The 57,671-nt window shown below is 67.4% G+C and carries 36 protein-coding genes, 1 pseudogene and 1 riboswitch; of the genes and pseudogenes, 16 read left to right on the top strand and 21 right to left on the bottom strand.

Features of this window, described 5'->3' with window-relative positions; genetic code table 11:
- Positions 1-256: 256 nt before the first annotated feature.
- Positions 257-1,909, bottom strand: coding sequence for a Na+/H+ antiporter (locus AB4Z00_RS23500; protein WP_132269391.1), 1,653 nt, complete (start codon positions 1,907-1,909; stop codon positions 257-259).
- A 250-nt stretch (positions 1,910-2,159) separates the two neighbouring features.
- Here AB4Z00_RS23500 and AB4Z00_RS23505 point away from each other — a divergent pair, with 250 nt between their 5' ends.
- Positions 2,160-2,861, top strand: a complete 702-nt coding sequence (locus AB4Z00_RS23505) for a glutamine amidotransferase (protein WP_442047445.1) — start codon at positions 2,160-2,162, stop codon at positions 2,859-2,861.
- Between the two features lie 16 nt (positions 2,862-2,877).
- Here the strand turns inward: AB4Z00_RS23505 and AB4Z00_RS23510 are convergent, their stop codons facing one another.
- From AB4Z00_RS23510 to cls, 4 genes are all read right to left on the bottom strand, one after another.
- Positions 2,878-3,912: a nucleotidyltransferase family protein gene (locus tag AB4Z00_RS23510; protein WP_442047446.1), complete on the bottom strand. Its 1,035-nt coding sequence runs from the start codon at positions 3,910-3,912 to the stop codon at positions 2,878-2,880.
- 127 nt (positions 3,913-4,039) lie between these two features.
- Positions 4,040-5,254 carry a hypothetical protein gene (locus AB4Z00_RS23515; RefSeq protein ID WP_442047447.1) on the bottom strand — a complete coding sequence of 405 codons (1,215 nt, stop codon included), beginning with the start codon at positions 5,252-5,254 and terminating at the stop codon, positions 4,040-4,042.
- A gap of 92 nt (positions 5,255-5,346) precedes the next feature.
- Positions 5,347-5,766 carry a hypothetical protein gene (locus tag AB4Z00_RS23520; RefSeq protein ID WP_314468451.1) on the bottom strand — a complete coding sequence of 140 codons (420 nt, stop codon included), beginning with the start codon at positions 5,764-5,766 and terminating at the stop codon, positions 5,347-5,349.
- A 259-nt stretch (positions 5,767-6,025) separates the two neighbouring features.
- Positions 6,026-7,435, bottom strand: a complete 1,410-nt coding sequence (cls, locus tag AB4Z00_RS23525; protein WP_442047448.1) for a cardiolipin synthase — start codon at positions 7,433-7,435, stop codon at positions 6,026-6,028.
- A gap of 188 nt (positions 7,436-7,623) precedes the next feature.
- On the opposite strand from cls, the gene AB4Z00_RS23530 reads away from it, so the two are divergent.
- From AB4Z00_RS23530 to AB4Z00_RS23545, 4 genes are all read left to right on the top strand, one after another.
- On the top strand, positions 7,624-8,310 hold the full coding sequence (locus tag AB4Z00_RS23530) for a GntR family transcriptional regulator (RefSeq protein WP_132269380.1): 687 nt from the start codon (positions 7,624-7,626) through the stop codon (positions 8,308-8,310).
- Between the two features lie 166 nt (positions 8,311-8,476).
- Positions 8,477-9,634: an alpha-hydroxy acid oxidase gene (locus AB4Z00_RS23535; RefSeq protein ID WP_442047449.1), complete on the top strand. Its 1,158-nt coding sequence runs from the start codon at positions 8,477-8,479 to the stop codon at positions 9,632-9,634.
- Between the two features lie 285 nt (positions 9,635-9,919).
- Positions 9,920-11,227 carry an MFS transporter gene (locus tag AB4Z00_RS23540; RefSeq protein ID WP_132269376.1) on the top strand — a complete coding sequence of 436 codons (1,308 nt, stop codon included), beginning with the start codon at positions 9,920-9,922 and terminating at the stop codon, positions 11,225-11,227.
- A 104-nt stretch (positions 11,228-11,331) separates the two neighbouring features.
- Positions 11,332-12,849 carry an alginate export family protein gene (locus AB4Z00_RS23545; protein ID WP_442047450.1) on the top strand — a complete coding sequence of 506 codons (1,518 nt, stop codon included), beginning with the start codon at positions 11,332-11,334 and terminating at the stop codon, positions 12,847-12,849.
- A gap of 101 nt (positions 12,850-12,950) precedes the next feature.
- Here AB4Z00_RS23545 and AB4Z00_RS23550 read toward each other — a convergent pair whose 3' ends face one another.
- The 5 genes from AB4Z00_RS23550 to AB4Z00_RS23570 form a co-directional block, all read right to left on the bottom strand.
- Entirely contained in the window at positions 12,951-13,616 is a 666-nt protein-coding gene (locus AB4Z00_RS23550) for a M24 family metallopeptidase (RefSeq protein WP_132269372.1), read from the bottom strand.
- A gap of 38 nt (positions 13,617-13,654) precedes the next feature.
- Entirely contained in the window at positions 13,655-13,996 is a 342-nt protein-coding gene (locus tag AB4Z00_RS23555) for a gamma-glutamylcyclotransferase family protein (RefSeq protein ID WP_442047491.1), read from the bottom strand.
- Positions 13,997-14,074: 78 nt separating this feature from the next.
- Positions 14,075-15,478: an aldehyde dehydrogenase family protein gene (locus tag AB4Z00_RS23560; RefSeq protein WP_442047451.1), complete on the bottom strand. Its 1,404-nt coding sequence runs from the start codon at positions 15,476-15,478 to the stop codon at positions 14,075-14,077.
- Between the two features lie 282 nt (positions 15,479-15,760).
- Entirely contained in the window at positions 15,761-16,459 is a 699-nt protein-coding gene (locus AB4Z00_RS23565) for a glutathione S-transferase family protein (protein WP_442047452.1), read from the bottom strand.
- A gap of 122 nt (positions 16,460-16,581) precedes the next feature.
- Entirely contained in the window at positions 16,582-18,678 is a 2,097-nt protein-coding gene (locus tag AB4Z00_RS23570; RefSeq protein ID WP_132269364.1) for a transglycosylase domain-containing protein, read from the bottom strand.
- Positions 18,679-19,002: 324 nt separating this feature from the next.
- Between AB4Z00_RS23570 and AB4Z00_RS23575 the strand changes: the two genes are divergently transcribed.
- From AB4Z00_RS23575 to AB4Z00_RS23600, 6 genes are read left to right on the top strand one after another with little or no spacing between them, the layout of a single operon-like run.
- Positions 19,003-20,490 (top strand): aspartate aminotransferase family protein, encoded by a 1,488-nt coding sequence (locus tag AB4Z00_RS23575; RefSeq protein WP_132269362.1) that lies wholly within the window; start codon positions 19,003-19,005, stop codon positions 20,488-20,490.
- A gap of 4 nt (positions 20,491-20,494) precedes the next feature.
- Entirely contained in the window at positions 20,495-22,087 is a 1,593-nt protein-coding gene (locus AB4Z00_RS23580; RefSeq protein WP_442047453.1) for a glycosyltransferase family 39 protein, read from the top strand.
- A 40-nt stretch (positions 22,088-22,127) separates the two neighbouring features.
- Entirely contained in the window at positions 22,128-23,168 is a 1,041-nt protein-coding gene (locus tag AB4Z00_RS23585) for a UbiA family prenyltransferase (RefSeq protein ID WP_207913092.1), read from the top strand.
- Positions 23,169-23,181: 13 nt separating this feature from the next.
- Positions 23,182-23,877: an HAD family hydrolase gene (locus AB4Z00_RS23590; protein WP_165921520.1), complete on the top strand. Its 696-nt coding sequence runs from the start codon at positions 23,182-23,184 to the stop codon at positions 23,875-23,877.
- Positions 23,870-24,268: a hypothetical protein gene (locus AB4Z00_RS23595; RefSeq protein WP_442047454.1), complete on the top strand. Its 399-nt coding sequence runs from the start codon at positions 23,870-23,872 to the stop codon at positions 24,266-24,268. The genes AB4Z00_RS23590 and AB4Z00_RS23595 overlap by 8 nt, the downstream gene beginning before the upstream one ends.
- The gene (locus tag AB4Z00_RS23600; RefSeq protein WP_314468474.1) at positions 24,265-25,731 is read left to right on the top strand and encodes a GMC family oxidoreductase; all 1,467 of its coding nucleotides are present in this window, start codon (positions 24,265-24,267) and stop codon (positions 25,729-25,731) included. Before AB4Z00_RS23595 ends, AB4Z00_RS23600 begins: the two co-directional genes overlap by 4 nt.
- Before the next feature lie 163 nt (positions 25,732-25,894).
- On the opposite strand, the gene AB4Z00_RS23605 is transcribed toward AB4Z00_RS23600, so the two are convergent.
- The 3 genes from AB4Z00_RS23605 to AB4Z00_RS23615 are packed head-to-tail and all read right to left on the bottom strand — an operon-like array spanning position 25,895 to position 29,249.
- Positions 25,895-26,932: a lysylphosphatidylglycerol synthase transmembrane domain-containing protein gene (locus AB4Z00_RS23605; protein WP_314468476.1), complete on the bottom strand. Its 1,038-nt coding sequence runs from the start codon at positions 26,930-26,932 to the stop codon at positions 25,895-25,897.
- A 2-nt stretch (positions 26,933-26,934) separates the two neighbouring features.
- On the bottom strand, positions 26,935-27,597 hold the full coding sequence (locus AB4Z00_RS23610; protein ID WP_132269350.1) for a response regulator: 663 nt from the start codon (positions 27,595-27,597) through the stop codon (positions 26,935-26,937).
- Positions 27,594-29,249 (bottom strand): sensor histidine kinase, encoded by a 1,656-nt coding sequence (locus AB4Z00_RS23615; RefSeq protein ID WP_134096140.1) that lies wholly within the window; start codon positions 29,247-29,249, stop codon positions 27,594-27,596. The genes AB4Z00_RS23610 and AB4Z00_RS23615 overlap by 4 nt, the downstream gene beginning before the upstream one ends.
- Positions 29,250-29,427: 178 nt before the next feature.
- A riboswitch (SAM-I-IV-variant riboswitch) is annotated at positions 29,428-29,539 on the top strand.
- A gap of 65 nt (positions 29,540-29,604) precedes the next feature.
- Between AB4Z00_RS23615 and AB4Z00_RS23620 the strand changes: the two genes are divergently transcribed.
- The 5 genes from AB4Z00_RS23620 to AB4Z00_RS23640 all read left to right on the top strand — a co-directional run bounded on the left by AB4Z00_RS23620 (position 29,605) and on the right by AB4Z00_RS23640 (position 37,494).
- Positions 29,605-30,732 (top strand): threonine aldolase family protein, encoded by a 1,128-nt coding sequence (locus tag AB4Z00_RS23620; protein ID WP_442047455.1) that lies wholly within the window; start codon positions 29,605-29,607, stop codon positions 30,730-30,732.
- A gap of 54 nt (positions 30,733-30,786) precedes the next feature.
- A complete protein-coding gene (locus AB4Z00_RS23625; RefSeq protein ID WP_442047456.1) occupies positions 30,787-32,121 on the top strand; it encodes an alpha/beta fold hydrolase in 1,335 nt (444 codons plus the stop codon).
- A 185-nt stretch (positions 32,122-32,306) separates the two neighbouring features.
- Positions 32,307-34,841, top strand: a complete 2,535-nt coding sequence (locus tag AB4Z00_RS23630) for a PepSY domain-containing protein (RefSeq protein WP_442047457.1) — start codon at positions 32,307-32,309, stop codon at positions 34,839-34,841.
- A 247-nt stretch (positions 34,842-35,088) separates the two neighbouring features.
- Positions 35,089-36,750, top strand: coding sequence for a YbaL family putative K(+) efflux transporter (gene ybaL, locus AB4Z00_RS23635; protein WP_442047458.1), 1,662 nt, complete (start codon positions 35,089-35,091; stop codon positions 36,748-36,750).
- 216 nt (positions 36,751-36,966) lie between these two features.
- Positions 36,967-37,494 carry a hypothetical protein gene (locus tag AB4Z00_RS23640; protein ID WP_442047459.1) on the top strand — a complete coding sequence of 176 codons (528 nt, stop codon included), beginning with the start codon at positions 36,967-36,969 and terminating at the stop codon, positions 37,492-37,494.
- Positions 37,495-37,529: 35 nt separating this feature from the next.
- On the opposite strand, the gene AB4Z00_RS23645 is transcribed toward AB4Z00_RS23640, so the two are convergent.
- The 8 genes and pseudogenes from AB4Z00_RS23645 to AB4Z00_RS23680 form a co-directional block, all read right to left on the bottom strand.
- Complete coding sequence (locus tag AB4Z00_RS23645) at positions 37,530-38,747, bottom strand: HlyD family type I secretion periplasmic adaptor subunit (protein WP_431567852.1); 1,218 nt, start codon at positions 38,745-38,747, stop codon at positions 37,530-37,532.
- Complete coding sequence (locus tag AB4Z00_RS23650; RefSeq protein WP_442047492.1) at positions 38,744-40,591, bottom strand: type I secretion system permease/ATPase; 1,848 nt, start codon at positions 40,589-40,591, stop codon at positions 38,744-38,746. Before AB4Z00_RS23650 ends, AB4Z00_RS23645 begins: the two co-directional genes overlap by 4 nt.
- Before the next feature lie 288 nt (positions 40,592-40,879).
- A complete protein-coding gene (locus AB4Z00_RS23655; RefSeq protein ID WP_442047460.1) occupies positions 40,880-42,115 on the bottom strand; it encodes a TolC family protein in 1,236 nt (411 codons plus the stop codon).
- Positions 42,116-42,528: 413 nt separating this feature from the next.
- Positions 42,529-52,380 (bottom strand): Ig-like domain-containing protein, encoded by a 9,852-nt coding sequence (locus tag AB4Z00_RS23660; RefSeq protein WP_442047461.1) that lies wholly within the window; start codon positions 52,378-52,380, stop codon positions 42,529-42,531.
- Between the two features lie 54 nt (positions 52,381-52,434).
- Positions 52,435-52,575: pseudogene (locus AB4Z00_RS23665) on the bottom strand (hypothetical protein); the annotation flags it as partial.
- Positions 52,511-53,713 carry an Ig-like domain-containing protein gene (locus AB4Z00_RS23670; RefSeq protein ID WP_442047462.1) on the bottom strand — a complete coding sequence of 401 codons (1,203 nt, stop codon included), beginning with the start codon at positions 53,711-53,713 and terminating at the stop codon, positions 52,511-52,513. The gene AB4Z00_RS23670 and the pseudogene AB4Z00_RS23665, both read right to left, overlap by 65 nt.
- Before the next feature lie 737 nt (positions 53,714-54,450).
- Complete coding sequence (locus tag AB4Z00_RS23675) at positions 54,451-56,418, bottom strand: OPT family oligopeptide transporter (RefSeq protein WP_132269333.1); 1,968 nt, start codon at positions 56,416-56,418, stop codon at positions 54,451-54,453.
- An 18-nt stretch (positions 56,419-56,436) separates the two neighbouring features.
- Positions 56,437-57,594 carry a phosphatase PAP2 family protein gene (locus AB4Z00_RS23680; protein WP_442047463.1) on the bottom strand — a complete coding sequence of 386 codons (1,158 nt, stop codon included), beginning with the start codon at positions 57,592-57,594 and terminating at the stop codon, positions 56,437-56,439.
- Between the last annotated feature and the right edge of the window lie 77 nt (positions 57,595-57,671).

The following is a 57,671-nucleotide window of genomic DNA, read 5'->3' on the forward strand; positions in this document are numbered from 1 at the left end:
CAACTAGCGCTCCCCGCTTTCTTGCGATGCTTTCTTGCGATGGGGGAACAAGCTGTCCGTCTCTGTTGGCGACCGCTGCAAAACCGTGTGGTCCGCTGCGGTGAGAGGCCCTCTAAGTGCCACCCGTGATTCGGTCAAACACTAATTTCAAAAAAACGACATACTCGCCAAAAACCACGGCCCGCCGCCGCTTTCCCTCTCCCCTCGTGCAACGATTAGCCCGGCGGTGTCTGGACAGCCGCCGGGCCTTGTTCCGCTATCCGCGCAAGCGGGCTTCCGAGAGGTCCAATTCGCGGGTCAGCTTGCGCATCGTCTCGCTGCCGACCTCGCGTGCGCGGATCAGTTCCGCCAATGCGGCACGCTCCGCCTTTACGCCAACCATGCGGAAATCGCGGAAAAGGCGCTCCTGCTCGCGCGTCGCGATCTTCTCCTCCTCGCCGAGACCCTCGATCCGCTCGCGGTAGAGGTCCATGACGCGGCCGCCTGCCGCCGAATAGCGATCGGCATCCCCGTGGCTTTCGGCAAGCCGGTGCTGATGGCGCTCGATCGCCTTGATCGCGGCCTCCGCGGTCCTGACACGGGCGGCATCCTCCTCGGCCTGCTTGGACGGCTCGCCCGGCATGGTCAGCCCCTTGAGCAGGACCGGCAAGGCTATGCTGGCGACGACCAGAGATACGATGATCACGCCGGCCGCCAGGAAGATCGCCAGATCACGTGCCGGGAAGGGAGTTCCGTCGTTCAAGGCCAGCGGCAGCGTGAGTACGCCTGCCAGCGTGATCGCGCCGCGCACACCGGCGAAGGACATGGCCGCGACCAGCCGCCAGTTGGGGCTGCGCACGGTCGCTGCCACGTTTCCGCCATTCCCTTCGGCATGACGCTTGCGCAGGATTGTGAACTTGAACGAGAGCCACACCCAGGCGAAACGCAGCGCCGCAAGGCCCAGCACGATCGCGACGACATAGAGCGCGAGCCAGCCCGGCTCCGTATGGCCGGTGACCGCCACGGTCAGCTTGGCTTCGGCGAGAATGCCGGGAAGCTGCTCACCCAGCAGCACGAAGATGATGCCGTTCAGCGTGAACTGGATGGTGTCCCATACCGAATTTCGGCGCATGCGCGTGACGGCCATGGCTTCGCGCGAAATCTCGGCAAAGGTCATGGTCACGCCGGCACTGACGGCGGCAAGGATGCCCGAGGCGTGGAAATGCTCGGCCAGCATATAGGAGCCGAAAGGTATCAGCAGGCTGACGAGGATCTGCGAGCCGGTATCCTCTCCCCAGCGGCGCGTGACCCACGCCTTGGCGCGCGAAACGACCAGAGTGACGGCCACGCCGATCACCAGGCCTGCACCGGCAACCCAGAGGAAGTTGAGCGCGGCGCCGCCGGCGGAGAACGTGCCCGTCAGCGCGGCTGCTACGGCGAAACGCAGGCAGACGAGGCCGGAGGCGTCGTTGAGCAGCGATTCCCCTTCGAGAATGTGCATCATGCGCTTGGGGATCGGCACGCGCGCGGCAATGGCCGAGACGGCGATCGGGTCGGTGGGCGAGACGACGGCGGCAAGCGCGAAAGCCACGGCCAGCGGCATGGCCGGGATCATCCAGTTGATGAAGAGACCCATGCCGATGACTGTCGTCAGGACGAGGCCCAGCGCCAGTTCCACCACGGTGGAAACGTCCTTGAACAATTCGTCCTTGGGGATGCGCCAGCCGTCCAGGAACAGCAGGGGCGGCAGGAACAGCAGCAGGAACAGTTCGGGATCGAGGGACACGCTATAAGAGGTCGAGAGACCGATCACGCAGCCGAGCAGGATCTGCACGAGAGGCGTAGGGACCGACCAGGGGAGCATGCGCGATATCGCGCCGCTCACCACTACCGCTAGCAAAAGGAAAAGTACGACCGAAACTGATTCCAAACCTTGGCTCCTTCCATGTCTTCACACGCCATGTTTTCTCGCAGGGGACCATGGGGGTCCGGGCAAAGGATTGCAAATCCTGCATCCGTCATTTTTGCCGTGAATTCGCCCGGGGAAACCGTTTGAAACAGAATCGGATGCGCCGGCATGGCCTCGACGGGTCTTGCGCACGCACCTTGAGGCTGGAAAGATGACATTTCGGTGTCTCCGCCGGCTGTTCGGCCGCGGCCCCTCGAAACGAAAGCGAGCAGTGACGAAGACCGCCCTGATCATCCGGCACGTCCCTTACGAAGGCGTCGCGGGCTATCGCATGCCCATCGAGGCGGCCGGATATGACGTCGACCGCATTGACGTGACCGACCCGGCATTTGCCGCGCTGGATCTGCGCGAACCGGACCTGCTCATCATGATGGGCGGCCCCATGGGCATCTACGAGCAGGACCGGCACCCCTGGATTGCCTGCCAGATGCGCCGCCTTGCACTCAGGCTCGATGCCGCGCGGCCGACGCTGGGCGTCTGCTTCGGCGCCCAGATGATAGCCGCGGCGATGGGGGCAGAGGTCTTTGCCGGGCCGCACAAGGAGGTGGGCTTTCACAGCATCTCGGTGCATGACAACGCCATCGACGGCCCCTTGCGGCATATTRCCGGTGTGCCGGTGCTCCATTGGCACGGCGACACTTTCACCCTGCCCGCCGATGTCGAGCTGCTCGCATCCAGCCATCTCTATGCCCACCAGGCGTTCCGGCGCGGCAGCAATATCCTGGCGCTCCAGTTCCATGCCGAGATGGGGCTGGACCCGCGCTTCGATGCCTGGATCGAACAGTGGCCGGAATCGGTGATCGAGGCCGGCGGAGACGAAGCCTCGCTGCGCGCCGCGCATGACAGCCTTGGCCCTGCCGCGGTTGCGGCCGGACAGGCGATGATCGCGGAGTGGCTCGAAGGGCTGCGTTGAGGCCGAGGAACGCCGGTCAGACTTTCGTGGCTTTCTGCTCCAGCAGAATACGGCGAATCTCACGGCTGCGGGCGGAAAATCCGCTGTGCTCGAAGAGTCCCAGCGGGGGATCGGCCAGGCACGAAGCCAGGGTCAGCGCGGTCTCCAAGCCCGGCCGGCGCAATTGCAGACCCCGCCGCCAGCGCTGGAACGCCACGCGCCAGCCGCGTTCGCCGATGGTCACGCGCACGCCCAGCCACGCCGCCAGCGTGTCCAACTGCACCGCTAGAGCACGCCGGGCGCGTCCGGGCGGGAACAGGGCGGCAAGTTCGCCGCCGTCCAGCCCGCCCTCTTCCTCCGCAAGCCGGGCCATGTCCACAAGGTGGCGCAAATCGATCCGGCCGCGCCAATAGTCGGCTTCCTGCAATTGGTCGTGGAGGACGAAGAGAGCCGTGAGCGCCGCGGGGGACGGCATTGCGGCGGTACCCGTGCCGATGGCAAAGGGGCTGCAGGCATCGACAAGCCACTGCAAATTCCGTCCCCTGCCGATGCGCTTGAGGCGGTAGTGCAAGTCCAGCCCGCCGACGTCACGCTCTCGGCCCAGGTTGGCGCCCTGGCCCGGGCTCGTTTCCGTGGGACCGTCGAGCCGGCGGTAGCCGATGGCCTCCAGTGCGGCGAGGGCGCGCGCGCCCTCGTCTTCGCGAACCATGAGGTCCAGGTCGGTCAGCAGGCGGTCGTCACATTCCGGTCCGCGGCGCGCGAGCAAGGCGGCGCCCTTGAGCAGTACCGGGACGATGCCCTCTGCGGCCAGCGCCGCCACCGCCTCGGTRAGTTGCCCATGCATCATGCGGTTGCGCGCCGCGGTTCGCTCGGCAATGACATGGAGCATCCCGGCGGCCTCAGGCGGAACGCGGGCCTCCTGCCCCCGCAGCGCCCCGGCCAGGGCCGGCGTGACGAGCGTACGATTGGCAAGGCCCAGCACCCCTTCCCAATCGGTCGAAGGCGGGATGCGGCCCTTCAGGCATGCGCACAGATCCAGGAAGGCCGCATGGTCGCGGGAGCGGTTCGCCATTCAGTTCCGGCAGGGCCGGAAAGCGCGACGTCCCGGCATCGGCGCGGCGCGAACGGGATCGTTCGCGAACGTCGCGGCGCGGAATGGCGCGCTTCGCAGCCTCCTCTGGGCGGAACGATGGTCCCGCCTAGGCAAGCAGCGCCTCGATCAGGGGTAGTGCCGCTTCGGCCTCGGCATAATGGAGCGTGCAGGTATCGGCATTGTCCACCATCCGCGCAAGACCGCGCATCTGCGCGGCCGTGCAGCGCCCCTCGCGCACGAAGCCTTCCTCCAGCAGCCGGCCGAGGCAGTCGATCGGGGATTGGGGAACGAGCCCAGCGGCACGGCCGTCCTCCCGGCGCAGATCGACGATGGCGGCAACGCGCTGCCATGCCGGAGCGACAGGCGACGGCAGCGGCGCATAACGCAGCCATTGCCCGTCGGCACGAAGCACAGGCGGCAATGCGGCAAGGCCGGGCAGAACGGCGGCGAGGCGATCCCAGCTACCGCTCTTGACCGTCAGCGGCAGAGGCACGCCCATCACCAGCCCGCTGCGCGGATCGAACAGGACGATATCGTCTCCCGCCAGCCCGAGCGGACCGGCCGAGACGGCGGCCATGGTCGCCAAAGTCGACTTTCCAGCGCCCGGCGCGCCGATCAGCAGCACAGCGCCGCTGTCGGGGCCCTGCGGCGAAACGAGGCAGGCGGCATGAAGGGCCACATATCCCGGCTGCTCCAGCACGAGATCGACGATGGCGCCGCGCAGCACCGGCGCCGCGGCATCGCGGGCGGCAAGCGTCCCGGCCTGTTCGTCGAAGATGCCGGCAAGTTCGTCCGGGCCCTGCCCCATGGCTTCCACGGTGACGCGGGCGGCGGAATCGATCTCCGCGGCACCGGCCCCCACTGCATCCAGGGCTGGCAAATGCGCATAGGCGGCGGCGAGTTCGCGGCCCCATGCCTCCTCGGGAAAGTGTACCAAGATGTCCCGCCCGCCGGCGCGCAGCCGGACCAGATGGCCCTGCGCGTCGGACGGTCCGAAGTCGGCGGCCATGACCCGCTGGGCGCTCCAGGCAACCACGAGGGTGTCGACCTCGCCAGCGGACATGCCCATGGTCTCGTGCAGTTCATGGCGCAGATCGGCAAGGCCGATACCGTCCGCCAGGAGCGCCACAAGCATTCCGGCCGAACCGTTGAGCGCGTTCAGGCGCTGGGTCGCCTCTATGAAAAGGACCGGGCGATCGGCGATGACAAGCGGAACCACCCCGTCCGCCAGGCGCAGGAGCGGACCCCCGGCCTGCTCCTTCCCATCTGGCACGACCTCATCCGGCACGACATCCCCGGCCGTCTGCGTTCCAGACGCCATGCCCCCGTGCATCGCGGCGCCCTCCCCCGGTTGGTTTCGGCCTCGATCCCTGCGAACCCGTCAGGCGCGCAGGTTTTCGAGGCCGAAGACGATCAGTGGCCCGTACCCTTGCCGGCACCGTCCTTGCCCTTGGGCGTAACGCCCTCGGACTTGGGCAGGCTGGCTTCGGCACTCACCGATCCGGCATGGGTATCCCCCGTGCCGGGAACGCCGGTGTCCTTCGGACCCGAGCCCGAACCGCCGCCGTCCTTGACGCTGCCGCCATCTCCGGTGGAACCGCCGCTGCCCGAGCCGCCGCCCGGCGTGCTGCCGGAACCGCCGCCGCTCGAAGACCCGCCGCTGCCACCGCCGCCGCCACCGCCCGACTTCGCAATCGCCGTCGAGGTCAGGGACGTCGACAGGAGCATCGTCATCGCCGGGGGTACGAGAAGCGAATACTTCCCACAGGCGGCAAGAAAGGACCGCCGGTCGTTTTGGCCGAGTTCGGCCAGTTTTTCCTCCGCAAGCTTCATGTATTCGACTCCTCGCCAAGTCTTCCGAAGTTACATGAGTCGCAGGGGCCAGAAAGCGGCAATCTGGACCTGACGGTGACACCTATCCCGATGCCACGGCCGTCGAATCCAAATGGGGCAGGCCACTACCTCCAACGCGCCGCTTACAGGCTACCAAGGACTTAGGGCTTTTTGGACAAGGCCTGTCGGCTTGCCTGTAACGCCCCTGTTTCCGGCCCAGAATCATGGTGTGAAATCACGGCGTGAATCAGGCCGTGACCTAGAGCAGCGGGCTGACCAGACGCGCGCCGTTTTCCACGAAACGCCGCATCCGCGACCGCGCGCGCCATTCCGCCAGGGTCAGTTCGTCACTGCCGGCGATGTAGTTCTTCTGGATCCGCGCCAGATCCTCGATCCCCGGCCGGTCGAGAAGGAGCAGGCTGACTTCCTCGTTGAGCTGGAAAGAGCGCACATCGACATTGCTGGAGCCGACGATGCCCAGGCTCTCGTCTATCCGCACCGCCTTGGCGTGCAGCAGGAAACCGCGATAGCGGTGGATGCGCACCCCGTGCGACAGCAGTTCGTCGTAATAGGACGACTGGGCGAGGTTCACCAGCAGCTGGTCCACCACCTCGGACACGACGATATGCACTTCCACCCCACGCAGGACGGCCGTGATCAGCGCGCCCAGCAGCCCCTCGTCCGGGATGAAGTAAGGCGTGACCAGCACGATCTCGCGCTCTGCCCGGGCCACCTGCCAGGTCAGCAGGGTCAGGAACCCCTCCAGCGGATAGTTCGCGCCGCTCGGCAGGACCTGAAGGATGGAATCGCCCGCGGGAGCCGGCAAGGCGAGTGCCGGTTCCAGCATTTCCTCGGTCTCCATGAACCAGTCCGACACGAAGATCGCCGACATCGCCGCGACGGCCGGACCGGTGACGCGGGCCACGAGTTCGCGGTTGGTCACGCCCGGGCGGAAATCCTTGGCGACGATGTTGAGCGAACCGGCGTAGCCGATCTTTCCGTCGATCAGGAACAGCTTGCGGTGGTTGCGCATGTCGCGCCGGGTGCGCCCCCGGATCAGGCGGAACGGCAGCATCCGGCGCACGCGGACGCCCTGTCCGCGCAGCGCCAGCAAAGTGCCCTTGAGCCAGCGATAGGAGCCGACCGGATCGACCAGGACATGGCAGGGCACGCCGCGATCGACCGCCCGGCCCAGTGCAGCGATCACCCGGCCGGCCGTGGCATCATCGGCAAAGATGTAGGAAAGCAGCCGCACATGCTCGTGCGCCGCGTCGATATCGGCAACCAGCCGCGCGATCACCGCGTCATAGTCGTCCAGCAGTTGCACCGCATTGCCGCCCACGGCGGGCAAGTGGCCCAGCCGGCCCGCCAGTTCGACCACTTCGGCCGGGACAAGCGCGGCACCCGGCGCATCGCGCGYCATGCGCCCGGCGGCATCGCGGAAGAACCCGCGCAGGCTCTCGAAGCGCTCGACCCGCCAGGCGGGGAAGCGCGGACTGCCGATCGCGGTGAAAAGCAGCAGTCCGGGCACCGGCAGGAAGAAGATCAGCAGCAGCCAGCTCGCCGCCGCCGCAGGCGAGCGCCGCAGCGGCACGACTGCCAGCATCGTCAGCCGAATGCCCCACTCGACGATGTAGTAGGCCTCGCCGAGAGTGGGCAGCGTGATCATGCGCGGAAGTCTTGGGCAATCTCCGCATGATGCGCAAGGGCGTTCCCCGTTCTTCGTGCCGCTGCACGGGATGGCGAAGAGCCGAATTCGCCCGGGCAATCAGATCGCCGCGCCTGTCGATAATCCGCGCGTTCGGTCGTAGAGGGGATGCAGCTTCATCGACGCAGCTACAGCAACAGGGCACCTGCATGACCGCCAATCCGTCTTCCGTGGCCAGCCAGCGCATCGCCGATATCCTGGCCGAGCGCATTCTCGCGGGCGACCTCGCCCCCGGTGCCCGGATCAAGCAGGACGAACTGGCGGAGGAACTCGACATCAGCCGCATTCCCGTGCGCGATGCACTGCGGATGCTCGAAGCGCGCGGGCTCGTGGTCATGCGGCCCAATGCCGGGGCGCGGGTCACCGCCCTGACCACGCGCGACCTGGAAGTCTCCTTCGAGATCCGCGCGCGCGTGGAACCTCTGCTGCTGGCCGAAAGCGTGCCCGGCCTGACCGAGGGCGACATTGCCGACCTTTCCGCGACGATGGCCCGGATCGAAAGGGCGACCGATCTCGACGAGACCATCGCGCTGGGCCGCGAATTCCACTGGATCACGTATCGCCGCCACGACACCCCCTTGCTGGCGCAGATCGTCGAGCGTGTGTGGGATACGACGCAAAGCTACCGCCGCGCCTATATGAAGCTCTCGCTCGGCCAGGGAAACCGCACGCACGACGTGGAGCACCGGCTGCTCTACGATGCGATCTGCCGCGGCGAGATCGAGACGGCGCAATCGGTGCTGTCGATGCATATCCGGCGCACTTCGCTGGGCCTGCAGCGCTATGCCCACCTCCTGAGCGCGGCACCCGAGGCGCGCGCTGTGCCGCCCGAATGACCCCGGCATAACGCCGGCCCGATCTCTTCGCCGCCGCGTTGCCTGCCCGCTCCGCAGACGGCTAGAGCATTGTCCCGTCAGGTGGAAACACCTGATGGCTCGGAAAATGCGACACATTGAAAGCTTGGAGCCGGAAAATCGACAGCCAGGAGGGAGCTTGCGCCGGATGCCGGATATTGCCGAACGCGCGCATAACATCGCCCAGTTGCGCGCCCTCGCCCGGCGCCGGCTGCCCCGTGCCATCTGGGAATTCGTGGAACGCGGCACGGAAGACGACCTGCTGATCGGCCGCAACGTTTCGGCGCTGCAGGCCCTGAACCTTCTGCCGCGGACCTTGCGGGACGTGTCCAGCCGCTCGGCCCGCACGACGCTGTTCGGACGCAGCCAGCCGCTGCCGCTCGTCATTGCCCCCACCGGCGTGGCCGATCTCATGTGGCACCGCGGAGAGCGCGCGATCGCGCGCGCGGCGGCGGCGGCCGGCATCCCCTTCACCCAGACGACCAGCTCCACCACCGCCTTTGCCGAGATCGCCAAAGTCGCCTCGGCCGGCCATTGGATGCAGATGTATCTCTGGGAACGGCGAGACCTCTCCTGGCAGGTCGTCGACGCCGCGCGCGATCATGGGGCGGACGTCCTGGTGCTCACGGTCGACACCCCGCTCTGGCCGCTGCGCGAATTCAACCGCCGCGCCGGCATGTCCAACCCGGTGCGCCCCAATGCCCGGCTGATCGGAGATTTCCTGCGCCGCCCCGGCTGGCTGGCCTCGGTGATCGGCCGCTACATGCTCGAAGGCGGCCTGCCCCAGTTCGCCAACTACCCGGCGGAAGTGGGCGGCCGGGTCACGGGCAAAGTCGCCAGGGTGACCAATTCGGCCTCGGTGGACTGGAAGGACGTGGAGGCGCTGCGGCGGCGCTGGCCCGGCAAGCTGGTGGTGAAAGGCCTGCTCCATCCCGAGGATGCCCGGCTTGCCGTTGAGCACGGGGTGGACGGCATCGCGGTCTCCAACCACGGCGGGCGCAATTTCGATTCCTCGCCGCCCGCGATCGCGGCCCTTCCCGCGGTGGTCGATGCCGTTGCCGGCCGGGCGACGGTCCTGTTCGACAGCGGCGTGCGGCGGGGCGCAGACGTCATCAAGGCTTTGGCCCTGGGCGCCGATGCCGTGATGGTCGGCCGTGCGACGCTCTATGGCTGCGCCGCGGCGGGCGAGCGGGGCGCCGCCCATGCACTGTCCCTGCTCGCCAACGAGATCGACGTGGCCATGGCCATGCTGGGGATTGCCGCGCTGGACGAGCTGAACCGGGACTTCGTTTCCCCCGCCGTCTAGCGCGCAACCTCGCGACCTTTCGAAGGCGCGATCTGGCCACCCGCGCGCCCGGCCTGCGGGCTATCGCATTTGGCTATTTCTGCCTCGATTGACCGGCGCCCGGCTTGAGGCGGCCAGCAAAGCTCAGCAATCAGCCCTACACAATTGCGGTGGCGGCCGTGCTCGATGTGATGGCCGAGTCGCAAGATTGCCGACCGTCGCTGGAGCCGGGCCGCTGCCGCGCGTGTCGCCAATAATGTCCGCCTCCCGAAACCAAGAGCAAGGGGCGGGCCAGAGGAGAAGTGCATGGAAGACCCCCGCGCCCTTATTGCGCGCGAACCGATGCATTACCGGCAGGTCATCGCCGTCGGTATCGCCACCGCGCTCAACGCACTCGACGGTTTCGACGTGCTCTCGATCAGCTTCGCCGCGCCCGGCATCGCCAGGGACTGGGGCATCGACCGCGCCGCCCTGGGCCTGGTTCTGTCGATGGAACTGTTCGGCATGGGTATCGGCGCCTTCGTGCTGGGCAACCTGGCCGACAAGGTGGGCCGCCGCCCGATGCTGCTCGCCTGCCTGGTGATCATGAGCATCGGCATGGCGCTCGCCTCGACCGCCGCCACCGTGCCGATCCTGTCCGCCTACCGCCTGTTCACCGGCCTGGGCATCGGCGGCATGCTGGCCGCGACCAATGCCGTCGTCGCGGAATGCTCGAACGCGCGCCGTCGCAACCTCACGGTCGCCATCATGGCAGGGGGCTATCCGATGGGTGCCATCGTCGGCGGTTCGGCCGCATCCTGGCTGCTCGCCGCAACGGGCCGCTGGGAATCGGTCTTCCAGTTCGGCGCCGTGGTGACGGTCTGCTTCATCCCGCTGGTGCTCTGGCTGGTGCCGGAAACCATGGCCTTCCTGCTGCTGAAGCGGCCTGCAGGGGCGCTGGACAAGATCAACCGCACGCTCGAGCGGCAGGGCCGCGCGCCCATCGCCGCCATGCCGCCCGCCGATCCGGTACCGCAGAAGGCCGGCGTCAGCGCGCTCTTCGCGCCCGGCATGGCGCATGTCACGATCATGCTCACCGCCACTTATTTCTTCCACATGATGACCTTCTATTTCCTGGTGAAGTGGATTCCCAAGATCGTCGTCGACCTGGGCTTCCCGCCCGCGCTGGCCGGAGGCGTACTGGTCTGGGGCAACGTGGGCGGCGCGATCGGTTCGATCGCGGTCAGCCTGCTCAGCCAGAAAGTCGGGATCCGCCCGGTGGTGGTCGCCACGATGTTCCTGGGGGCCATGGCAGTCGTTGTCTTCGGCCAGGGCGCCGTCACGCTCGGCAGCCTCTCCGTGATCGCCGCGATCGCGTGCTTCTTCGCCAACGGAGCCACGGCCGGCCTCTATGCCGTGATCGCGCAAAGCTATCCCGCTGCCCTCAGGGCCGGCGGGACCGGTCTGGTCATCGGCATCGGCCGCGCCGGTGCGGCGCTCGGTCCGATCCTGGCGGGCGTGCTGTTCACCGCCGGATGGAGCCTCGCCCCGGTCGCCATCGCGCTGGGCTGCGGCACCCTGGTGGGCGGCGTGCTGCTCTCGCTGACGCGTTACCGTGAGAGCGCCATCGCCTGATAGGCCGATAAGAATCGCCTGATCGGCGGATAAAAGTGACGGGACGGCCAGTTCGCAGCGGCCGTCCCGCTAAAATAGCAAGACCTTCCAGAGAGGACTTCCCGATGCGCTCCCCCCGCGCCCTGCATCTGCTTGCCTGCGGCTCCCTTGCCGTCCTGACCGCCGCTTTCCCCTATCAGCCCGTATTCGCCCAGTCGGTTCCCCCGGAGTCGAAGGACGTGGGCGAAGGCACGCTTTCCACCCAGGCCCCTCCCGGAATTCGCCCGGCCAAGTCGCAGGCCCGTCCGGCCGAGGCGCTCCCCGGCGGCCGTCCCGGCCCCGAGGGCCTGCCCCAGAACATCCGCTGGACGGAAGACTGGTCCAGGCCCGCCGCCGCGGACGATCCCCTGCTGGTGAAGATCAAGCACATCCCCATCGCCAATGACGACGTTTACCTGACGCTCGGCGGCGAGGCGCGCGTCTACTACACCGACTGGCACCACTCCTCGCTGGGCCTGAAGCCGAACGACAACAACGACCCGGTCCAGTCGCGCCTGCGCCTGCTGGCAGACCTGCATGTCGGCCAGAACCTTCGCGCCTATGTCGAGCTGGGCGACAACCGCGAATATGGCGAACAGTTCGCCACCGCGCCCAACCGCGACAAAGTGGACGTCTACCAGGCCTTCGTCGACGTGACGGTGCCGCTGGGCAAGGCCGGCAAAGTGACCTTCCGCCCCGGCCGCTTCGAAATGCCGCTGGGCAACGGCAAGCTGGTGGGCGTGCGCGAAGGCCTGAACATGCGCTTCACCTACCAGGGCGTGCGCGCCACCTACATCCTGCCGGGCAAAGTCTCGGTAGACGTCTTCGCGGTGAAGCCGATCCTGATCGATCCGGGCACGTTCGACGACGGCCCGAACCACGCGCAGGACTTCCACGGCGTCTACATCAGCGCGCCCAACCGCATCGCCGGCTTTGGCACCGACCTCTACTGGTACGAGATGGAGCGCGACCGCGCGACCCTGGCCGCCGGTGTCGGCAAGGACGACCGCAACAACTGGGGCGGCCGCCTCTGGAAGCGCGGGGCCCGCTGGGACCTCGACCTCGAAGCCACCTATCAGAGCGGCTCCTTCATCGGCAAGGATATCGAAGCCTACGGCGCCATGTTCGAAGGCGGCTATACCCTGGGCGGCGCACCGATGAAGCCGCGGCTCGGCCTGCGCGCCAACTACTTCAGCGGCGACAAGGACCTGACCGACGGCAAAGTCGGCACGTTCGTTCCCGCCGCCGCGCGTCTGCCGCTCATCACCGAGGGCGCCTTCTTCAGCTTCTCCAACCTGATGGACATCTATCCCTCGGTGACGGTGAAGCCGCTTCCCGCGATCACCGTCATGGCCGGGCCGGACTTCCTCTGGCGCGCGCGCAAGGGCGACGGCGTCTATATCGGCCCCTCGGGATCGAGCTTCACGCCTTACGATTCCAGCCGCTCGATCGGTACGGACCTCAACCTGGAGGCTTCGTGGCAGGCCACTGATCGCCTGGCGTTCCGTCTCTGGGAAACCTACTTCGCCGTCAGCGATTCGTTCCAGGCGAATGGCGGCAAGAACGGCAACTACTTCGGCCTCATGGCCAACTATCGCTTCTGAGGCGATCTGGAACGGCAGGCGATCCGGTACCGCCGGATCGCCTGCCGTGTACCCAGCTCAAAAGATCCGGCGCCTCGACATGCCGCGAGGACAGCGAAGCGTCAGGCCAGCAGGTCCTCGTAAAAGGCACCGAACGGCCGGGTGGGATGGCGGATCTGCATTTCCAGGATCCATAGCCCCTTGCCGGGCAAGGCATCGAAATCGCCCAGATTCCCGCCCTTGTGCACGGAGTGCGGATAGTCGCCGACCCGGTGTCCGCGGATGTCGAGGTTGAGCACCCAGCCCATCGCCCGCGCTTCTTCCTCGGCACGGGCATAAAGCGCGCGGCCGGTTACCTCGCCCTGCCCCCAGATCGCCTGCACCCGGTCGAACAGCACTTTCACGTCGCGCGCGCAGGCCTGCATCCCGGCATCCTCGCCAACGGTGAACGTGGCGCCCACGTCGCCCTCGTGCCCGAAGAACACCGGGCCCATGTCTATGAAATAGATATCGTCCGCGCCCAGGACGGCGTCGCCCTCGGATCGATCGCTGAAGATCTTCAGCGTGTTCTCGCCGAAGCGCACGAGCACGGGGTGCCAGGATTTCTCCAGGCCCAGTTCCGCCAGCGCCGCCTCGCCGATGGCCACCGCCTCGCGCTCCCGCATGCCCGGGCGGACCTGGGCGACGATCCGCTCCAGCGCGCGCCAGGACAGGGCCTGGGCCTCGCGCAGAGCTTCAGGCGAATAGCCCGGTCCCACGGCTTCGCGCGGGGAAGAAAGGGTCGTCATCTCGGCTCCGTCATGGCTGTGGGAATCCTTCTGCACGCTCACGCCTCCGGATCGCCGTAGACCCAGGCCATCGTGCCCGAGCGCAGGCGCACTTCGCGGCGCAGGTAGTCTATCTCATAGGAATCGGCATGGGCCAGGTCCTCGGCGGAGATCCGGAACAGCGTGCCCTCCACCGCGTCGTCCTCGCGGTCGCTCGGCTCCACCATCGGGTGCCAGCGCGTCCCGCTCTTGGCGATGACATCGGCGTCGGTGATCTCGATCATGCGCTGCCGCCAGCCGGGCATGGCATCCGGCTCGCCCTCGATCCGCCGTCCGAACAGCGCCAGTTGAACCGCTTCCTGTCGCAAGGTGCCGTAGGAAAAGAGGTGAACGTCCTGCATGGTCACTCCGATCGCCGGCCCGAACGGCCGTATCGCGCCGGATACAGCGCTGCCCGCCTTATGCAAGCCCGGGCGCCGTCACGCGAGCACGGCGTTGACGATGCGGGCCTGGGTGAATTCCTCAAGCCCGGCCTGCCCCTGATGGCGCCCGATGCCCGATTGCTTCGCGCCGCCGATCGGCACCTCGAAAGGCAGGCTGAACACCCGGTTGACCCAGACCAGCCCGCTCTCGATGCGCCCCGCCAGCTTCAGGGCGCGCTCCGTGTCGCCGCTCCAGACCGAGGCGCCAAGGCCGTATTCGCTGTCGTTCACGCGGCTCACCGCCTCGTCCAAGCTGTCGTAGGCCAACAGCGGGATGACCGGACCGAACTGCTCCTCGCGCACGAGGCGGGCATGTTCGGGCAAGTCGCGGATCACGGTGGGCGGGACGAACCAGCCCTCTCCCGCCAGTGGCGCGCCGCCAACGACCACGCGCCCAAGCGCGCGGCTCTCTGCCAGAAGTTCCGCCAGCCGCGCGTGCTGTGCGGCGTTCTGGACCGGGCCCAGCGTGATCGCGGGGTCGAGGCCGCTGCCGGTCACGGCCTGCCGCGAGAGGTCTGCCAGAGCGTCGCAGAGCGCGTCGATCTTTCCGCGCGGCGCATAGATGCGCTTGATGCCGATGCAGACTTGCCCGGCATTGGCCATGGCACCTTCGAACAGCCGGGGCGCGATGGCGGAAATGTCCGCATCGTCGAGCACGAGCGCGGCATCGTTGCCGCCCAGTTCCAGCGTGAAGCGCTTCAGGCTGTCCGCCGCCGAGGCCATGACCTTGCGCCCCGTCGCCGTCGATCCGGTGAAGCTGACATGAGCGATGCCGGGATCCGCGGCCAGCAGCGGACCCAGCGTTCCGTCGTCGCCCAAGGTCTGGAACACGCCGGGCGGCAGCAGGTCGGCCGCCAGTTCGCCCAGCAGAAGCGCCGTCAGCGGCGTGGTCGGCGCGGGCTTGGCGATGACGCAGTTTCCCGCGACCAGTGCCGGCGCCAGCTTGAGCACCAGCAGCAGCAGCGGGAAATTCCACGGCACGATCGCCGCGACCACGCCCAGCGGGTAGCGCTGTTCGACGATCCGCTCTCCCGGTGCATCCACCAGCACGCGCTCCTCCAGCGTCAGGCCCGCATGATAGCGCAGCGCTTCGATGGAAGCGCCGACTTCGCCGCGTGCTTCCGCCAGCGGCTTGCCCTGCTCCTGAGTCAGCAGGCGGGCGAAAGCCTCCGCGCGGTCCGCCAGGGCCGAGGCCAGCGCTTCCAGAGCACGGGCACGGTCCTGCGCCGGGCTGTCGCGCCAGGCCGGAAAGGCCCGATTGGCGGCGGCAATCGCGCGTTGCGCCATGGCGCGATCGGCGCACCAGCTAGGCGTGAGCACCGTGCCGGTGGCGGGGTCGAAAACGTCGAAAGTGAAGGCGCCTTCGTGAAGACGCCCGTCGATAAGCATGGCTGGCTGCATGCCTGTCCCTTAGGCGCCGGACGCCGCGCCGTACACCCTGACCGCACCCGCGTCCCGCCCTGCCGGCACAGGCGAGGGAACAATCTCGAACCTTTGCAGTTGATTAGATGCGGGGTTGTGCCCGGCAGCAACGAAAGGAGCAGCCAGCCATGACAAGAATAACGCCCTGTATGGGAGAAGAACGGAGGCTAGACCTCCTGACCATCGCCGGCATCACGGTGGTGCTGTGGATCGCGATCATCGGCATGGCCATGGTCGTGCTGTGACTTTCGACCCGGCACCTCAGCAGGCCACCTTGCGCAGGGATTTCTCGATCTCGCCGCCGCAATAGGCTTCGCCATATCGTTCCTTCGCGTCGCTCGCCAGACGCGCCAGCGCCGGCCTTTGCCCCATGCGGCCAACAAGTGCGGAAACCCGAGGTGCCGCGCGCTCCAGCAGCGATGCGATCTGGCCGAAGCGTTCGGCCATCGTTGACCAGAGCACGGCCGTGACCACATCGGCCAGGCCCGCCTCGTCGCCGCCGAGGAGATAACCCTCGCCGTCGCCCAGGCCGTGCGCGCGGCCGGTCGCTTCCCAGATGGCCATCCAGCGTTCCAGGCGCGGCAGGAACTCCTGCCATTCCTCCTCGTCCCACATCTCCCGTCCACCATCCATCGTGAGTTCGTCGATCACGTCATTGGCGTCGTTCACCACCTTGATCGATGCGGCCCGGCCTTCGGGCGTCGCGGGCAGGAGATCCAGCTTCTCGCCCAGATAGAGCGCGATGGCGGGCATCTGGGCGATGGCGAAGTCGTTCTCCCGGTCGATCAGGACCGGCGGCCCCATGAAAGGCACCGGCTGATCGCCGGGAGACTTGCCCATGAGATCGGCGATCTCATCGCTGTCGTGCTCGTTCCAGGTCTTGCCGGCGAAAGCCAGGATCCCGCGAAGGAACTGGCCGCGAAACGGGACGGGCCAATAGTAAAGATCGAAATCGGACATCGCGCGCAGGCTCCTCGGGACAGGGTCCTGAGGGGAAAGCCTCGCGCCGCGGGACGTTCCCGGGCCAAATCCCCGCAGCCCCACCCGGCCTGCCCCACCGCACGGTGCGGGGACCGAATGCCTCAGGGCTGCGGCGAAGGTCGGGCCTGCGGCGGCGGCGGAGGCGGCGGCGACACGATCTGCTCGATCACCTTGCGCCCGTCGATCTGCAGCCCGTTCTGGTCCAGCTTCACATCGACCGGCGCGCCGTTGATCTGGGTCGAAAGCACCGCCTTGCCCTGTTCGACGCGCAGATTGGCATCGCCCAGCGGAATATCGCCGAGATCGGGCACGTCGAGCGGCTGGACCGGGCCTTCCGGATCGGGGCTCTCGGTCGCGCGCGGACGGGGCGCAGCGCGCTCGCCCAGGGCCTGCTGCATGAAGTCGCGCCAGATGCGCGCGGGGATGGTACCGCCGGAAACCCCCTTGAGCGGCGTATTGTCGTCATTCCCCACCCACACGCCGACCACGAGGTCCTTGGCATAGCCAACGAACAGCGCATCGCGGTTTTCCTGGCTGGTCCCGGTCTTGCCGTAGTTCGCCGCCTGGAGCCGCGCCCCGCGCCCGGTACCGCGATTGACGGCGCCGCGCAGCAGGGTCTCCATGTTCTCGTGGACATCGCTGGACAGGCTGCGGCGGCCGCTGATCAGCCCGTCGAACCAGCCTTCCTCCTTGGACTTGAACGCCGTGGGCACGACCGGGAAACGGTTGCCCGCGACACCCGCGTAAGCGGCGGTCAGTTCCATGAGGTTCATGCTGGAGGTACCCAGCGCCAGGCTGGGATCGCCATGGGGCAGCGGCGCAGTGACGCCCAGCTTGCGGGCCATGTCGATCACCGCCTTGTCGCCCACTTTCTGGAACAGGCGCACGGCGGCGACATTGCTGGAATGGGCGAAGGCATCGGCCAGCGTGATCGTCTTCGAATAGGCCCCGCCCGCGTTCTGGGGGCGGTAGTAGCCGATCTCGAACGGGGTGTTCTCGATGGTATCCTCGGGCTTCCACCCATCGTTCAGCGCGGCCAGGTAGACGAAGAGCTTGAAGGTGGAGCCCGGCTGCCTCTGTGCCTGGGTCACGCGGTTGAACGGCGACTTGGCGTAGTCCCTGCCGCCGACCATCGCCACCACTTCACCGTTCGGACGCATCGCCACGAGCGCAACTTGCGCGTTGCCGAGCGGCGCGCCTTCGATGGCGCGGCGCGCCGCGGCCTGGAGGCGCGAATCGAGCGTGGTCTTGTAAGTCTGCGCGGCATAGCTCGCCTCGTCGATTCCGCGCGCCTGCGGCAGCGCCCAGTCGGCGAAGTACGTGCCGGTCGGCAGGTCGTTGCGCGAGCGCACGTCGAGCCGCGGCGGACGCGTGGCGCGGGCTTGCGCGGGCGTCATGTAGCCGGCATCGACCATGGCCAGAAGCACCACTTTCATGCGCTTTTCGGCCAGGTCGTAATTGTTGGTGGGCGCCAGGCGAGAGGGCGCCTTCATCAGACCGGCCAGCATGGCCGACTGCGCCGGCGTCAGGCTTTCCGGCTTGCGGTGGAAATAGTGGAGCGAGGCGGCGCGAAGCCCATAGGTGTTGTCACCGAAGTAGGCGTTCGAAAGGTAGCGTTCGAGGATCTCGTCCTTGGTGAGCCAGGCTTCCAGCCAGAACGCGATCAGCACTTCCCGCGCCTTGCGGGTGAGGCTGCGTTCGGAGGTGAGGAACGTGAACTTGGCCAGCTGCTGAGTGATCGTGCTGCCGCCCTGGGTGCTGCCGCCGCTGACGTTGCTCCACAAGGCGCGGGCGATCCCGCGCGGGTCGATGCCCCAATGGCTGTAGAAGCGGCGGTCCTCGATGGCGATGAAGGCCTGGGTGACGTGGATCGGCAGCTTCTTCACTTCGACCGGCGCGTCGACGATGGCGCCGTTGCGGGCGATCGGCGTGCCGTCCGCGGCCAGCAGGGTGATCTGCGGCGGCGAGATCGGCTGCAGCGATTTCGACATGGGCGCGGTCACGGCCAGCCAGCCGATCGTCACGATGAAGAGCATGAGCAGCGCCGCCACCCCGCGCGAGAACCACCACCAGCGAGAGCGGCGCCTTCGCGGCTTGCCTTCGGGCGGCGGAGGCGGGTTCGGGGAATGAGGGGAAAGGTCGCCCTGAGCGGGTCCGCCTTCCGGCAGACTGTCCAGGTTATCCAACGTCAAGGCCATGGTTTTCGGCTTCGCCTGCATTTCCCGTGTATCGGGCCCACCCCGGGCCGGATTCCGCCAATACGGGGTTCCGTGCCGCGTTGCGAGGCAATTGTTGTCGCAAAATCGACAAACCGCAGACCCGGCCCGATGACCATCGCGCCGGCCATGCTCTCGTTTACGCAGTCCCCGGGTCATCGGTCCTACCCAGCAGGGATAGGCCTTCGCTCTGCCGGGTTAGAGCGCGCGGCCCGGCCGGGCATTCGGTAGTATATGGTCCTGTAGATACATTCCGCCCTCACCCTCCGGTAGCGTCTTCCCATTCGCTTGAAGGAGGGAACGAGCGTGACGGCACTTGCAAAGATAGAAGCCCCGAGCCGCGAAGACCGGCAGAACCGCGGCCTGCTGACCCTGGACCAGAGCCTTGCGCTCGACAGCGAGTCCGCGATGGGCCTCTACGCCGCCCACCTCAACAAATACATGCTCCAGGTCTTCGACATCCTGGGCCTGGCGCAGATGGACATCGAAAGCGCGCAGGGCGCCGAGATCACCTTGCGCGACGGGCGCAGGATCCTCGATTACTCGGGCGGTTTCGGCGTGCTGGGGCTGGGCCACAACCACCCCCGCATCATCGCCGCAGAGCGCCGCTGCCACGATCTCAAGGTGCTGGACTGCATCAAGATCGCCCCGCACAAGCTGCAGGGCGCGCTGGCCTACAACATCTCCCGCTTCCTGCCGGAACCGCTCGACGTCTCGTTCCTCGCCGTCTCCGGCACCGAGGCCAACGAAGCGGCGATGAAGATCTGCGAGCGCGTGCAAACGCCCAAGGGCAAGACCAAGTTCCTCTGCTTCAAGGGTGCCTTCCACGGCAAGACTCACGGCCCGCTCTCGCTCACCACGGCTACCGACGTGCAGAGCGGCTTCATCATGGGCGTGCCGAAGGAGAACGTGGTCTTCGCGACGTATGGCGACATCGCCTCGGTGCGCGAGGCGATCGCCCGCGAGAAGGCCGATATCGGTAAATCCGGCAGCGGCAACCGCATCATCGCCGGGATCATCGAGACGATCCGCGGCACGTCCTGCCACGTTCCCGATCCCGGCTTCCTCACGGAATTCGCGCAAGTCTGCCGCGAGAACGACATCCTGACGATCTTCGACGAAGTGAAGGTCGGCATGGGACGCACCGGTAAGTTCTGCGCCTTCCAGCACGAGGACGTGGTGCCCGACGTCGTCACGCTCGCCAAGACGCTGGGCGGCGGCAAGCGCGAGCTGGGCGCCATGGTCACTTCGCAGGCGCTGTTCGACAAGGCCTATGGCAACAAGAACGACTGCAACCTGCACAGCTCCAGCTTCAGCGGCATGGGCGAGACCTGCGCCGTCGGCATCGAGACGCTCAACGTGCTGGAGGACGAACGCCTGATCGAGCGCGCCGCCCGCATGGGTGAATATCTGCGCGCCGGGCTGGAGCGCCTGCGCGAGAAGTACCCGCGCAAGATCGTGTCGCTGCGCGGCAAGGGCTGCTTCCAGGCCATCGAGCTGAACTTCGGCCAGCAACTGGCTGAAAAGGCGATCGATATCCGCAAGAACCCGCTTTTCGTCACTTACGAGACGGTCCTGATCGGGGCGATGGCCCGCGAACTCTACGAGCGCCACGGCATCCTGGTGCACTTCCAGCCCGGCGCCCGCGACCTGCTGCATTTCATGCCGCCCTACATCGTTTCCGAAGCGCAGATCGATGCCCTGGTCGATGCCCTCGACGATGTGCTGGGCCGCGGCGTGGCCGATGCCACGGTGCGCTTCGTGGTCAAGAACATCAAGCGCGTGCTGGGCTGACGCCATGGCCACTCCCGCCGACAGGCTCACCCCCGCCCCGCGCAGCTTCACCGCTCCGCATGTCTCCGCCGCCGCTCCGGGCGGATGGATCGCCTGCGCCGCGATCCTGGTCCTCTCGCTGGTGCTGTTCCAGCTCAACGTCCATCACGGCATGGTCGTCACGCCGGACAGCACCCGCTACATGGGGATCAGCCCGATCCCCTACGACGCGCCGGTCTATCACTGGATGCTGGTGCTGCCCCATGCCCTGGGCATGCCGCTGCTGACGGCAGCCAGCGCCTGGGCGCTGGTCACCCTGGTGGCCAACGTGATCCTGATCTTCGCGCTGATCCGGCGCACGGCCGCAGACTGGCGCTATGCCGCCATCGGCACCGCGCTCATCGCATTGGCGCCGCAGTTCGTTTCGCTTCACGCTGCGGTGATCTCCGAGCCCCCGTTCATCACGTTCGTCCTGCTGACCCTGTGGTTCACGCTGGACTATTTCGAACGCGGCGCCCGGCGCGATCTCCTGATCGCCTCGCTGATGCTGGGCATGGCCACGCTTACCCGCTTCACCGCCCCGCCGATCGGCGCCGCCGTGGTCCTGGTGATCCTGGCGAACCCGCGACTGCCCTTCGGACGCCGGATCGCCGACAGTGCCCTGTTCGCCATTCCCGGCGCCGCGCTGTTCTTCGTCTGGGTCGTCGCCAGCACGCTGACGGTCGGCCATTCGATCGGGCGCGAACTGCGCTTCTACGGCAACATGGGTCCGGCACAGTGGTGGGCGAACCTGGAGACGACGGCCGCCTGGCTCCTGCCCGACGCCGTGCCGCTGGCCCTTCGCGTGCTGCTGCTCGTCGCCGTGCTCGGCTTCGCCGGCTGGCAGTTCGCCCGCCAGCTCGCCGCCTGGCGCCGCGTTCGCCCCGATGCGACCCCGCGCGATGGGGGCTGCGACCCGCGCCTGGCGTTCTCGCTGATGCTCGGCCTGTCCTTCGTCGGCTACCTGGCTTTCGTCTGGCTCTCCACGGCGCTGGAAGCGAACCTGCAGTTCGTCGGCCGCTACGGTTTTCCGGCCTATGTCATGCTGGTCATGATGGTCACCGCGCAGGCCAGCGGCCTCGACCAGCGCCTCGGCGGCCTGCGGACGATCTGGCTGACCCTTGCCGCCCTCGCCGCGCTGGTCCTCGTCGGCCACACGGTCCGCACTTCGGCCCGCACGTATCAGGTGTACCGCGAGGGCATCGGCTTCCTCAGCCTCGAATGGCGCGCCTCGCCGACCATCGCCGCCGTCGAAGGGCTCCCGGGCAATGCCTCGCTCTTTTCCAACGGCCCCGAAGTGGTCGCCCTGCTCACCCAGCGCAGCGCCCAGATCGTGCCGCAGGAACGCCTGCTGCGCACCAACAGGCCCGATCCGGCCAACCCGCCCGAAGCCCAGCTTGCCCGCATCCGGGCCCAGGCGGACGCGGGCCTGCCGGTCTACGTGGTGTGCTTCGACCGGATCGACTGGCGCTTCTACCTCGCCAGCGAAGAGCGCCTGAAGCGCGACCTCTCGCTAGAACCTGCCGGCGCCTTCGCCGACGGCCGCATCTACCGCGTCAAAGCCACCCTGCATCCGTGAATGCCCCAAGTTCACCCCTCCGTTCCAGGAGAATCCGGAAATGAACACATCTGAAATGAGGGGGCCTGAAATTGCGGGACCCACCACGAAGGGCGCCGCATCGCGCAACCGGAAGACCGCGCGCCTGCGCGACTACCTGAGCCTTGCCCGCTTCGATCACGCCACCAAGCACGTCTTCGTGATCCCGGGCCTGATCCTGGCCTATGCGCTGCGCGAACCTTCGCTGCTGGACGCCCCGGCGCGGATCGTGATCGGCTTCGTGGTGGCGATCGCCATCGCCTCGGCCAACTATATCATCAACGAGTGGCTGGACCGCGAATCCGATGCCCACCATCCCAGCAAGCACCACCGCACCGCGGTGTCGCTGCAGCTCTCCCCGGCGCTGGTCTACCTGCAATACACGGTCTTCGCGGCCTTCGGCCTGGCCCTGGCGACCTCGCTGGGCAGCGCCTTCTTTACCGTGGCGGTCGTGTTTTTGGTCTCCGGCATCGTCTACAACGTGCGCCCGCTGCGCTCCAAGGACCGGCCGTTCCTGGACGTGGTCTCGGAATCGGTGAACAACCCCATCCGCCTGACCCTGGGCTGGCTGATGATGGACCCCTCCAGCATGCCGCCCGCCAGCCTCCTGCTGGCCTACTGGGCCGGCGGCGCGTTCCTGATGGGCTCCAAGCGCCTTTCCGAATATCGCGACATCACCGCCATGGTGGGGATCGAGACGCTGACCCGCTACCGCAAGTCCTTCGCCGGCTATACGGCGGAAAGCCTGGTGGTGAGCTGCCTGGTCTATGCCATGCTCTCCTCGTTCTTCCTGGGCGTGTTCCTCATCAAGTACCGCGTGGAATACATCCTGGCCTTCCCGTTCATCGCCGGGCTGTTCGGCTGCTACCTCTGGCTTTCGATGCTGCGCGACTCCATCGCCCAGCGGCCTGAGCGCATGTTCCGCTCGCGCCGCCTGATGACCACGCTGGGCATCACCGTGGGTGTGCTGCTGCTGCTCTCCTTCGTCGACCTGCCCAGCCTCACCGCGCTTTCCAACCGCAGCTTCACGCCGGTGGACATGCTGCCCGGCCACGGCAAGTAAGGGAGTGGAAACCGTGACCGACGTGGCCTGGAGCAAGGTGCGGCTCGTGGTGTTCGACCTCGACGGTACGCTCTACGACCAACCGCCGCTCCGCCGCGCGATGGCGCTGGAACTGGTCAAGCACAGCCTTCGCCGCCGCAGCCTGCGCACGGTGGAGACGCTGCGGGCCTTCCGCCAGATCCGCGAACTGCTGGGCGAGGTTCAGGGGGACGACTTCAACAACGAGCAGTTCCGCCTCACCGCGCGGCGTTGCGGCTGCTCGGAAGGCGAGGTCCGCGCGCTTGTCGAGGAGTGGATCGAGCGCCGCCCGCTGGCCTTGCTGCCGCGCTACAAGGCGCGCGGGATCGACGGCCTGTTCTCGGCCCTGAGGGCGACCGGGCGGCGGATCGCGGTCTGGTCGGACTATCCCGTGAACGACAAGCTCGCCGCGCTCGGCCTCAAGGCGGACCACGTCATCTGGTCCGGAGACCGCGGTATCGGCCGGCTCAAGCCCGATCCCACCGGCTTGCTGGCCCTGCTGGAAGAGGCCGAAGTCACGGCGGAGGAAACGCTGGTCATCGGCGACCGGCAGGACCGCGACGCCGCCGGTGCCGCCGCGATCGGCGTGCCCTCGCTGATCCGCAGCGCCCGTTCCAGCGGCGATGCCCTGTTCCGTCGTTTCGACGATCCCCCGTTCGCACCCATCCTTGCGGAGGCCCGCCATGTCTGACCGAACCCGGCGCCATACCGACGCGGTCGCGCGCTGCGTGACGGCCATCGTCGATGTCCTGATCGACGAATCCCGCCCGGACCTGCCCGCGCCGGAGCGCGGCCTGGTGGCGGACTATGTGCGCGCAACCCTGGCCAGCATGCCGGACTATTTCCGCATCGGCTTCCGCGCGCTGGCCCTGGCTTTCGACGTGGCGGCGCTGCCGGCCCACGGGCAGCGCTTCTCGCGCCTCGGCGCGGCGGAGCGACAGGCCCATCTCGCCGCCTGGCGCCGGTCCCGCATCGGCTTTCGCCGTTCGATGATCGCTTTCTACACGACTTTCGCCTGCTACGGCCTCTATTCGCTGCCCAATGCCGCGAACAGTGCGCAGGCGGCGAGGATCGCGGCATGAAGGGGGCTGTCAACGGCGCCAGACACGGCTCGGGCGAGATCGAGACCGAGATCCTCGTCATCGGATCCGGCCCCGGCGGCGCGGTGAGCGGAACGCTCTTCGCCGAAGCCGGACGGGACGTGACCATGGTGGAGGAAGGCGATCATCTCGCCCTCGAAGCAGCGCCCCACTTCTCGCGCGAGGAAATGCTCCTCAAGTACCGCAATGCCGGTGTCGGCGTGGCGCTGGGGCGGCACAAGCTGGCCTGGGTGGAGGGCCGCTGCGTGGGCGGCGGGAGCGAGGTCAATCGCGGCCTCTATCACCGCACCCCCGGCTATGTCTTCGACGACTGGCGGCGGCGCTTCGCGGTGCACAGTCTGGACCTGGCGGAAATGACGCCGCATTTCGCGGCCTGCGAGGCCGTCGCTCGGGTGGAATACGCCGGTAGTGCCGCCTCCGACATGTCGCGCCGCCTCCAGCAGGGCGCCCAGGCGCAAGGCTGGCTGGCGATCGAGGCGCCGCGCCTCTACCGCTACGACCATGACCATGGGCGCGGCGTGAAGCAATCGATGTCGGCCACATTCGTGCGCCGCTTCCTGGAGGCCGGCGGCGCGCTGCTTCCGGCAACCCGCATCGCCCGGCTCCGCCGCATGAACGGCCACTGGATCGCCGAGGGCACGCGCCGCGGCGAGGATGGCAGTCGGCGCGCGGTCACCTTCCGCGCGAAGACGGTGGTGGTCGCCTGCGGCGCGGTCCAGACGCCCGCCCTGCTGCGCCGCTCGGGGATCACGAAAAACGTCGGCGACAGCCTGCGCTTTCATCCCATGGTCAAAGTCGTCGCCGAATTCGACCGCGACGTGAACCATCCCGGAGACTTCGACCCGGTCCACCAGGTCAAGGAATTCGAGCCGCGCTTCGGCATGGGCTGCTCCATCAGCACGCCGGCCATGCTCGGCGTCGCGCTGTCGGGGCGGCCCGGCCACTGGGACCTGGTGGCGGAGCGCTGGCGGCGCATGGGTATATATTACGTCCAGTCCGGCGGCGGCGAGGCGAGCGTTCGCAACCTGCCCGGCTTCGAGGATCCCATCGTGCGGGTGCGCTTCTCGCAAGGCGATCTCTCGGTGCTGGGCGAAGGCCTGCGCCGGCTGTGCGAGGCGCTGTTCGCGGCGGGTGCGCAGCGGATCTATCCCTGTCTCGCAGGCTATCCGGACCTGCATTCCCCGGCGGACCTTGCCGGCCTGCCCGAACTGCTTCAGGCCAGCGACGGCAACGTCACGTCGGTCCACGTCTTCTCGTCCTGCCCGATGGGCGAGGACGACCGGCGCACCGCGGCCAATTCCTTCGGCAAGGTTCACGGCACCGACGGCCTCTACATCAACGACGCCTCGCTGCTCTGCGGGCCCACTTCGGTCAACCCGCAAGGCACGGTCATGGCCGTCGCCCATCGCAATGCCACCGAGGCGCTGACCCGCCGGTTCCACTGAACGGGTGAGGTGCGGGCCGGGTCGGCCCGCACCGACGCCTTTTGCCGCGGCGCCAAAGGCCAGCCGCGCTCTATCCCTCCATCATCGGGAATCCGACAAGAAGCAGCGTCCTGCCCGCGGGCCTTCCGGTGTCCCGGCGCATGCCTCACGCTGCGGCGCAAGCCTAGCCGGCCTGGCCCGCCTTCATGACCAGCAGCGGAGACTCCCGCCGCATCGATACCAGCCAGCCCAGCGCGAACAGCGCGGTGGGCAGCCAGAGCAGCAGATGGGCCAGCAGGATCGTCGCCGTCGCCTGCTCGGCATCGACGCCGACGGCGCGGTAGGAAAGCATGCCGAAGAATTCGTAGGACCCGAAATGGCCCGGCAACGCGGGCACCAGCGTGCCCAAAGTCGAGAATGCAAAGGCCACCAGCGGTTTCAATGCGCCGCCCACCTCGCCGCCCAGGCTCACCCAGGCACCGAGCATGACGAGGCTTTCCAGCAGCCACAGCGCGAAGGACAGCAGGACCATGCCCAGGATGCGGCGCGGATCGCCGGTGCCGCGCACGGCCCCCGCCACCGAGCGGGCGGTCTGGGCAATGCGGGCCACCAGAGACACGGGAAACGTGCGTTCGGCCCATCCGGCCACCGCCTCGATCGCGCCGGGCGACAGCAGAACGAGCAGGCTCGCCCCTACCGCCACTAACAGCACGAGGCGAAACTGCGCCACGATCTCGGCCGGCAAGGCCGTGTCGACCAGAAGCAGCGCCAGCCCGGCGACCATCAGGATCGAGACGAGATCGAGCACGCGCTCCACCACCATGGCGCCGAGCACATGGCCCATCGGCAGCGAGAAGCTGCGGTGGAACCAGTAGACGCGGAACACGTCGCCGAGGCGGAACGGCAGGATATCGCTGATCCCGAAGCTGGCGACGAAAGGCGCAACGCTCGGCCCGAACGGCACTTGCCGCCCGCCCGGATCGAGCAGGACGCGAAACCGCCAGGCGCGGAGCAGGAAATCGAGCCCATAGGCAAGCAGCGCCAGCACCAGCGGCGGCCAGCTCGCCCGCGCCAGCAAGGCGCCCACGGCCGCCATGTCCACCGAAGTCCAGAGCAGCCCCAGGAACACCGCACCAACCAGGGCGCCGAGCCAGAAGCGCAGTTGTCCGCCGCCCTTTTTGCTGCCGGCGTCGCCCTCCGCTCCTGCCGCTGCCCGGTCCATGGTCAGCCGTTGTCGCTGATCTGGGACTGATACTTGACGAAAAGCGTGGCCAGGGTGGTGCGGCTGGAAATGTCGAGCTTGCGGTAGATGTTGTGCAGGTGGATGCTCACCGTGCCTTCGGTCGATCCCACCATCCCGGCGATGGCCTTGTTCGAGAAGCCCCGGCAGACCAGCGCGCTGATCTCCTTTTCGCGCGGCGTCAGGCTGGCGATCTCGCCGCCGATATCGACGCCGCCGCCGCGCTTGGCCTTGGCCACGAGGTCTTCGGGCAGCCACTTGCGGCCGGCCATGACCTCATGCAGGCAATCCAGCAGCGAATCCGAGGCATAGTCCTTCAGCAGCAAGCCCCAGACGCCAAGCCCGATGGCCTCGGCGATTTGCCTTCCGGTCATCGTGGCCGAGAGGAATATGACCCGCACAGGCCAGCCGTTCTCGCGAATGGCACGCAGGATCGCCAGTCCGCCGACATCGGGCATCGACACGTCGAGCACGGCGACTTCGGGCCGCTTGTCGCGGATCACCGCCAAGGCGCGCGTACCGCTGCCCGTCGCTTCCACCAGTTCGACTTCGCGGGTCGCCTGGAGCAGGTCGGCCAGCCCGCGCAGCAGCAGCGGATGGTCGTCGGCAACCAGGACCCGGCAGGTCTTGAGGTTCACGACGCTCATGCCGCCTCGTCCAGCGGGATGACCATCGTGACGCGCAGCCCGTCGGCACTGTCATTGAGCGCGATCGAGCCGCCGAGCTGCATGGCGCGGCTGCGGAGCGAAACCGGGCCGATCCCGTTCGCCGCCGGTCCCAGCCCGCGCCCGTTGTCCACCACGCCGAGTTCGAGCGCGCTGCCAACGCGCCGCGCTTCCAGTGCGACGCGGGTGGCGGACCCGTGGCGCACGGCATTGGCCGTCGCCTCGGAGAACAGCGCGATCACTTCCTCCACCAGGTTGCGCGGCAAGTGGGTGGAACGGCCGTGCCAGTCGAACGCGACGGTGACGCCCCATTTCTTCTCCAGCAGGTCCGCCTGGCGGCGCAAGTCCGCCACCATATCGGTGGGCTGGTCCGCATAGACGTCGCGCTGTTCCTCCACGAAGCGGCGAATGCGCCGCTGCTGCTCGGTGACGAGTTCCTCGATCGCCTTGAGGTCCTGCGCCACCTCGGGTTCGCGGGCGGCCAGGCTGCGCAGTTTCAGACTGGTCGCCGTGAGATCCTGGAGCACGCTGTCGTGCAGGTCCTGCCCCAAGCGGCTGCGCTCCTCGGCACGGGCACTGTCGGCGCGCCGTGCCACAAGCTCGACGTGCTCCAGCTCGGAACCGGTGCGCGCGGCGATGATCTCGGTCAGGGCCAGGGCATCTTCGGGGCGGCCGTCCGGGTCCACCACGATCATCGCGCCGCGAAAGCGCAGGCCCGAAAAGCCGGAGCGCACGGCGTAGTCGTGCGGCAGGGGGCGCGGCAATCCCAGCGCATCGAGCGCCAGCGTCAATCCGGACATTTCTGCGGGGCTGACGAGGCTGGCGCGGGTGCGGTCCATGAAGTCCAGCCGCGCCTCGGCGAAGACGCTGCGGAACGTCGCCGGGTCGAGCGGCAGCAGGCGCAGGCCTTCCTTGCGCCAGTGGGCGATGAACCCGGTCGGCTCGTCCTGCTCGCGCCAGATGAGGATCAGGCTTTCGCAGCCGGTGATCGCGCCGGAATGGCCGCAGAGTTCCGCCAGCCAGCCGCGCCGGTCGCCGACGCCCGCATCCATCGGCCAGCCGGCCAGGCGCGCCAGCCGTTCGCGGCTGCTCTCGCGGTAGGCGCCGAAATAGCCGAGCATCACCGCGCAGACCAGGAAGTAGACGGTGCGGATAATCAGCACGTTCAGTTCCGATTCCCCGTCGAGGATGTCGGGAATGCCGATCGTGAACAGCACCACTTCCAGCATGACCGCGCCGATCATGGCGCCCATGAAGCCCCAGCGCACGGTCATCGCCAGCAAAGTGAAGGGCAGGAACGAGAAGAAGGGGCTGGTCAGTTCGTTGGTCAGGAATGCCAGCCAGCCGAGAATGGCGGTGTCCAGCACATGTACGAGGAAATGGACCGGACTGTCGACCGGCCGCCGGATCGGCACGGCCACCAGCACGATCGCCATGACGAGGTAGATCGCCAGCACGTCCTGCACTTCCGCGCGGTAGCGGCTGGGCTGGGTGGGGTCGAGATAGATGGCGATGACGGCGAAGATCGCCGTAATCAGCCGTCCATAGCTGATCAGCCGATTGGGATCGGTGATCAGCAAGGCATTGCGTGCCCGGCTGACGCCGGATGCCGTCGCGTCGAAAGTCCGCCCCATGTGTTCTTCGGTTCCTCGCGCCCGCGCGGCATAACGGCCGGAAGCGTAGGAAAAAGCTACGAAGCTGCCGCAATTTCGTCGAGTCAGACTTACTGCTGATCGGCCTGCGAAAAGGGATAAGTGTGCGGTCGAATCCGCAGAACCGGTTGACGAATTCGGGCGCTGGGCCTAGTCAGCGCCCCAGCATCAAGAGTCGGGATCGCGCCCGGCACCAACCTGCTCCCGAGCAAGGTGGTACCTTCGCAGACATGCGAAGGGATGTGGCCGGACCGGCAACAAACGGGTTTTCCAGCTGCATCGCCGTCGTTCCTTCCCGGCTCGCCCGAAGTCCATCGCGCGCCAGAAGGAAGACCGCATGTCCGAACAGTTCCCCTCAGGACCCACGCAGCAGTTCGCCAGCGACAACTATGCCGGCATCTGCCCGGAAGCGTGGAACGCCATGGAGCAGGCCAACCGCGGCTCCGCGACCGCTTATGGCGAAGACGAATGGACCCGCCGCGCCGCCGACGCCTTCCGCGACCTTTTCGCCACCGACTGCGACGTCTATTTCGCCTTCAACGGCACGGCCGCCAATTCGCTGGCGCTGGCCGCGCTGTGCCAGTCCTACCACTCGGTGATCTGCTCGTCCTCGGCCCATGTCGAGACGGACGAGTGCGGCGCGCCGGAGTTCTTCTCCAACGGCTCCAAGCTGCTCGTCGCCCAAAGCGCTGACGGCAAGCTGACCCCCGCCGCCATCCGCGGCCTGGCGACCGGCCGCTCGGACATCCACTTCCCCAAGCCCCGCGTCGTCACGATCACCCAGCCCACCGAAACCGGGCAGGTCTATACCGTGGCCGAGATCGAGGCGATTTCCGCCACCTGCCGCGAACTCGGGCTGAAGCTGCACATGGACGGCGCCCGTTTCGCCCATGCCTGCGCCGCCCTGGACTGCGCGCCGGCGCAGATCACCTGGCAGGCCGGCGTGGACGTGCTCTGCTTCGGCGGCACCAAGAACGGCATGGCGGCGGGCGAGGCGGTGATCTTCTTCGACCACGCCCTGTCCGAGGACTTCGCCTATCGCTGCAAGCAGGCGGGCCAGCTCGCCTCGAAGATGCGCTACCTTTCGGCGCCGTGGATCGGCGTGCTGGAAACCGGCGCCTGGCTGGGCAATGCCCGCCACGCCAATGCCTGCGCCCGCCGGCTGGCCGGCGCCGTCACCGGGATCGAAGGACTGGATCTCATCTTCCCGGTGGAGGCCAATGCCGTGTTCCTGGCCGCGCCCGAGCCGGTGCTGGACGGGCTGCGCGCCCGGGGATGGCGTTTCTACACGTTCATCGGCGGCGGTGCGCGGTTCATGTTCGCCTGGGATGCCGACCCCGCCCAAGTCGACCGTCTCGCCGCCGACGTGATCGCGCTGGCGCGGGAAAGCACCCTCGTGCCGCAAGGTTCGGGGATCGCGAATTTTCAGAGAAGCTCTGAGGAATTGGCAGTAAACACCGCATAACTTGCATGTTACGATCGCCCTTTGTGACGAGACGGGGGGCGATCCTTGGCAGAAGTGCGCAAAACGGCAGTCATTCTCGTCCACGGCATCGGCGAGCAGCGGCCGATGGACACGCTCTGGAGCTTCATCGACGCGGCATGGTCGAAAGACCGCTCGCTCGTCGCGGGCTATGACAATACCGTCTACTCCAAGCCCGACGTCACTTCGGACAATTTCGAGCTGCGCCGGGTGACGACGCGTTACTTCGACCCGCCGGATCCCCGCCGCGTCGATTTCTTCGAGTATTACTGGGCGCACATGATGATCGGCAACRCGGTGGCCGGGATCGGCCGCTGGATCGCCTCCCTGTTCTTCCGCAGCCCGCAGAGCATTCCGCGCGCCTACCTGCCCTACTGGATCGCGGGTTGGCTGGTGGGCCTGGCGATCACCATCGCCATCGTCGCCTGGCAGCTCCTGTCCGGCGACGAAGCGGATCACCGCCTCTGGTGGACGCTGCTGCCCGGCCTGATCGGCCCCGCGCTCACGAGCGTGATCGTGGGCATGCTGGTGCCCTATGTCGGCGACGCGGCACGCTACTTGCGCGCGGAGCCGGACAATGTCGAAGCCCGTCAGCGGATCCGGGCCGGCGGCGTCGAGCTGCTGCGCAAGCTGACCGAAAGCGGCGAGTACGACCGGATCGTGCTGGTCGGCCACAGCCTCGGCTCAGTGATCGCCTATGACATCCTGACCCAGGCCTGGGCGCAGCTCGATCCGCTTCGCCTCCAGGCGCTCCATGCCGCCGGCTCGCCCCTGTTGGAACGACTGACCGCGCTGGAGAAGGCCGGGGCGGTACTCGAAGCGGCCCGGCGCGGCGGCGATTCTGCCCTGGAGGAAACCGCCCTGCCCGCCTGGCGCAATGCCCAGCGCGCCTATCGCCGCGCCCTGGCCGGTGTGCCGGAAGCCCCCTGGCTGGTGAGCGACCTGGTGACGCTCGGCTCGCCGCTGGGCAAGGCGGACCTGCTGCTGGCCGATGATGCCGCCGCCTTCGAGCGCCGAAAGAACCGGCGCGAATTTCCCGTCGACCCGCCGCTCTTCGAATATTGGAGCGAGCGGAACCGGCAGTTCTCCTATCCCGAAGGCAAAGGCGCGCGTATCCCCCATCACGCAGCGCCTTTCGCGCCGACCGTCTGGACAAACCACTGGTTTCCCACCTCGTTGCTGGTTCTGGGAGATCCCATCTCCGGCCCGGTGGCGCGCCATTTCGGCGCCGGCGTGAAGGACGTGAAGCTACCGGGCAAGCGCCTGCGCTTCCAGCACCTGGACTACTGGACGCGAACGCCCGCGCAAGAGACCACCCCGGCCGTCGAGGCCCTGCGACAGGCGCTCAACCTCCGCGACCTGGACGAATAGCGCTCGCCCCGTCGATCCCGCAAACGTGTGAAATCCCCATTGCTATTGCGATTGTATCTCATTAGCGGAGCAAATAGAGGGGAAGCTGGCGAAAGTTCGGGATGCTTATCGGCACCTGCTTTCCAGGGTAACGGTGAGTGGCGCCACCAGATTTTTGGAAAGCGATCAGGGTGACGCGGCAAGTATTGTTCCAAATTCACTGGTTCCTCGGAATCACGGCCGGCTTCGTGCTGGCAGTCATGGGTTTGACCGGCGCCACGCTGAGTTTCGAGAACGAGATCATGCGCGCCCTCAGCCCGGGCATCGTCACGCTCTCCCACGCCACCGGCCCCGCCCTCTCGCCCGACGAAGTGATCGCCCGCGCCGCCGCCCAGCGCCCCGGCCAGGCCGTGGAGCGTTTGAACGTGGAGAGCGATCCCGCCGCGGCCTGGACCGTCCAGTTCGCGGCCCGGGAAGGTGAGCGGCGCGGCGAGCGCAGCTATGTCGACCCGCATAGTGGCATGCTGCTGGGCCAGGCGACCGGCGCGGGCTTCTTCCGCACGATCGAGAACCTGCACCGCTGGCTGGCCCTGCCCGGCGGCCCCAATGGCATCGGCCGCCAGATCACGGCCTTCTCGGCGATCTCGCTGGTGTTCTTCGCCATTTCCGGTCTCTATTTGCGCTGGCCGCGTCGCACGTTCGACTGGCGGGCCTGGCTCGTGCTCGATCTCAGGAAGAGCGGCCGCAATCTCTATCGCGCGCTCCATGCCGTCATCGGCGGCTGGGTGGCCCTGGTCTATCTGCTCAGCGCCATGACCGGCCTCTGGTGGTCMTACGACTGGTACCGCCAGGGCGTGCTCTACACCCTCACCGGCAAGACCAGCCGCGAGGAAGGCGGACACGGCGGCGCAAAGCCCGACCATGCCGAGGACCCCGCAGCCCCGCCGCGCCTCCTGCGCGCCTGGCCCACCGTGATGACCGCCATGGACGGCCGCTACAGCTCCATTTCCGTCACGCTGCCAGAAGGGCACGAACCCGCGACGTTCCGGGTCCTGCTGGCCGATGCCCGCCACGACCGCATGACCGACGATCTCAAGGTGGACCTTGCGACGGGCAAGCTCGTCAAGGCGGACCGCTATGCCGACCGCAATCTCGGCAAGGTCATCACCACCAGCATGTACGAGCTGCACCGCGGCGCCTTCTTCGGCATCGGCGGACGCATCCTGCTCCTGCTGACCAGCCTGACGATGCCCCTGTTCACCGTCACCGGCCTGCTGCTCTATCTCGCCCGCCGCAAGCGCAAACGCGCCCTGGCGGAAGTGGCCGAAGCGGCGGCGAGCCAGCCCGCAGGCAACCCCGGCGCCGCGGGCGGGATCGGCGACATGCTGATCGCCTTCGCCAGCCAGACCGGCGGCGCCGAGCGTCTCGCCCGGCAGACCGCCTCGGCACTGGGCGGCGCGCGCGTGCTGCCGCTTTCGGCCGTGGACGAAGGCGTGCTCTCCGAAGTCGACCGCGCGCTCTTCGTGGTCAGCACGTATGGTGAAGGCGAACCGCCGGACCCGGCGCGCCGCTTCGCGCGCCAGACCATGGCGACGCCTCCCGGCGCCGATCATCTCGAATATGCCGTGCTGGCGCTGGGTGACCGCGAATATCCCGAGTTCTGCGCCTTCGGCCATTCGGTAGACCGCTGGCTCCATGCCGGCGGCGCCCGCCGCCTGTTCGACATGATCGAGGTCGACGGTGACGACACCGACGCCCAGCGCCAGTGGCAGCAGCAGCTCGCCGCGCTCGGCGCCGAGCCGGACATGCCGGACTGGGAACCTGCCGCCTATTCCCGCTGGCGGCTGGCCTACCGGCGCCGGCTCAACGCCGGAAGTGCCGGCGGCCCCGCCTTCCTCGTCAGTCTGGAGCCCTGCGACGGCAGCGCTGCCTGGCAGGCCGGCGACATTGCCGAAGTGCTCCCCGGCGCCAACGATCCCGCCCGCGTCGCGGCCTATCTGGCTCACTGCGGCCTGGCCGGGTCGGAGATGGCGAGGGGCCAGCCGCTGGCCCACCACCTCGCCCTGGCGCTGATTCCCGACCATCCCGTCGCCACTGCAGAGGAACTTCTGGCGGCGCTGCGCCCGCTGCCTCACCGCGAATATTCGATTGCATCGATCCCGGCGGACGGCCGCCTCGACCTGCTGATCCGGCAAGTCGAACGAACCGACGGCACCCTGGGACTGGGCTCGGGCTGGCTAACGCATTTCGCCCCGCTCGGCAGCGAAATCGCCCTGCGGCTGCGCGGCAATGAAGGGTTCCACGCGCCCGTGGCCGGCCCTGCCGGACCGCGGCGGATGATCCTGATCGGCAACGGGACGGGCCTTGCCGGGCTGCGCGGCCATTTGCGCGCTTCCGAAGCGGCTGGGCGCGGCGGTCACTGGCTGCTGTTCGGTGAGCGCAATCGCGATCACGACGCCCTGCTGCCTGACGAGATCGAGCACTGGCTGGCACGCGGCACCCTCACCCGGCTCGACCGCGCCTGGTCACGCGATGCCGACTGCGGGCGCTACGTCCAGCACCTCTGCGCCGAGGCCGAAGCCGACTTGCGCGATTGGGTGGAGAACGGCGCGGCGATCATGGTCTGCGGCAGCCTTCAGGGCATGGCCCCCGCCGTCGACGCCGCATTGCGCGCGGCGCTTGGCGACGAGCGCCTGGAAGGGATGGCCGAAGCCGGGCTCTACCGCCGCGACATCTATTGAGGCCCCGGCCCGGAGAAACATTCCGAAACGCGTGGGACACCAACAGGAAGCCGGTTCCTGAGCAATATGCGGTTCGTCAACGCAAGCGGAAAGGAACCGGCGATGGTCCGTAGGCGTAACATGGCTCCGGGGTGGCTGCTGCCGCTCCTGCTGGTCGGATCGATGGTCGCGGCCGCAATCGCCGTCGCTTTCGTCTCGACCGTGGAGTGAAGGATTCGCCGGTGGTGAAACACGCCAGGAGTCCCGATTGCCCCATAGTACGCCTCTCGTCGCAACGGTCGTCGCCGGTCTGGTCGCCGCCTTCGCGATGGGCGCTCTTGCCCACCGGCTGAGGATATCGCCGGTCGCCGGCTATCTCTTCGCCGGAGTGCTGGTCGGCCCCTTCACGCCGGGCGTCGTGGCGGACAGCGCGCTGGCGAACGAACTGGCGGAGTTGGGCGTGATCCTGCTGATGTTCGGCGTCGGCCTGCACTTTTCCGTCCGCGACCTGCTCTCGGTCCGCAAGATTGCCGTGCCCGGTGCCGTGCTCCAGATCGCCTTCGCCACCGCGCTGGGAGCGGGGCTGGCGACCTGGCTCGGTTGGAACCTTGCCGGCGGCCTGGTGTTCGGCCTTGCGCTGTCGGTGGCCAGTACCGTGGTGCTGCTGAGAGCGATGCAGGTCGGCAAGCTGATGGACACCGAACGCGGCCGCATCGCGGTCGGCTGGCTGATCGTCGAGGATCTGGCCATGGTCCTCGTTCTCGTGCTGCTGCCCGCGCTCGCCGGCCTGGCCAACGGACGCGCGCAATCGGGCATGGAACTGGCGTGGATGATCGGCCTGACCCTGGCGAAAGTCGGCGGCTTCATCGCACTCATGCTGATCGTCGGCAAGCGGGTGATCCCGGCCGCGCTGCACTGGGCCGCCCATACCGGCTCGCGTGAGCTGTTCCGCCTCGCGGTCCTGGCGATCGCACTGGGCGTCGCGTTCGGAGCGGCCTACGTCTTCGACGTCTCCTTCGCGCTGGGCGCCTTCTTCGCCGGCATGGTCATGGGCGAGAAGCAGCTCAGCCGCCGCGCCGCCGAAGAGACTTTGCCGCTGCGCGACGCTTTCGCCGTACTGTTCTTCGTCTCGGTCGGCATGTTGTTCGACCCGGCGGTGGTGGTGGAGCATGGCGGCGCGGTTCTGGCCACGGTGCTGATCGTCATCCTCGGCAAATCCCTGGCCGCCATCGCCATCGTGCGGTTCTTCGGCCACTCGCTGCATACCGCGCTGACGGTCGCCGCCGGTCTCGCCCAGATCGGCGAGTTCTCCTTCATGCTGGCCGCGCTGGGCGTCAAACTTGGCGTCCTGCCCGAAGAGGGGCGCGACCTCATCCTGGCCGGTGCGATCTTCTCGATCTTCGCCAATCCCCTGCTCTTCCGCTGGCTGGCCGGGCGGCACAGCATCGTCAAGTCCGTGGCCGCGTCGGAGAGTGCAAGACGCGCGCCGTCCGCAGCCGGAGAGCGCGTGGTGCTGGTCGGCTACGGCCGGGTCGGACGGCTGGTGGCGGAAGGCATCTCCGGCGAGGCCCGCCAGATGGTCATCGTGGAAGAACGCGCCGACCTGGCCCGTTCGGCGCGGGAGATCGGCCATGAGGTGGTGGAGGGAAATGCCTCCAGCATGGATATTCTCGAAGAAGCGGGCATCGGCGAAGCCACGCGGTTGATGATCGCCATACCGGAAGGTTTCGAAGCCGGCGTGATCGCCCAGCATGCCCGTCAGCGAAATCCCGACATCCAGATCCTCGCTCGGGCGCATTCCGACGAGGAGGTCGATCACCTCGAAAAGATCGGCGCGGACCATGTCGTGATGGGTGAACGCGAGATCGCCCGCCGCCTGCTGGAGCTTCTGCAATCGTCGCGGCGCCAGGGCAGCGGCGAGCCCGCCTGAATGCGGCGCCAGTTCCTCCATTTGGCTGATCGCTGGGCGGGAATGGTGAATTTCTCCTAAGCTATCCGAAGCGGCCCTGCAAAAGCGTGTTAGCTGCCGGCGCCATACGGCGTAGCGCTTCGAAAATCTGGTGAGGGCGGGCCATCCTCAAGAGCGGCTTAACAGCCCGCGACGTTCCTGTACTTTCATGACTGGGGCGGAATGCGGAGATAAGTCATGGAAAAGCCCAAAATCTTCAATGGACCGGAAGGAGAGAGCGATCGCCGCTCGTTCCTGACCGCCTGCGGTAAATATTCGCTGCTGGTGCCGCCAACCATGACCATGCTCCTGTCCACGACACTAACTTCGCCCGCCATCGCCAAGTCCGGCGGACATGCCGGCGGCGGAAACGGCGGCGGTGGAGCCGGCGGTGGCGGTGGCGGCGGGGGAGGAGCCGGGGGCGGTGGCGGAGGTGGTGGCGGCGGAGGTGGTGGCGGCGGAGCCGGTGGAGGCGGCGGCGCGGGCGGTCCCGTCGCCCGCGTGGACGACATCTGCAACACAGGCGAATCCTCGACCGAGACACTCGGAGACCGCACCCAGCTTGCCGCCAATCAGGATCTGGAGGTCCGCGCGCGGACGTGGAAAGCCACATGCTGCAGCGATCCGGAACCGAAGGCGCGCAGCCGTCCTTTCCTTGCCCGGGTGCAAGCCAAGTTCGGCAAGGCGCCGGGCCGGGTTCCCAATTCGTCCTGCCAGCGCGTCTGACAGGATGATTGCTACCTGAGCAGGCCCGGCGTTTTCTAGCGTTCGCGCATCGCTTCAGCTGCCTTGTTGATGGGCTTCATGAGGTACTGCAGGATCGTCTTCCGCCCGGTCCTGATCTCCACGGTCGACACCATGCCGGGCATGATCGCGTATTCATGGCCGTTCTTGGCGCGCAAGGTCGAACGCTGGGTCCGCACATAGACACGGTAATAGACCTGATCGCGATGGACCTCGTCCTGGAGCGTATCGGGGGAAATGCGATCGACCGTCCCGGCCAGGGTGCCGTAGATCGAGGGATCGTATGCGGTGATCTTCACCGTCGCAGGCTGCCCCGGACGGATGAAGGCGATGTCCCTCGGCTGCACGCGGGATTCGATCAGGAGCTGGTCCTCCAACGGCACGATTTCCATCAGCGAACCGCCCGGCTGGATCACGCCGCCGATGGTGGTCACTTCTAGGTTCTTCACGATGCCGCGAACGGGTGAATAGAGGATCGTGCGGTCCAACTGGTCGCGGCGACCGCCGATGACCTGGGTGACCTGGTCCAGTTCCGCCCGCGCTTTCGCATAGTCCGCGCTGGCATCGATGACGTATTGGTTGCGCATTGAATCGAGCTTGGCCTGTATCTCGTTCTCCTGCCGGCGAAGCTGGATGATCTCCACCTGGTTCGCAGCGCCCAGATCGACGAGCGGCTCGGTCATGGCCAGCTGGCGGCGGGTCAGGGCCAGAGACTGCCGCATGCTGGCCGTCGCGACATCAAGGTTCTGGCGCCGCGATCGCATCAGCTCCAGCTCGCGCGCCATGAGACCGGGGGTATCCTTGACCGACGCGGGAAAGTTGGGACTGCCACCGCTGATTTCAGCCTCCAGCCGCGCGGCGGTCGCCTCCAGCGCCCGCGCTTTCGCCTCCGCCTCGCCCAGCATCGAACTGAAGCGCGCGCGGTCAAGCGTGGCGAGCTTTTCATGGGGGCGGACAATATCGCCTTCATGCACGAAGATGCCGTTGACGATCCCGCCCTCAAGGCTCTGGATCACCTGCGAGCGCGACGGCGGCGTGACTTTGCCGGAACCGACCGTCACTTCGTCCAGCACGCCGAAATAGCTCCAGACCAGGAAGGCTAGGATGCCCACCGAGAGGATCGGGATGATCCGCAGCCGCCCCACGGTTCGCAGCCACCGGCTGTCTTCCTCTCCGCGCAGGCCCTCGAGCAGGCCGCCGCCGGCAATCGCGCTTGTGGGGTTACCGGCGGTCATACCTGCTTCTCCCTGATCCCGGCCGGTCCGGCCAGGGCGCCGAGCACTTTCTCCTTCGGCCCATCCAGCGCGATGCGGCCGGAGTCTATGACGACGATACGGTCGACCAGTTCGAGCAGACCCGGCCGATTGGTGGTGACCACCAGCGTGCGGCCGCGCAGCCATTGCCCAAGGTTGGCGACGAGCGCCCGCTCGCTGATGTCGTCGAGCGGGGCGGAAGGCTCGTCGAGCAGGAGGATGTTGCTATTGCGCAGCAGGGCGCGGGTCAGGAGCAACGTCTGCCTTTGCCCGCCAGACAGCCCGGCGCCGCCCTCCTGCAGCAGCAGGTCGAGACCTTGCGGCTGGTTCTGCACGAGCGGCAGCCCCCCGGTGACGGCCAGAGCGTGGAGGATCTGTTCGTCGTTCACGCCCGGCGCGCCGATCAGCAGGTTTTCGCGGATGGTGCCCAGGAAGAGCTGCGCGCCCTGCCCCAGATAGGCCGTGTCGCGGCGGACATCGACGGGGTTGATAAGCGTCAGGTTCGTCCCGTCCAGGAGCACTTCGCCGCTGGTCGGCCAGGCGAGGCCCGACAGCAAGCGGAGCAGCGTGGACTTGCCCGCCCCGATCCGGCCGAGGAATGCCACGCGCTCCCCGGCGCGGATCGACAGACGCTCCACTTTCAGTGCAAGCGGGCCATCGGGATCGTAAGCGTATGTCAAATCCTTGATTTCATAGTAGCCGTTGAGCGTCGCCCGGCGCAGCAGGCCGCGCTCGGGATCGTGGTCCACCGGCTTGTCGAACAGATCCTCCAACCCGGTCATCGCCACTTTGGCATTCTGCCAGCGGGTGAATATCTGCCCGAACGGCACGAACAGGACCAGTGCGCGGCTGGTGAGGATCGAACAGGCGATCAGCGCGCCCATCGTCATGTCGCCTTCCATGACCTTGAAGGCGCCCGCCACGACGACGGCCGTATAGGCGAGTTGCTGAAGCGTCTGCGTCCAGTTGACGAAAAGCGCGGAAAGGAAGCGCTGTTCGGCACCGACACGGGTGCCGGCAAGGGTCAGGCGTTCCCAAAGCGACTGGAAACGGGCTTCGGCCTGTGCCGACTTGATCTCGTCGATCCGTTCGATCGATTCGACCAGGATCGCGTTGCGCAGCGCCCCTTCCCGCATGCCTTCGGTGGCGAGACGGGCCAGCGGGCGCTGAAGCAGCAGTCCCGGCAGCAGGATCAGGACAGCCGCGCCGATCAGCACGAAGGTCAATTGTCCCGCCAGGAAGGCGAAGAGCACCAGGAACAGCAGGATGAACGGCAGGTCGATCATCGCCGAAACGGTGGTGGACGTCAGCATTTCGCGTATCTGCTCGACATCGCGCAACTGGGCGATCAGCGCGCCGGTCGAGCGCGGACGGGCATCGTTGCGGATGTCCAGCGCGCGGGCGAAAATGCGCGAGGAAATGGCGATGTCGGCGCGCCGGCCGATGCGGTCCACCAGTTGGACGCGCGCCGTGCGCAGCAACAGTTCCAGGAACAGCGCCAGCCCGGTCCCCAGCGCCAGCACCCATAGCGTGGGGACGGACTGGGCCGGGATCACCCGGTCCCACACCTGCATGGCGAAGAGCGAGGTCGCGAACGTGAGGAGATTGCCGAAGACCGAGCCGAGCACAACTTCGCCATAGCCGCGCCGGTCGGCCATGATGATGTCCCACAGCCAGGACCGCGAAGGTGCCCGCAGGAATTCGTCCAGCCGGGCGTCGCGCGAACGCGTGGAGAGCGGCTCCACGAAACCGACGCGGCCGGTGGTGCGGCCGCGGAACGCGTCGAGCGACAGTTCCACGGGCGCATCGTGCCGCATTCCGGGCATGGACACGCGCACGCCCAGCCCGTCCGGGCGTGAAGGATCGCCGTGCTCTGGTCGTTGAGTTCGACGATGGCCGGGAGCAGCAGTTGCGGCACGTCGTCAACGCGCATGTTCACGATCTGGAAGTCCAGCCCCGAGAGGCGCGCGGCGTGAACCAGGGTCTTCTCGGCGTCCAGGCCTTCGGACCAGTAGAGGCGTTTCGCCAGTTCCTGCGCGCCCACCGGCACGCCTTTCAGAGTGCCGAGGGCCGCGACGGCGGCGGTCCAGGGCGGCTGGACGATATCGGCGCTGTCAGCCATCGAAGTCTTCCTCCTCACGCAGGCGGGCAGGCAGGCCGAGCGAAGGCCGCAGGGTGCCGCTGACGTTTTCGAAACGGACGCGCGCTTCCATGATGTCGTATTGCGCAGCGATGCGCGAACTGGCTGCGCGGTAGATCTCAAGCTGGGTGTTCAGCAGTTCCGTAAGGGTGCGCTTGCCCAGCTTGTATTCCTCGAAGAAGATGCGGCTGGCGGTGACAGCCTGCTCTTCCTGGCGGGAATAGGCCGAGATGCGGGCCTGCCCGGCGCGGATTTGCTGGCGGGCCGAAAGCGCCTTGCCCCGTGCTTCCAGCACCGCGGAGTCGCGCGCCGCCTCGGCCCCGCGGCGATCTTCCTCTGCGGCCTCGATCAGGTAGTGGTTGCTGCGGCGATAGAGGTCTCCGGTAACGGTCACCATCCCCGCGAAGGAATTGTCGCGCGTGTTGTAGGTGTAGTTGTTGCGCGTGTAGCCGAGCTGGAGGCCCAGCCGGGGGTAGCGTTCGGCCTTGGCCTGGCCGATCTTCGAGGCGGCGGCATGTTCGGCCTGTTCCGTGGCCACCACCGCGGGCAGCTTGTCATAGTCCGGCTCGTCGTCGCCCGTCTCGAAGCGGGATATCTGTGCGGTCGGGTCCTCATAGCTCTGCGGAAGATCGCCGATGAGATTGAGCAGGCCGGACTGCGCGACGGCGAGCGAGGTTTCCGCCTGGATCGCCTCTCCCCGGGCGCTTTCCACCCGGACATCGGCGAGCATGAGGTCCGACTTGTCGGACACGCCGGCGTTGACCCGCAGGCCGATCAGGTGGCGCAGCCGTTCCAGCTCCTCCACTTGCTTGCGGGCCTCTACCGAAAGCAGTTCGAAGCGCTTGACCTCCAGGAAAGCCATGGCGCCCTGCTCCGCCAGTTGGTCCGCGACGGATTCCAATTCGTATCGGCGCTGACGCATGGTCGAGCGGGCGGCGCCGATCTCTCCCTTGGAGCGGCCGAAATCCCAGACCTGCTGCTGCAGATAGACGCTCGGCCCGGCCATGTTTTCGTTGAAACCGGAAGTGTTGCGGCCAGAAAGCATGTTCGGTCCGAGATTGGCCTGATAGGAAACCTGTGGCGTCCAGGCAGACTTGGCCGCGCCGAGATCGGCCCGCCCCCGCGCCAGGGCAGCGTTGGCGCGCGAAATCTCCGGGTGGCGCATCAAGGTGAGCACCACGGCATCGGAGAGATCGAGCCGGCCCGGCACCAACGGGGCATCGGACTGATCTTCGCCCGGCTGCCCGGAAGCTGCCTGACCGGAGCCGGGAGGCAAGCCTTGCGGCGGCGGTGGAACAGCTTGCGCCCAGCCAGCCCGGCCATCTTCCGGTAAGGCTGCGCCGCTCGCCGCAGGGACGGCGTTCGGCGCAGCACCGACACCGGGCGCCGCGGATTGCGGCGCCACGGTGCCTGGGGTCGCGGTGCCCGGTGGGAGAACTTCCTGCCTACCGATCGGCGGCAGTTCGCCCGAGGCGATTACGGCATGCGTATTATCCTGTTCCTGTGCGTGACATCGACTACCCACGATCCCCAGGACGGCGATTCCCACCGTTCCGGCGACCCTCCACTCCGTAAACGCCATGCTCCCCTTTCATGAACTGAGTTCGCTGGCCGTGCTTCCTGTCAGATGACGACCATCACCGGATGGTCGACGAAGATGTCGGTCGTACCCAGAGAGTAATGGTTGTAGGCCTCTCCATTGATGAGCGTCTGTCCCTGGAACACCGCGCCGGTCATCGTCACGCTGTCGTTCCCATCGCCGTTGATGGTGAGTTGATGACTGCTTTCGGTGGCACGAATGACTCCCGCTTCCGTTAGGTTTATCCGCCGCCCCGCATCGCCGATCCCGAGATTGATCACCTCGATATTCCGGATGTTGGTGGCCGTTCCCAAGTCCAGCACTTGTCCGGTGCCGCTGTCGATCAGAAGTGTATCCGTTCCGGTTCCACCGTCGATCAATGTGTCCGCGGAGTCGTAGACCAGGGTGTCGTTGCCGGCGCCGCCGTTGAGGGTATCGGCGCCGGGACCGCCGCGCAGGAAGTCGTTGCCGTTGCCGCCGTTCAGCACGTCGACGCCGGCGTGGCCGTAGAGACGGTCGTTCCCTGCGGTGCCGTTCAGGAGGTTGTTACCGCCGTCGCCCTCGATGAAGTTCGGCGAACCGCTGGCGTTCAGCAGACTGAGATCGAGCAGCGTCCCCGTGGACGAAGAGGCCGAAAGGTTGGTGGTGTCAGTGGCGGTAATGCTGACCGAATTGAGAAGGTCCACGCCCAGGGTCGAGACGTTCTGTTGGAAGTGCACGGTGTTGAGCAGTTCGTTGACGGCCAGGTTGTCGATCGCGCCGCCGCTGAGCGAGGTGATCGTCAGGGTGGAGGTCGGCGCGATGATGCCGAGCAGGCCGGCCGTATTGGAGACGGCGATCTGCAAGCCCAGTTCCGCAGCAAGGGCATTGGAGGCGGTCAGCGTGTAGGCGCCGAGACTGAGCGCCAGGAGCGGCGCGTAACGGACCTGGACGCTCCTCAAGTTGTTGTTCGGGTCGACCGCCATCAGCGACTGGGTGCTGAGGTCGATGAGGTTCAGCGCCTCGACCCCCACGAGGCCGAGCAGGGATGTGCCGGTGGCCTGGACGATCGGTGCCTGAGCCGGAATGGCGGCGATGCTGAGGTTCTGCGAGGCACTGTTGCCGACATTGCCCGCCGCGTCGACCACGCGGGCGATGATGCTGTGCGATCCGGTCGCCAAGGTTCCCGCGCCGTAGAACCAGGTCGATCCGGAGGAACTGGCGTTGATCCAGGTGCCGCCGTCGATCTGGACCTGCACTTGCTCACCCGCCCCCAATGCGGCGCTGAGCGTGCCGCCGATGGTGGGAGTGGTATCCTGCGTGCTCCAGTCGCCCTGAGTGCCGGTGTCGGTGGTCAGCGTCGTAATCGCGATGGTCTGGACCGGCGCGGCGGTGTCCACCGTCATGCCATAGGTATTGGACGCGGCGCTGGCATTGCCGGCGGGATCGACGGCCACGGCGGTGAAGCTGTGGGCGCCGTTGGCGATCGTGCCGGTCGGCGTGAAGCTCCAGGCTCCCAAACCGTTCGACGTGGTGCTGCCGATCAGGACATTGTTGTCGTAGACCAGGACCACGGTATTGATCGCGGCCGTGCCGTTCAGCTGCGGCGAGGCATCGTTGGAGATACCGCCGCTGGGGACCGTGCCCGTGACCGGGGCGACATCGTCGACGATGCTGGTGATCATCGGCGAGGGCGGCGCGGTCAGATCTACGGTGATGCCTAAGGCCGCCGAAGCGGTGCCGGGGTTGCCGGCGGCATCGGTGGCGAAGGCGGTGAAGGCATAATTGCCCTCGCCAAGGGCGGTCGGGGGCAGGAAGCTCCAGTTGCCGGTGGCATCGACCTGGGTGGTGCCGATCGCAGTGCCGTTGGCCAGGATCGTCAGGACCGAGCCCGCCTCGGCCGTGCCGCGCAGGAGCGGGATGGAGTCATTGGTAACACCGCCATTGGCAACGGCGCCCTGCACCGAGCCCACGTCGTCAGTGACGCTGGCGATGACCGGGGCGGCCGGGCCGGCCGTGTCCACCCTTACTGTATAGGCTGCGGACGCGGCGCCCTGGTTGCCGGTGGCATCGGTGGCGCGAACCGTGAAGCTGTGGTTGCCGTCTCCCAGGGTCGTGGTGGGTGCGAAGGTCCAGACCCCGTTGGTGTCTGCGGTTGTCGTGCCGATCTGGAGGCCGTTGTCGAACACCGCGATGCTGGTATTGGCCTCGGCCGTGCCCGTGAGTGTCGGCGTCGTATCGTTCGTGGCGCCGCCGCTGGCCACGATGCCAAGCTGCGGCGCGGTGTCGTCATTTGCCGAGACGATCACCGGCGCCACGGGCGGCGTGGTGTCCACGGTGAAGGCGTAAGCCGCGGACGTTCCGCTTACATTGCCCGCAGCGTCGCGTGCGGAGGCCGTGAAGCTGTGCGGGCCCTCCGATAGCGGCGAGAGCGGTGTGAAGGACCAGTCCCCCGATCCGTTCGCAACAACGGTCCCCAGCAGGACGCCGTTGTTGAAGATCGAGACGGTCGCGTTCCCTTCGGCGGTACCCGTGATCTGCGGGAGAGCGTCGTCGGTCAGGCCGCCATTGGCGATCGGTCCGGACACGCCGACATCGTCCGTCGCGCCGGTGATGGCGGGGGCTGCCGGGGCGGCGGTATCCACGGTCAGGTTGAAGGCCGCCGTGGGCCCGCTCTGGTTGCCGACGGCATCGGTGGCGGTCACCGTCAGGATATGACCGCCGGGATCGAGCGGCGTGGTGGGCGTGAACGTCCATGCGCCGGACCCATTGGCCGTGGTAGTGCCCAAGAGCACGCCGCGGTCCAGGATCGAGACGGTGGAGTTCGCCTCTGCAGTGCCGGTCAGGGTCGGTCGGGTATCGTCGGTCTGCGCGCCCGATACCAGGGCGGTCTGGATCGTGCCCACATCGTCAGTGACGGACGTGACTGCGGGCGGGTTCGGTGCAGCGGTATCGACGTTGACGGTGAAGGCGCTGGAGTTGGCGCTTGCCGTGCCGGCCGCATTGGTGGCGACGGCCGTGAGAACGTGCGCGCCGTCTTGCAACAGGCTGGTCTCGATCGACCAGGCCCCGTTGATGTCGCTGGTGGTCGTGCCTACGGCCACAGCGCCTTCGTAGAGCGTGATCGTCAGGTTCGCGCCGGCGCTGCCGGTGATCGTGGGCTGGCTGTCATCCGTGGCCCCGCCATTGCCGATGGGCCCGACTATATTGCCGACATTGTCGGCGCCGCCGGTAATGACCGGGGCGGCCGGCGTGGAGGTGACGATGGTCAGCGTGTAAGGCGCGGAAGCGCCGCTGACGTTGCCGAACGTATCCGCGGCCGTGACGGTGAAGCTGTGCGGCCCTTCTCCCAGGGCGGTCGGGGGAGTGAAGGTCCAGGCGCCGCCCGTCGCTACCGCAGTGCCGAGCAGCGTGGCGCCGTCGTAGACCGAGACGATGGCGTTCGCCTCTGCGATGCCCGAGAGCGTTGGCGTGGTGTCGTCCGTGCCGCCTCCGGTAGCGACGGGGCCCAGGACACCGCCGGCATTATCGTCCGCGCCGGTGATGGCGGGCACGGTGGGCGGCGTCGAATCGATGGACGCCGTGGTGCTGCCGGAGAGATTGCCCGCCACGTCCCGCGCGGCCACGGTCACCGCGGCGGAGTCGGGAATGGGCGTGCCCGGCGTGAAGGTCCAGTGTCCCGTCGCGTCCGCCTGAACGGTGGTCGATCCGCCCGGATAGGTGATGATAACGCTGGCGTTGGCTTCCGTCGTGCCGGTAAACACCGTGCCGTTGCCCGGATCGACCACTGGCGCCGGCGGCGGGGTGAGGTCGAGCGTGAAGGCGATGGCGTTACCGCTGATGCTCTCCACGCCATTGGCGGTCGCTGTGGCGGAAATGCTGTGAGGACCTGCGCCCAGAGGGGGGGTCGGCGAGAAGCTCCATGCGCCGTCCCCATCGCTATTGGTCGTGCCAAGTAAGGTCGTGCCGTCGTAGACGGAGATGAGCACGTTGGCACCGGCGGTGCCGGAGATCAGCGGCGAGATATCGTCGGTGACGCCGCCGTTGGTGATGGCCCCCACGACGAAGCCCGCATCATCGCTGATAGTGGAAAGGACAGGCGTGGCAGGCGGAGTCATGTCGACGCCCTGGTCGACCGTGCCGGTCCCGGGACCGGAATTGTTGCCTGCTGCATCTCTCGCAGTGGCAGTGAGAGTGGTTCCGTTGGCGGCCTGTATCGGCAGGGTCAGGCTCCATTGGCCGACGCTGTTGGCCGTAGTTTCGTAAGTACCGCCGCCGGAGACTGCGAGCGTAATCGTGGCGCCGATTTCGCTCGTGCCCATGACGGTGGTGCCGTCGCTGCCGGTGATGACAGGCGCACCGGGCGCAAGAGTATCGACGACGATCGCGAAGTCGTCCGAAGGCCCGCTTTGATTGCCCGCAGCATTGGCGGCCGAGACGGCGATCGTATGCGGCCCGTCATCGAGGCTGGGCGCGTTGAACGACCAGTCGCCGGTCCCGGTTGCGGTCATCGTGGCGACGCCGGTTCCATCGATGATCAAGGTGACGATGGCGCCCGGATCGGCCTTGCCGGATATGAGCGGCGTCGGGTCGTTGGTGGCGCCGCCGCCCAGGATGGCGCCAGGTGTCGGGCCATCGTCGGCAACCTGGACGATCGTGGGCACGCTCGGGTTTCCGGTCAGAACCGTGAAGACCAGCGCCGGACTTTCCGTGCCTGCATTTCCGGCAAGGTCGGTGGCGATATACGTGATGCTGTGAACGCCGTTGCCAAGCGCGACACCCGGCGTGAGGCTCCAATTGCCGTTGAGGTCGGCCTGGACGGTGCCGATCGGCTGTCCGGCGTCGAAGACCCGAACCGTCGCGTAGGCTTCGGTGGTTCCGGAGAACAGGGGAAGCGTATCGTCGGTCGTCGAATTGGGCGCGATCGCGCCCATGACGAGGCCCTGATCGTCTTGCGCAGCGATGGCGACAGTTGCGGCAGGCCCGGTCAGGTCGACGAATACCGTCGTGGCCGACGATCCGTTGCCCGCCGCGTCGATCGCGGTCACCGCGATCTGCGTGTTTTCGGCATTGCTGCCGGGAATGGCGTAAGTCCAGTTGCCGGATGCGTCGACGTTCGCCGTCGCGGGCGTCCCGCCGCCGATGACGATGCTCACCGTAGTGTTCGGCTCGGCCGTACCGCTGAGCGTTCCCGTGCCATTCGTGGGATTGACCAGGGGTGCCGCGGGGGGCGTGGCGTCCACGGTGAAGACGAAGGGCGCTGACTGCACGCTGCTGCTTCCGGCCGCGTTGGCGGCGCTGACGGTGATGCTCTGCGGACCGTCTCCGCCCGTTACGAGCACATATTGCCAGTCGCCGGTCGGCGAAGCCGTGGTGGTATCGATCGCAACGCCATTGGCGTAGATCGTGACCACCGCGTTGCCGTCCGCCCTGCCGATGAGGGTGGGCGTGGTATCGTTGGTAAGGCCCCCGCTCAGCACCGGCGTCGTGATGCCCGGCACATCGTCGTTGGCCTGGGTGATCGTCGGCACCGCGGGAACGGTGGTATCGATATTGATCTGGTAGCCGGCTGAAAAGCTGCTGGAGTTGCCGGCAGCATTGGTGGCGATGACCGTGAAGGTATGCTGGCCGCCGCCCAGCGTTCCAGCGGGGGTGAAGGACCAGTCGCCGCTGCCGTTCGCCACGGTGGTGCCCAACAGGCCCGCCACACTGTCATAGACGGCGACGGTCGCGTTGCCGCCCGCGGTTCCGACGATCGTCGGCAGCGCATCGTCGGTCGTGGCGCCCGGCGCCACCGTGCCGACGATCGTACCGACATCGTCCCGCACCGAAGTGATGACCGGCAGGACGACCGGGCTGACGTCCACGGTCACCGCATAGGCAGCCGAGGCCGGGCCGACATTGCCCAGCGGATCGGTAGCCGTGGCCGTGAAGGAATGCGGCGCCGAACCGAGCGGCGTCGTCAGCTGCAAGGACCAGGTGCCGGTGGCGCCGACCACGACAGTGCCGACCGGCGCGCCGAAATCGAAGAGGTTGATCGTCGAGCCCGGCTCACCCGCACCCGTCAGTTCGGGCAAAGTGTCGTCGGTGGTGCCGCCATTGGCGACATTGCCGGTCTGCGCGCCGACATTGTCCAGGATCTGGGTAATGCTCGGTGCCTGCGGCGGCGTGCGGTCGATCACCACGCTGTCCGTGCCCGAGGCATTGCCCGCCGTATCGACCGCCGTGACGATCACCGTCGTTCCGTTGTCCAGCCGGGTCGCAGGGGTATAGCTCCAGACCCCGTTGCCGTCGGCAAAGGTGGTGGCGTCGATCGTGCCGTCACCGTCGAGGTCCAGCAGGATCGTGGCGTCCGCTTCCGCCGTGCCGTTCAGGATCGCGCCCGCGCTGGGATCGATTTCGGGGGCGAGCGGCGCGCTGGTGTCCACTTCCAGCGTGAAGCCGCCGGACGCCAGGCTGGTATTGCCGACGGCATCGGTGGCCGTGGCGGTGAAGACATGCGGGCCTTCGGACAGCGCCGAAGTCGGCGTGAAGGTCCAGCCGCCAAGCCCATCCAGGGTCGCCAGGCCCAGGGGCGTGCCATTGTCGTAGACCGTTACGGTGCTGCCGATCGGCGCCGTGCCGCTCAGCACCGGCAACACGTCGTCGGTCACGTCGCCACTCGCCAGCGCGGCCGTGTAGCGTCCGACATCGTCGGCAGCGGATGTGATCGAGGGTGCGCCGGGAAGCGCAGTCGAGACCGTCAGCACGAAGTCCGGAGAGACGGCGCTGGGCACGCCGGCCTCATTGGTGACACTCGCGGTATAAGTATAGGTGCCCGGCGCAAGGGTGGCAGGCGTGAAGTTCCAGACGCCGAAGGCATCGGCCGTCACCGTGGTGACGAGAATGCCCCCCTCGAAGATGTCGACCTGGGCATTCGCATCGGCGGTTCCGGACAGGACCGGCAGGGTATCGTCGGTTGCCGCGCCGCTCGCCAACGCGCCCTGCACGGACCCTACGTTATCGAAGGCGGATGTGATCGCGGGTGTGGTGGGAACCACGCTGTCCACGGTCAGCGTGAAGGGCGCCGAGGGCGTGCCGGCATTGCCGGCAAGGTCCGTGGCGATGACGACGATGCTGTTGCTCCCCTCCGGCAGCGCCGCGCCGGGGATGAAGTTCCAGATGCCCGTCGTGCCGTCTGCCTGGGCCGTGCCCAGCAGCGTCCCGTTGCTGAAAATCGAAACCGTGGAGCCGGACTCCGCCGTTCCGGTAAACGCCGGCCGGGTATCGTCAGTGACGCTGCCCGATACCAGAGGATCGGTGATCGCCCCCACGCCGTCCGCCACCGACGTGATGACGGGCGCGTCCGGGCCCTGGTTGTCGACCACGACGGTGAACGTCGCCGGCAGGCTCTCGTTGCCCACCGCGTCCGTCGCCGTGATGGTGAGCGCGTGGCTCCCCTGCCCCAGCGGCACCAGCGGCGTCACCGACCAGGCACCGGAAGGACCGGCCTGCGCCGTGCCGATCACCGTCGTGCCTTCGTAGAGCGTGATGATGGCGTTGCCCTCGGCCGTGCCGCTGAAGGTGGGCTGGGCATCGTCGGTCGAGGCACCGTCCACAAGCGGATCGGTGTAGATTCCGACATCGTCGGCCACCGCGACGATCGTCGGCGCCAGCGGAGCGGTGGCGTCGACCGTTCCGATCGCCGGGCCGGAAGTGTTGCCGGCCGCATCCGTAGCGGTGGCGGAAATCGTGCCGCTGATCAGCGGCGCGAGCGGCGTATAGCTCCAGACGCCCGCGCCGTCGGCCTGGACCGAGGTATCGGCGGTGCCGTCGTTGTTGAGGTCCAGATTGATGGTAGCGTTGGCCTCGGCCGTGCCGGTGATGGCCTGCCCGTCCGAAGGATTGATGACCGGGGCGGCGGGGGCCGCGGTATCGACCGTCAGCGCGAAGGCAGGCGATGGCTGGCTCTCGTTGCCATTGGTGTCGGTTGTCGTCACCGTCAGGCTATGGGCGCCTTCGCCAAGCGGCGCGGTCGGTTCGAACTGCCAGTCCCCCAGCCCGTCCGCCGTGGTCGTGCCCAGCAGGATACCGTTGTCGTAGATCGTCACGGCCACATTGGCTTCGGCCGTACCGTTGAGAGTGGGCTGGGTGTCGTTGGTGGAGCCGCCGTTCGACAGCGACCCTTGCACGGGATCGGCATTATCCGTCACCACCGCCAGGACGGGAATGGGCGGCGGCGTGGTATCGATGCTGTCATCCACGGTGACAGTGGCAGGCGCAGTGGAATTGCCCGCGACGTCCACCGCCGTCACGCTGACGACCGTCCCGTCGGGCAGAGGCGCGGTGAAAGTGACGCTCCAGCTGCCGTCTGCCCCCGCGGTCACGGTCTGGTCGGCCGTGCCGTCGCCATTGGTGTCGACCAGCACGGTCGCGCCGATCTCGGTCGTACCCGTGAGCGTGAAGCCGTCCGTGGGGTTCACGACCAGCGACGCCGGAGGCGAAAGATCGACCACGACGCCGTAAGTCACCGAAGGGCCGCTGACATTGCCGGTGGCGTCGGTGGCGGTAACGGCAAACTCGTGCGGACCTTCGGCGAGAACGCCGGTGGTGAGCGTCCAGCTGCCGGATGGGTCGGCGATGAGCGTGCCGATCAGCGTGGTCCCGTCGTAAATCCGCACCGTGGAATCGGGCTCGGCCGTGCCGTTGATCGTCAGCGTGGCATCGTTGCTCACCGAACCGCGCGGGACGACGCCGATGACGCCCTGCACGTCGTCGACCACTTCCGTGATGCCCGGCGCGACCGGCACGCTGGCATCGACGATCACGGCGGCCGGCGGCGAGACATTGCCCGCGGCATCGATAGCCGTGACGGAGATCGTCACGCCATCGGGCACGGCGCTTCCGGGCACGTAAGTCCAGTTCCCGGCTCCGTCCGCCTGGACGTAGGCATCGGGAACGCCGTCCCCGGTCATGTCGATACCCACGCCCGCGCCGATCTCGGCGGTGCCGGAGATCATCGTGCCATCGGTGGGATTGACCGTGGGCGCTACGGGAGCATTCGTGTCGACAGTGAAGGCGAAGGGCGCGGACGCGGCACCCTGGTTGCCCAGGGCGTCCGTCGCGACGAAGGTCAGGCTATGCGGCCCCTCGCCCAACGCGACCAGCGGCGTGAACGTCCAGCTGCCGTTGGCGGCGACAGTGGCATTGCCGATCGGCGCGCCATTGTCGAACACCGCCACGGTCGAGCCCGGCTCGGTCGTACCGCCGAAAGTGGGCGCGGGATCGTTCGTGGCGGTATCGGGCAGCAACGGCGCAATGACCGGCGCCGTATTGTCGCTGCCGCCAGACACGACCGGGGCGGCGGGCGGCGTGGTATCGATGCCCGCGTCGACCGTCGCGTTCCCGGTGCCCGAGACATTGCCCGCAGCATCGGTGGCCGTGGCGCCGACCACGGTGCCGTCGCTCAGCGGGGCCGGCAGGGTGATGCTCCAGGTGCCGTCACCGGCAGCCGTCGTGGTCGCATCCGGCGTACCGTCGCCGTTGGTGTCGAGGCCGATGGTCGCGCCCGCTTCCGCCGTCCCGGAGATCGTGGTGCCGTCGGTGGGATTGAGCGCCGGAGCGGCCGGAACGATAGTGTCTACCGAGAATGCGGAAGGCGCCGAGGCCGGGCTCTGGTTGCCCGCTCCATCGGTGGCCACGAAAGTCAGGCTGTGCGGCCCCTCGCCCAGCGGCGCAGTCGGCGTGAAGCTCCAGGTGCCATCGGCGGCAACGGTTGCAGCGCCGATCGGCGTGCCGTTGTCGAGAACGGTGACGCTCGATCCCGGCTCCGTGGTGCCCTGGAACGTCGGCGTGGTGTCGTTGGTGGCGCCCCCGGCGGCGACGCCGTCGGTGACGACCGGGATCGGCGGCGGCACGTTGTCCACCCCATTCACCACCGTAGCGTTCGCCGGAGCGGAGGGATTGCCTGCCGCGTCAGTGGCCGTGGCGCTGACGACGGTGCCGTTGCCGAGCGGGGCCGGCAGCGTGATGCTCCAGGTGCCGTCTGCACCGGCCGTGGTGGTCGCGTCAGGCGTGCCATCGCCATTCGTATCGAGGCCGATCGYGGCGCCGGCCTCGGCCGTGCCGGAGATCGTGGTGCCGTCGGTCGGATAGCACCGGCGCAGCAGGCGCAGCCGTGTCCACGGTGAAGCCGAGCGCCGGCGTGGCGGCGCTGGGGTTGCCTGCCGGATCGGTGGCGGTGAACGTCAGGCTATGCGCGCCCTCGCCAAGCGGGGCGGCGGGCGTAAAGGTCCAGGTGCCGTCGGGGCCGACCGTCGCCGTGCCGATGGACGTGCCATTGTCGAAGACCGTTACGGTCGATCCGGCCTCCGCCGTGCCGGTGAATGTCGGCGTCGTATCATTGGTCGCGTCGCCCGGCGCGAGGCCGCCGGTGACGGCGGGCGCTGCGGGCGCGGCCGTGTCCACGGTGAAGCCGCGTGCCGGCGTGGCGGCGCTCTGGTTGCCGGCGGCGTCAGTGGCCGTGAAAGTCAGGCTATGGGCGCCTTCGCCGAGCGGCGTGCCGGGCGTGAAAGTCCAGGTACCGTTGGCTGCGGCGGTGGCTGTGCCGATGCGTGTGCCGTTGTCGAAGACGGTTACCGTCGAGCCGGCTTCCGCCGTGCCGCTGAAGGTGGGTGTCGTATCGTTGGTGGCACCGCCCGACTGGAGGCCGCTGGAAACGACCGGCACCGCAGGCGCCGTGGTGTCGCTGGGCGGGTTACCGACATTTCCGCCGCCGCCACCGCCACCGCCGCCGCCGGCAGCCGCAGCGACACCGCCGCCAACGGCCAGCGCGCCCAGACCGATCAGGAGGCCGTTGCTGATTCCGCCGCTCGCCGCCGCGCCGGCGGCACCGGCCGTGCTGGCGGCGGCACTGTCGAGCGGGGTCAGGTTGTAGTTGACCGCCTCGGTGGAAACATCGCCCGGCGCCACGCAGGACACCTCGCTCAAGTTCACCAGCCATTGCGATCCGTTGGAGGGATCGTCGAGCGTCAATTGCCCGAGGTCTTCCGGCGAGCAGCCGAAGTAGCCCTCAAGACGAATGATCGATCCATCCGCGAACTTCAGGACGAGGTCGTCGCCCTCGCGGACCATGGATGCGACGGAATTGGGCGGGGCGTCGATCTTGACGTTGGAATCGAGGGGGATCGGGATGCGGGTTTCGCCGGCTCGGGCGACGGCATTGGTTGTTGCCTTGGTGGCGCGATTCACGATCTCGACCCGCTTGTCCATCTCGGTCCTCCCAGCATTGAAGTATCGCCTAGCGCGATACAGCCGTTCGTTGCGCGAAGATGGCCCGCGTCTGCGGACGAACCGAAGAGATCGCCTTGGTTAGTTTTATCAACTAACCAATCTCTGTTTTATTCACCGTGACCTAGGGCGCCACGGCAACAGGATTTTTACGCCCCTCCAACTCATCAATACGTCAGCGGCCCAGTCCCCATCAGGTTTTTAACTTAGGCGATGTCACCTAGTTACGGCCTGCAACGTCGATTTCCAGCCGAAGTTTCCCGAGCGAAGTAAGCGATTTGTCACAGAGACTGCGCGATTGGACACGGGAAGGCAAAACACGGCCAGATCGACGCGCGCATGAGCAGCGACGCGAAGTCTGCCGATCTCGTCTTGGGGCAACGGAATCCGCTATTTCTCAATGATTAGACGGCATCTTCAAAGAAGAGCACGAAGTTCTCAACGAGACGCATTTACATTCATTACGGCTCTATTTTTCAGGCCGAAATGGTTTTTGTTTCCGTCACTTGCAGGGGTTCCGGTGGCGCCTCGAAAGAACGATCGAGAGGCGGGCGAAGGCCTCGGCGACCGAAATGGAGAGCTGATCCGCAGCACGCAGATCACGCGGCGCGCGTAGAGGGCGCCGGCGCGGTCGCTGTCTCGACAAGGACAGCCTTTGACTAACGGACAGTGGATTTGCCGGTTCCCGATGCCGCAGATCGCGGCACCGGGCAGCGCCTTCAGTCCGAAGTCACCAGCTTGCGGGTCCGGCGATAGAGCGCATGAACCAGGACGAAGAACAGCAGCGTGCCACCGACGAGCGCCGGTCCGGCGAAGCCGTCGCCTACCAGGGCCAAAGGCGCGTCGCTGCCCGAAGCCGCAACGATCCCGGCGAAACCGACGCCCCAGAGGCTTTCGCCCACGATCAGGCCCGTCGCCGTGAGCACGCCCATGCGCTCGGCGAATTCGGGATCGCGCTGCTTCCCGGCCCAGCGGTCGTAGAAGAAGCCCAGCACCGATCCGATCACGGTCGGCAGGATCACGCTCATCGGCAGGTAGATGCCGATACCGACGCCGAGCGGCGGCAGGCGCAGGCGGCCCATCGCGCCCAGCACTTCGTCGATCACGATGAAGGCCACGCCGGCAGCAGCACCCCAACCGATCATCGTCCAGTTGAGATTGCCGCCGAGCACGCCTTTGGCCAGGGTCGAGATCAGTGCCGCCTGCGGGGCGGGCAGCGCGTTCGGGCCGGCATTGGCCGCGCCCGCAAAGCCGAAGGCGGTGTTCAGCAGGTCCAGCACCGGCGGGATCACCAGCGACCCGAACACGACGCCGATCACCAGAGCGACCTGCTGCTTCCACGGCGTCGCGCCGATCAGCTGCCCGGTCTTGAGGTCCTGGAGATTGTCGTTCGAGATCGTCGCCACGCCGAAGACGATGCCGGTGACGATCAGGGCATAGGCCACCAGCGCCTCGGTGGTTCCGGTCGGTTGGTCACGGCCGAACAGGCCCACCAGCATGAGCGAGGCCGCCACCACCGAGAGGATGCCGATGCCCGAAACGGGCGAGTTGGACGCACCGATCAGGCCCGCCATATAACCGCAGACCGCCGCGATCAGCAGGCCGATCACCAGAATGAAGGCCAGCGCGCCGGAAATCAGCAGCATTTCGGAGCCTGCCAGCGGTCCGCTGCCGATGACGCTCCACAGCAGCACCGCGATGGGCACCAGCATGGCGAGCGTGCCGATGAAGACGATGGAGATCGGCAGATCCTGCTCCTCCACCGCCAGCTTCTCGCCCGCCTGGCGCGCACGGCTGGCGGCAAGGGCGGAACGGACGCCGCCGATCACCGGTCCGGCGATGCGCAGCAAGGTCCAGACGGCAGCCACGCCGATCACGCCGGCGCCGAAGAAGCGGACGTTTTCGGAGAATACGGTGGAAGCCCAGACTTCCGCCCCGCCCGGCAGTGGGTTCTGCGCGGTCAGGATCGGCAGGAGCACCCACCAGCCCACCACGAGGCCGAGGAACATGGCCATGCCGACCGAAATACCCACGAGGTGCCCCACGCCCATCAGGGCGAAGGAGAGGCCGCCGGAAATGCCGGTCGCACCGGGCCCGGCGCGGAACCAGACCGAGGCTTCCGCCACGGCAAGGCGCGTCTGGGTGAGGATCGCGAAGCCGGCGGACGCCAGCGCATTCCACAGGAGGACGGAGAGACCCTTGGCGCTCTCCTCGGCACCTTCGCGCGATTCGGAGCCGACGCGCAGCACTTCGGCGGCGGCGTGGCCTTCGGGATAGGGCAGCGGCGTATCCAGCACCAGCGCACGGCGCAGCGGTACGGAGAACAACACGCCGAGAATGCCGCCCGTCCCGGTGATCGCGGCGGTGGTCCAATAAGGGAAGCCCTGCCACCAGCCGATCATGACCAGCCCCGGCAACACGAAGATGATGGCCGCCAGCGTCCCGGCCGCACTGGCGACGGTCTGGACGATGTTGTTTTCGAAGATCGTCGAGTCCTTGAACCCGCGCAGGATCGCCATCGAGATCACGGCTGCCGGGATCGAGGTGGCGAAAGTCAGGCCAACCTTGAGGCCCAGATAGACGTTCGCCGCCGTGAAGAGCAGCGTGATCACGCCGCCGAGCAGCACCCCGCGCAGGGTCAGTTCAAGCGGCGATCCCGCGCGCGTGCTGCCAGTCTGGTTCGCCATGTTGTCCCGTTCAGCCGATCATGGGGCCCACCCGCCTTCTGCCTGGCGAGAAGGAGGCCCGATATGGAATTCTCTGCGATCTTCGGAAGTCGAAGCGGCACGCTCGCTGCCATATTGTCGCGCAGCCGTCCAGCGCGAGCCGCGAACAGCGCCCGCTTTCAGGCGTCGCACGTGCCATTCGAGCAGCAAAAGCGCGGTTACCGCCACCGCCGCGCCCAGGATCATGTCGATCAGATAATGCGTGCCTTCCACCGGCGTGGACAGGAGCATCGCCCCATTCAGGGCGATCACCGGCCAGCGCAGCCCCGGAATCCGCCAGGCCGCGACGATGTAGAGCACGGCCGCGGCAGTGTGGAAACTCGGCGCCGAAACGATGCCCCGCAGATGCGCCAGGTCCACCACATGGACGCCGTGTGCCCGCAGCGCCGGGATCAGGCCGGGCTGCCAAAGCTCGCTCTCCGGCATGTAGACGATCGGCTGGTGCCACAAATGCGAGAACGGCCCCAGCGCCGGCATCAGGCTGAACACGCCCAGGGTGATGACCGCCGCCAGCCAGAAACCGGCCAGGAAGCGATAGGCCGCCTCGCGCTGTCCGGACTTTGCCGCCGACCACAGCAGCAGCGCGGGCGTGATATAGATGCTGCGATAGGCGGTCGTCCCCAGCACCTGGAGCCAGGGATGCGCGACGACCTGGCGATAGAGCGCGAGCCAGTCGAACCCCAGCGCCTCGTCGATCCGCTGCAGGGCGTCATCGGCATAACCATGCGTGAGCGCGGCGACCGGATAGCTGGCGGCCGCCCCCATCAGCGAGATCGCGGCGAACAGCGCCGCATATTCACTGAACGCCGCACCGGCCTGCGCATGGCGCCACCGCATCCGGGGAAGGAAATGGCGGCATGCCAGCGCCAGGGCGCCCGCGAGATAGAAGGGCAGGTTACCCGCACGCCAGGGGTCGATCCGCAGCCCGGCCCGGTGCAGCAGCATCCCCAGAGCCACCAGGCTGAGCGTGAGGCCGACCATGAGATGGCGGCGAAGCACATCGCCCTGGCCCGATGCCGTCAGGCGCGTGGCCGGACGGACTGCCGAACGCTCCGGCAGCCTCGCCTCCACGGCGCGCGCCTCCGCTCCGTCGAGTACGGAGGGCGGCACGGGCAGAAGCGGCTGCATCAGGGTCATTGCGGTTATCCAGGGGCGCGAAGCCCACGTTTCGAAAGGATCGCGTCCAGCCCGAATTCTCCTTAAGCGGGGCTTAA

The sequence above is a fragment of the Novosphingobium sp. YAF33 genome (assembly GCF_052113265.1).
GTDB lineage: Bacteria > Pseudomonadota > Alphaproteobacteria > Sphingomonadales > Sphingomonadaceae > Novosphingobium.

Excerpts from the sequence above, each read along its gene's own strand:
- AB4Z00_RS23515 (WP_442047447.1), bottom strand. The coding sequence starts at position 5,254 with ATGGCGTCTGGAACGCAGACGGCCGGGGATGTCGTGCCGGATGAGGTC.
- AB4Z00_RS23620 (WP_442047455.1), top strand. The coding sequence starts at position 29,605 with ATGTCCGAACAGTTCCCCTCAGGACCCACGCAGCAGTTCGCCAGCGAC.
- AB4Z00_RS23645 (WP_431567852.1), bottom strand. The coding sequence starts at position 38,747 with ATGACCGCCGGTAACCCCACAAGCGCGATTGCCGGCGGCGGCCTGCTC.
- AB4Z00_RS23640 (WP_442047459.1), top strand. The coding sequence starts at position 36,967 with ATGGAAAAGCCCAAAATCTTCAATGGACCGGAAGGAGAGAGCGATCGC.
- AB4Z00_RS23520 (WP_314468451.1), bottom strand. The coding sequence starts at position 5,766 with ATGAAGCTTGCGGAGGAAAAACTGGCCGAACTCGGCCAAAACGACCGG.
- AB4Z00_RS23675 (WP_132269333.1), bottom strand. The coding sequence starts at position 56,418 with ATGGCGAACCAGACTGGCAGCACGCGCGCGGGATCGCCGCTTGAACTG.
- AB4Z00_RS23565 (WP_442047452.1), bottom strand. The coding sequence starts at position 16,459 with ATGTCCGATTTCGATCTTTACTATTGGCCCGTCCCGTTTCGCGGCCAG.
- AB4Z00_RS23555 (WP_442047491.1), bottom strand. The coding sequence starts at position 13,996 with ATGCAGGACGTTCACCTCTTTTCCTACGGCACCTTGCGACAGGAAGCG.
- AB4Z00_RS23595 (WP_442047454.1), top strand. The coding sequence starts at position 23,870 with ATGTCTGACCGAACCCGGCGCCATACCGACGCGGTCGCGCGCTGCGTG.
- AB4Z00_RS23530 (WP_132269380.1), top strand. The coding sequence starts at position 7,624 with ATGACCGCCAATCCGTCTTCCGTGGCCAGCCAGCGCATCGCCGATATC.
- AB4Z00_RS23580 (WP_442047453.1), top strand. The coding sequence starts at position 20,495 with ATGGCCACTCCCGCCGACAGGCTCACCCCCGCCCCGCGCAGCTTCACC.
- AB4Z00_RS23605 (WP_314468476.1), bottom strand. The coding sequence starts at position 26,932 with ATGGACCGGGCAGCGGCAGGAGCGGAGGGCGACGCCGGCAGCAAAAAG.
- AB4Z00_RS23545 (WP_442047450.1), top strand. The coding sequence starts at position 11,332 with ATGCGCTCCCCCCGCGCCCTGCATCTGCTTGCCTGCGGCTCCCTTGCC.
- AB4Z00_RS23570 (WP_132269364.1), bottom strand. The coding sequence starts at position 18,678 with ATGGCCTTGACGTTGGATAACCTGGACAGTCTGCCGGAAGGCGGACCC.
- AB4Z00_RS23615 (WP_134096140.1), bottom strand. The coding sequence starts at position 29,249 with ATGGGGCGGACTTTCGACGCGACGGCATCCGGCGTCAGCCGGGCACGC.
- AB4Z00_RS23585 (WP_207913092.1), top strand. The coding sequence starts at position 22,128 with ATGAACACATCTGAAATGAGGGGGCCTGAAATTGCGGGACCCACCACG.
- AB4Z00_RS23560 (WP_442047451.1), bottom strand. The coding sequence starts at position 15,478 with ATGCAGCCAGCCATGCTTATCGACGGGCGTCTTCACGAAGGCGCCTTC.
- AB4Z00_RS23600 (WP_314468474.1), top strand. The coding sequence starts at position 24,265 with ATGAAGGGGGCTGTCAACGGCGCCAGACACGGCTCGGGCGAGATCGAG.
- AB4Z00_RS23680 (WP_442047463.1), bottom strand. The coding sequence starts at position 57,594 with ATGACCCTGATGCAGCCGCTTCTGCCCGTGCCGCCCTCCGTACTCGAC.
- AB4Z00_RS23540 (WP_132269376.1), top strand. The coding sequence starts at position 9,920 with ATGGAAGACCCCCGCGCCCTTATTGCGCGCGAACCGATGCATTACCGG.
- AB4Z00_RS23535 (WP_442047449.1), top strand. The coding sequence starts at position 8,477 with ATGCCGGATATTGCCGAACGCGCGCATAACATCGCCCAGTTGCGCGCC.
- AB4Z00_RS23610 (WP_132269350.1), bottom strand. The coding sequence starts at position 27,597 with ATGAGCGTCGTGAACCTCAAGACCTGCCGGGTCCTGGTTGCCGACGAC.
- AB4Z00_RS23550 (WP_132269372.1), bottom strand. The coding sequence starts at position 13,616 with ATGACGACCCTTTCTTCCCCGCGCGAAGCCGTGGGACCGGGCTATTCG.
- AB4Z00_RS23650 (WP_442047492.1), bottom strand. The coding sequence starts at position 40,591 with ATGCCCGGAATGCGGCACGATGCGCCCGTGGAACTGTCGCTCGACGCG.